Below are 56,753 nucleotides of genomic sequence, written 5' to 3'. Positions count from 1 at the left end.
GGTTCTCCTCCTGCCCGCCGGTTCGACGGGCAGTGGTCGCTGGTTGAAATCGGTGCCAACTGAGGCCGGTCCCGGGGCGCAGGTCGTACGCGCCCCGGGACCGGCCGAGAACACCCCCGCGGGGTGCCCTTAGAACGTCACTGCAACGTCACTTGTTGATGCACTTGTTGCCGAACGCGGGGTTCAGCAGGCCGATGACGTCGATGCTGTTACCACACACGTTGACCGGAATGTTCACGGGAACCTGAATGACGTTTCCGGAGAGAACACCCGGCGAGTGGGCGGCGAAGCCCTCCGCCTCGGCGTCGGCCATGGCCGGGGCAGCGGAACCCATGGCCAGGAGCAGGCCTGCGACGACCGTTGCGGCCTTCTTGCACTTCATCTTGAGCCCTTTCCGCAGCGGCGAATACGTTCGCACGGCTTTCGTGGAACGCGAGCACGGCTTTTCCGGCTCATACGTCCGCTGCTGGAAGTCCAACGATTATGTGCTGTCGAAGAAACTGTCCAGGATTCGTGCAGCCGTTTGTTCACTCGGTTGCCACGATAATGTTTTCTTCTTCGCGCATCCCGGAATACATGCGGAATTTTTCCGCAATTCCGCGCCCCGGGCCCGTCCCTGATCGGCCGTCGTCAACGCCGTACGGGCCGGCGGGGGCTCCATCGCCCCGGCCGGCCCGTACGTGCTGCGGGAGGTGCGGGATCAGCGGTTGCCCGCGCCGTTCCCGGACAGGACCGGGATGTCGTCCAGGACGTGCGACAGCGGCTCGTCGCCCTTCGCCTGGGTGGAGTTCTCCGCGCACTGCTGGTTCTGCGGGCTGGACAGGACCTGAAGGTCCTGGACCGTGACCGGCAGGAGGAGGCCGACCAGCGAACCGACGTTGGCCTTGACCGGCACGCCGAGGCACAGGTCGTTCAGCGAGCCCTGGATCAGCTCCGCCTGCGGGCTCAGGTCGCCCCGGGTGGACTGGTTGCCGAACGCTTCCTCCGCACCGTTTCCACTCAGGGAGGTGGTCCCACCGTCGTTGGCGGTGGCGAACGCCGAGGGCGCCGCCGCGGCCGTGACACCGACCACCGAGACGGCGACGGCCGCGCCGGCCATAATCTTCTTGATCACGATGTGTTTCCTTTTCTCAAAGAATGCATGCGGAGCGACCTGCACAACCGGCCACCAGCTGTTTAGTTCCGCTGCTTCACCCGATCGGCTTGCCGGTGAACGCGGCATTGTCCTGTGGCGTCGGCCGGGAGTGGCGGGCCTGTTGATCCCCGGTAATACGCCGTTGGAGTGAAGGGCCGGAACCAAACCCGGGGTCTGGAGTTGCACCAGTAGCCCCGGGGATTTTGGGGCTTCCTTCAGAAGGGGACTCATCGTGATCAAGAAGGTCATGGCCGGTCTGGCCGTCACCACCTCCGTGGTCGGCGTTTCCGCCGCCGCCGCGCCCACCGCGCTCGCCGTCGGCAACGACGGTGGCACCACGTCCGCCAGCGGGAACTTCGCCACGCAGGCGTACGGCAACATGGCGACCCACGGCAACATGAGCCCGCAGATCGCCCTCATCCAGGGCTCGCTGAACAAGCCCTGTATCGCACTTCCGGCCAAGGCGAACGTCGGTTCCCTGCTGGGTGTCGTGCCGATCTCGGTCCAGGACATCAATGTCCTGTCCTCTCCGCAGAACCAGCAGTGTGTGGAGAACTCGACGCAGGCGAAGGGCGACGAGGCGCTGTCGCACATCCTGGACAACATTCCGATCCTGTCCGGGAACGGCACGGGCAACCGCTGAGAAATCGGCCGGGCCGCCGGGCCGGGCCACCGCTGAATTCCGCGGTGGCCCGGCCTTTTTCTCTGAATAATGCATTACGCCATTCGGGGGAACCGCCGCAACTAATCCATCCGTGAGCGAGTTGAGCAAGTCGGACTCCACCGGTGGAGTCCGACTTTCCGGAAAGGCATTTACATGAAGAAGCTGTGGGCAACCGCCGCTGTGGCCGCGTCGATCGTCGGAGCCACGGCCGCCGCCGCGTCGCCGGCGCTCGCCATCGCCGATGACGGCGGCACCACCTCGCTCAGCGGCAACGGTGCGAAGCAGGCCTTCGGCAACCAGTCGACCAGGGGCGACATGAGCCCGCAGCTGGGCCTGGTCCAGGGCTCGCTGAACAAGCCCTGTGTCGGTCTGCCGCTCAAGGCGAACGTCGGCTCCCTCATCGGCCTCGTGCCGATCACGGTCCAGGACGTCAACGTGCTGTCCTCTCCGCAGAACCAGCAGTGTGTCGAGAACTCGACCCAGGCGAAGGGCGACGAGCCGCTGTCGCACATCCTGGACGACATCCCGGTGCTGTCCGGGAACGGTGTCGGCAACCGCTGATCCCACCCGAAGGCCCGGCCCCGCGCACCGCGCGGGGCCGGGCCTTCGGCATGTCCGGGCTCTGTGGGTGACGGGTGCGGAAAAACTCCCGGAACGGTGTCAACCGGATCACCGCCCCCGTGCGTATACGTCTTGAGATCTGGCCACGTCCTGGGAGCCGCATGACCGTCGAGGAGTTTGAGGAGTTCTACGCTCACTCCGTTCAGCAGCTGGTGGGACAGGTGTACCTGATGACCGGAGACCTTCACGAGGCTCAGGACGTCGTGCAGGAGGCTTTCGTACGTGCCTGGGGCCGCCGGGCGAAACTGGACAGGGACGCGGGGCCCGAGGCGTGGATCCGTATCGTCGCGTTCCGGCTGGCGGTCAGCCGGTGGCGAAGGCGCGGCCGGGCCCTGGAGGCCTGGCGGCGGTACAGCGGAAGCGAAGCGCACATCCAGGCCGCGCCCGAGCCGGGCACGGTCGCCCTCGTCTCCGCGCTCCAGCGGCTGTCGGCGCGACAGCGTCTGGTGGCGGTGCTGCACTACGTGTGCGACCTGACGGTGGAGCAGGTGGCGGCAGAGGCCGGGATCTCGACCGGAACCGTCAAGACTCATCTGTCCCGGGCCAGGGCCGCGCTCGCGGCCGGGCTCGACGACTCACCCGCCTCCGAGGAGGAACACGGTGCCTGAGTTCCATCGCAGTGGCGGCGAGGATCCCCTGGAAGATCCCCTGTCCGCCGCACTCAAAGACGCCGCGGACCAGGGCGGGCGGCGGGTGTCACCGCTGCCTGTCGAGGAGATCGAGGCACGGGGGACCCGGCGGCGGCGTACGACGCTGGCCCTCGCCGCCGCCTGCGCGGTGTGTGTGCTGAGCGGAGCGAGCGCGGTCGCCGCGCTGAACCTCACCTCCGAGCAGCCGCCCGCCCGTCCCGTCCCCTCGGTCACCTCGTCGCCGTCCGTGTCGCCGTCCAGTCCGCCGCCCCCACGCACCTCGTCCGCCACGCCGTCCGGTCCGAGCACGTCCGCCGTGGCGCCCACCGGCTCACCGTTCGGTGGGGGCGAGTCTTCGCCCGTACCGGGGGCGGGGTCGGCCGGCGGCGCGCCGACACTCACGCCGCCGCCCATCGGCCAGGGGACCGGCCTGGGCCCGTCGGTCACGGTGTCGCCCGGCTCCAGCGCGAGCACCTCCCGGCCGCCGGCCGACTAGCCCGGCAGGTTCTGTCCGGTCCACCGGCGCGTACCCACAGAGAGACCTCACACCCATGCACGGAGTCAGCCTCGCCCTGCCCGAAAACGGCACGCCGAACCCGCCCTGCGCGTCGCTTCCCGAGCCGGACGCGAGCCCGGCGGGGCCTGTCCGGGTCCGCGATCCCTACGTCGTGGCCGTGATCCTGTTCTGCGCGTACGCCGCCCTGTCCATATCCCGGTTCTGGCAGCTGCGGACGATGTCCTGGGACCTGGGCATCTTCGAGCAGGTGATACGCGCGTACGCGGAGCTGCGGGCGCCGGTCGCCGACCTCAAGGGGCCGGGCGTCAATATCCTCGGCGACCACTTCAGCCCCGTCACCGCGCTGCTGGCCCCGGCGTACCGGCTGTTCCCGTCGCCCGTCACGCTGCTGGTCGCCCAGGCCGCGCTGTTCGCGCTCTCCGCCGTCCCCGTCACGCGCGTCGCGGCGCGTCTGCTGGGCCGGTGGCAGGGGCTGGCGATCGGTGTGGCGTACGGCCTGTCGTGGGGGGTGCAGCGGGCGGTCGAGTTCGACTTCCACGAGATCGCCTTCGCGGTCCCGCTGATCGCCTTCTCCCTTGAGGCGCTGCTGACCGGCCGCCTGCGGGCCGCGCTGTGCTGGGCGTTGCCGCTGGTGCTGGTGAAGGAGGACCTGGGGCTGACCACCGCCGCGATCGCGCTGGTCGTGGCCCTGCGCGCGCGGCACGCGGCACCCCGGTTGGTGCGCGAGGCGCTCGCGGTGGCGGCGCTGGCGGTGGTGGTCGCCGCGCTCACGTTCACGGTCGTCATACCGGCCTTCAACTCGGGCGACACATACGACTACTGGGACAAGGTCGACGGCGGGAACGGTCCGCTGGACGGCTTCGGCACCAAGTTCCGTACCCTCGTCTGGCTCCTGCTGCCGACCACGGGGCTCCTCGCGCTGCGCTCCCCGCTGATACTGATCGCCCTGCCGACGCTGGGCTGGCGCTTCCTGTCGTCGGACGACCACTACTGGGGCACGGGCTGGCACTACAGCGCCGTGCTGATGCCCGTCGTGGCGCTCGCGCTGGTCGACGCCGTCCATCGGATCCGGCGCGACGCACGCCCCTGGCTGCGTTCGTACGCGCGCCATCTCCCGGCGGCGGTCGCGGGCGCGGCGCTCGCCCTGACGACGTCGCTGCCGCTGTCGGCCCTGACCGAACCGGACACCTACCGCGTCCGGCCCGAGCCGAGAGCGGCGCAGCGGCTGCTGGACCGTATCCCCGACGACGCGACGGTCGAGGCGAACGTGGGGCCGGTCAGCCTGCTCACCTCGCGCTGCCGGGTCTTCTGGGTGGGCGATACGCGAGGCATCACCCCGGACTACATCGCGCTCAACAACACGAGCGGGTGGGTCGGTGACCCGGTGGGGTACGCGAAGCGGCTGCATCCACGGGCCACTTACACGGTCGTGGGCGAGGTGGGCGGCTATCTGCTGCTGGAACGGTCCTCGAATCCACGGACCTAGCGCGGGCGCGGCGGGCGCGGGAGCGGGTCCGGCTCGCTCATGCGTTCAACTCCCCTCTGTTCCATATGGGTTGTCGCGGAGAATTCCCCATGCGGAGTAGTGAGGAAAGGTCACTTCGGGTGTAGAAACGAGGAATTGCACGCGAAGAGGCGAGGACTCGCAGCTATGGCTAGGGATTCACTCTCGATCGAAGAGATCGGTAAGCCGGCGATGTCGGGCGGGGTCCGGGACTATGTGCGAGGGGACCCGGATTGGGTGCCGCCGGATTTTCCCGAGCCCACGCGCGAGTTGGTGGAGCGCGTCGCCGTCGGACTGCGGGGGCTGGCCGAATGACCGTACGCGGAGTAGAGGGCGCTGATCTGGTGCCGGGGTCCGGGCTCCGGTGGCCCAAGTGCGAGTGCGGACAGTCGATTTGCCCCGACGGCAAGGGATCGGGCGCGGCGCGCGGCGGTGCCGGTTCCGGGGCGCTCTCCGCACGCGTGGCGGAGCGGAACAAATGGAGCGGTCGCGGCGGGGTGTGAGGGGCGTGAACGCCCGGGGAATTTCCCCTCGCCCGGGATTACCGGCCGTTACGGGGGAACGCGGAATAGCCGTGACCGGGCCCGGGGGCGCCTGGGCCGGGCGGGTAGTGTGTCGGAATGCTCACTGTGACCTCCGTGAATGTGAATGGACTGCGCGCCGCCGCGAAGAAGGGTTTCGTGGAGTGGCTGGCCGGCACCTCCGCCGATGTGATCTGCCTCCAGGAGGTACGCGCCGAGCCCCAGCAGCTCCCGGAGGAGGTCCGTGCCCCGGAGGGCTGGCACGTCCTGCACGCGCCCGCCGCCGCGAAGGGGCGCGCGGGTGTCTCGCTCTACGCGCGGCGGGAGCCGGAGGGCACGCGGATCGGGTTCGGCAGCGCGGAGTTCGACGGGAGCGGGCGGTACGCGGAGATCGATCTGCCCGGTGTCACGGTCGCCAGCCTCTATCTGCCCTCGGGCGAGGTGGGCACGGAGCGCCAGGACGAGAAGATCCGGTTCATGGACGAGTTCCTCCCGTACCTGGAGCGGCTGAAGAAGCGCGCCGCGGCGGACGGGCGCGAGGTGCTGGTGTGCGGCGACTGGAACATCGCCCACCAGGAGGCCGACCTCAAGAACTGGCGGGCCAACCGAAAGTCGTCGGGCTTCCTCCCCGAGGAACGCGCCTGGCTGACCCGTGTCTTCGAGGAGACCGACGGGGACTACGTGGACGTCGTCCGCGCCCAGCACCCGGACCAGGAGGGCCCGTACTCGTGGTGGTCGTACCGCGGTCGTGCCTTCGACAACGACGCGGGCTGGCGCATCGACTACCACGTGGCGACGCGGGGCCTGGCCGCGCGGGCGGTCAAGGCGTACGTCGAGAAGGCCGCGAGCCATGAGGAGCGGTGGAGCGACCACGCGCCGGTGACGGTCACCTACGACCTCGGCTGACGCCCTTCCGCGTAACGGCGCCGTAGAGGGACGGTTCTCAGCCGTCGGCGGGCTCGGGCGGGTCGGGGGGCGCCGCGGCTTCCGGTTCCGTACGCAGGTGGCGGTCCAGGGCCAGTGAGAATTCCGCCTCCACCACGCTCTTCGCCAGCGGGCGGAGCTTCTCCGCGTCCGTCGTGGTGGTGTGGGCCCGCAGGACCGCGGCGAAGAGCCCGGCCAGGGCGTCCGCGTGGACGCGGACGCGGCGGGCCGCGTCGAGGACCGCCGCCAGGGGGACGCCCTCGCGGACCAGGGCCGCCGACACATCCAGCAGGCGGCGGCTGATGTGGACTATCTCGTCGCCGTCCGTGGCCAGATAGCCGAGGTCGAGGGCGGCCCGCAGATTCTCCGGGGTGACCTCGCCCTCGAAGTAGTCGGCGAGTTCCTCGGGGGAGAGCCGGACCGGGGTCTCCTCGGTGGGTTCGCCGAGGCCGAGCACCTCGCCCACGTCCCGGCCGCTCTCGAAGGCGGTGGCGAGATGGGCGATGCCGGTCAGGGTGTGGCCGCGCTCCAGCAGGCCCGCGATCGTACGGAGCCGCGCCAGGTGGTGGTCGTCGTACCAGGCGATCCGGCCTTCCCGGCGCGGCGGCCGGATCAGGCCGCGCTCGCGGTAGAAGCGCACGGTACGGACGGTGATGCCCGCCTCGCGGGCCAGCTCCTCCATGCGGTACTCGCGGGGTCCGGGGCCTTCTGCCATGCCCGCCAGCTTATGGCGTGCCGGGGCGGGTTGGGAAAGTCCCGCCCGGCCCGCGGCGCCCGGCACGCCCGTCTCGCGACGCCCCTCCCGTACCGCCCGTACCGCCCGTACCGCCCGTAACCCCGGCTCGCTCCGGCGGCGACTTTCCCGTCCCCAACCCCTACCCATCAGTACGGCACTGCTCTACTCTCCAATCGTGCCAGTGATTACTGGCGCAGTTGTGCGGGTGTCGTCCGGTGTCAGGAGGCGGTATGGGCCAGCACGAACACGACCACGAACATGACCACGAGCCCGAGCACGTCCATGTGGCGGTGGTCGGGTCCGGGTTCGGGGGGCTCGGGGCGGCCATCCGGCTGCGCCGGGAGGGGATGACCGACTTCGTCGTGCTGGAGCGCGCCGACTCGGTCGGCGGGACCTGGCGGGACAACAGCTATCCGGGATGCGCCTGCGACGTCCCCTCCCATCTCTACTCGTTCTCGTTCGCGCCCAACCCCGACTGGCCGCGCACCTTCTCCGGGCAGCGGCACATCAGGGCGTATCTGGAGCATGTCGCGGACACCTTCGGGCTCCGGCCGCATCTGCGGCTGAACCACGAGGTACGGCTGATGCGCTGGGACAACGACGCCCTGCACTGGAAGATCGAGACCTCGCGCGGAACGCTCACCGCCGATGTCATCGTCTCCGCGACCGGGCCGCTCTCCGATCCGAAGATCCCGGAGATACCCGGGCTCGCCGGTTTCCCGGGGAAGGTCTTCCACTCGGCCCGCTGGGACCACGGCTACGACCTGCGCGGCAAGCGCGTCGCCGTGATCGGTACGGGCGCCTCCGCCATACAGATCGTGCCGGCGATCCAGCCCGAGGTGGGCAGGCTGACGCTGTTCCAGCGGACACCGCCCTGGGTGATGCCGCGCGTCGACCGGGCGATATCCGGGGCCGAGCGGCGGCTGCACCGGGCGCTGCCGTTCACCGGGACCCTGCGGCGCCGGATCCTGTGGGGCATAAGGGAGTTGCAGGTCCAGGCGTTCACCAAGCGGCCGGACGAACTCGGGCTCGTCGAGTCCCTCGCCAAGGCCAATATGGCGAGGGCCATCAAGGACCCGGTGCTGCGCGCCGGACTGACGCCCTCGTACCGCATCGGCTGCAAACGCATCCTGCTCTCCAGTACGTACTATCCGGCGCTCGCCCAGCCCAATGTGGACCTGGTGACCTCGGGGCTGGCCGAGGTGCGCGGCTCCACGCTGGTCGCGGCGGACGGTACGGAGACCGAGGCCGACGTGATCGTCTTCGGGACCGGTTTCCATGTGACGGACATGCCGATCGCCGAGCGGGTGGTGGGCGCCGACGGGATCACGCTCGCGGAGGCGTGGAAGGACGGGATGCAGTCGCTGCGCGGCGCGACCGCGGCGGGCTTCCCCAACTGGATGACGATCATCGGCCCCAACACCGGGCTCGGGAACTCCTCGATGATCCTGATGATCGAGTCCCAGCTGAACTACATGGCCGACTATCTGCGGCAGTTGGACGGGCTCGGGGGCCGCGGGGGCGGCCCGAGGAGCGCGGGCGGGACTGCGGGCGGGAGCGGGCGCGTGGCGCTGGGGCCGCGGCCCGCCGCCGTACGCGCCTGGAACCACCGGGTGCAGGAGCGGATGAAGCGGACCGTGTGGAACACCGGCGGCTGCACCAGCTGGTACCTGGACGAGCAGGGCCGCAACACCACCGTCTGGCCGGGAACGACGGCGGAGTTCCGCCGGGTCACCCGGGAGGTCGATCTCGCGGAGTACGAGGTGATCCGCGCCGCCGCCGTGTCCGTACGGGTGCCGCGGCAGGCGGAGAAGCCGGTCGCGGAGACGCGGACGCCGCAGGAGCGGGCGTCCGGGACGAGGACGACCGAGAGGTCTGCCGGGGCGCGGGCCGGAGCGCGGGCCGGGACACCGGCCGCGAAGGAGGGCGTCCGATGAGGCAGCCGCACAGGGAGCGTGAACTGACCGCCGTCTCCGCCGACGGTACCCGTATCCATGTCGAGGTCCACGGCGACGACGGCCGGCCCGCCGTCGTTCTGGCGCACGGCTGGACCTGCTCGATCCGGTTCTGGGCGGCCCAGCTCGCGGACCTGGCCGCCGACCACCGGGTGATCGTCTACGACCAGCGCGGCCACGGCCGTACGCCGCCGCCGGCCGGCCACTCCGCGGGCTACACCACGGACGCCCTCGCCGACGATCTGGAAGCCGTGCTCGCCGCCACGCTGGAGCCGGGGGAGCGAGCCGTCCTCGCCGGACACTCCATGGGCGGGATGACGCTGATGGCCGCCGCACGGCGGCCCGCCTTCCGGGAGCACGCGGCGGCCGTACTGCTGTGCAGCACGGGCAGTTCGCGGCTGATCCCGGAGGCGCTCGTCGTACCGATGCGGCCCGGCAGGACCCGTACCTGGATCAGCCGGCGGATCCTCGGCGCGCGCGCCCCGCTGGGGCCGGTCACGCCGCTGTCGAAGCGGATGCTGCGCTACGGGACGATGGGCCCCGGCGCCGCGCCGGACCGGGTCGCGGAGTGCGCCCGGATCGTGCACGCGTGCCCGCGCCCCGTCCGGGTGGCCTGGTCGCATGTCCTCGGCGCGCTCGATCTCGACGCGGAGGTACGGGAGTTGAGGGTGCCCGCCGTCGTCGTCGTGGGGCGCGACGACCGGCTGACCCCACCGGTCCAGGCGCGGGCGCTGGCCGCCGCGCTGCCCGACCCCGCCGGGCTCACCGAACTCACCGGGGTGGGACATATGACGCCCGTGGAGGCCCCGGAGGCCGTCACCGGAGCGATCCGGTCCCTCGTCGGTACGTACGTCGGGAACGCCGAGAGCGCGAGGAGCGCCATGGGCGCGAAGGAGGACGCGGCATGAGCGGGGCAGGGGCAGGGGCGGGGGCAGGGGCACGGGCAGGAGCGGGAGCCGGCCGGCAGGGTGTCCGGAATCTCGACGGACAGGTCGCCGTCGTCACGGGCGCGGCGCGCGGCGTCGGCGAACTGCTGGCGCGCAAGCTCTCCGCGCGCGGCGCGAAGGTCGCCCTCGTCGGTCTGGAGGAGGACGGGCTGAAGCGGGTCGCCGCCCGGCTGCACGCCGACTGTGATCAGTGGTACGCGGATGTCACCGACGACACCGCGATGGCGCGGGTCGCCCAGGAGGTCAGGGCGCGCTTCGGCACGGTCGACATCGTCGTCGCCAACGCGGGTGTGGCGGCGGGCGGTCCCTTCGCGGACTCGGACCCGGACGCGTGGCGGCGGGTCATCGAGGTCAATCTGATCGGAAGCGCGGTGACGGCGCGGGCGTTCCTGCCCGTCCTGCGCGAAAGCCGCGGCTACTTCCTCCAGATAGCGTCGCTGGCCGCGATCACACCGGCGCCGATGATGACCGCGTACTGCGCGTCCAAGTCCGGGGCCGAGGCCTTCGCGCACAGCCTGCGCTCCGAAGTCGCCCACCAGGGGGTCAGGGTCGGGGTCGGCTATCTGTCCTGGACGGACACCGACATGGTGCGCGGCGCGGACCGGGACGAGGTGATGCGGGAGCTGCGGCAGCGGCTGCCGTGGCCGTCGAACCGTACCTATCCGCTCGGTCCCGCCGTCGACCGGCTCGTCGCCGGGATCGAGCGGCGCTCGGCGCATGTGTACGCGCAGTGGTGGCTGCGCGGGATGCAGTCCGTACGCGGATATCTGCCGGCCGTCATCGCGGCGGCCGGACAACGCGAGATGCGGCGCTTCGGACCACGTCTGGCGGGCGTGCGAAAGGGGCTGGTCGGGGCGGGCGGGGCGGCCGACGAACAGGAACGCACACAGCGTTACTGATCGAAATGCGCGGAATGTCGGGGCATGTAAGTCTGGTCGAGGCCCCACTCGGGTCCCCCCAAGCTCCCCACACCCCATCAGGAGTGACATTCCATGGCTATTGCCGATCAGTTCAGGGACAAGGCCGAAGAGCTCGCCGCCCAGCAGGCGAAGTCGCGGCAGGGCGACAAGAAGGACGACCGGACGCAGCAGCCCGGCCGCCCCGGCCAGCCCGACCGCGGTGCGCAGCCCGGCTCGCCGGCCAGGGACCGCAACCAGGGGCAGCACAACGCTCAGCACGATGCCCAGCAGAACGACGCCCAGCACAGCAACGCCCAGCACAACAACGCGCAGAACGATGCCCAGCACGACGCTCAGCACACCAACGCGCAGCAGAACGCGCAGAACAGGGCGCAGAGCGCGCGCGATGAACTGGATGACCGCTTTGACGCCTGAGTGAATGGCTTGATGATCGCGAGGCGCACCCGGTTCCGCCGGGTGCGCCTTCTTTAGTTGTTCGCGGGTGTGGTGAACGTTTCTTGCGCGCGTGGCGGTCCTACGCGCGGGGCGGGAGCGGCGGGCGGCGCAGGTCCGGAACCGCTCCGTATCCCGGCGGTGTCGACGCCGGATGCCCGGCCAGCAGGTCCAGCGCCACCCAGACCGCGTCGTCGAGCTGGGCGTGCCGTCCCTCCGCCCAGTCGAGCGGCGTGCGCAGTGCCTCGATGTCGGGCTCCACGCCGTGGTTCTCGATGGACCAGCCGTACGCGTCGAACCAGGCGGCGTTCATGGGCACCGTGATCACCGTCCCGTCGCCGAGCCGGTGCCGTCCCGTCATTCCGACCACCCCGCCCCAGGTGCGCTGGCCGACCACGGGGCCGAGGTTCAGCAGCCGGAAGGCCGCGGTGATCATGTCGCCGTCGGACGAGGTCGCCTCGTCGGCGAGCGCGACGACCGGGCCGCGCGGCGCGTTCGACGCGTACGAGACGGGCTGGGCGTCGCGCGTCAGATCCCAGCCGATGATCCGGCGGGTCAGCTTCTCGACGACCAGCTCGCTGATGTGGCCGCCCGCGTTGCCCCGTACGTCCACGATCAGCGCGGGGCGCGAGACCTCCAGCCGCAGATCCCGGTTGAACTGGGCCCAGCCGGAGCCGCCCATGTCGGGGATGTGCAGATAGCCGCATCGGCCGCCGCTGATCTCCCGTACGGCCTCACGGCGTTTGGCCACCCAGTCCTGGTAGCGCAGCGGGCGTTCGTCGATGAGCGGCACCACCGCGACGCGGCGGGACGGACGGTTGCGCTCCGCGGGCCGGAAGGTCAGCTCGACGGTCGTGCCGCCCGCGGCGGACAGCAGGGGATAGGGACCGGCCACCGGATCGACCGGCCGGCCGTCCACATGGGTCAGGACCGCGCCCTCGCGGATGCCCGTACCGGCCAGCGGTGAACGCGCCTTGGAGTCCGAGGAGTCGCCGGGCAGGATCCGCTTGATCATCCACTCGCCGTCCCGGCAGACCAGATTGGCGCCGAGCAGACCGATCGGACGCTGGTAGTGCGGCGGGCCCTCGTTGCGGCGGGCCGGGGTGACATACGCGTGCGAGGTGCCCAGTTCGCCGAGGACCTCGCGCAGCAGATCCGCGAACTCGTCGGGGGAGCTGACCCGTTCGACCAGCGGACGGTACTGGTCGAGCACCCCGTCCCAGTCGATGCCGCACATGTCCGGCTCCCAGAAATAGGCGCGGATGACGCGCCCCGCCTCGTCGAACGCCTGGCGCCACTCCGCGCCCGGGTCGACGTCGTGCAGGATCCTGCGCATGTCGAGATAGACGGTCGAATCGCCGTCACCGGGCTCGGTGGCGGGCACGGCGCGTAGCTCGCCGTCGTCCACGACGACCAGCCGGGAGCCGTCGCCGCTGGGCACGAACCAGTCGAGATGGCCGACGAGTTCGCTCTTGCGCGCCTTCGTGATGTCGAAGTGTTCGAGGGTGGGGCGGCCCGACATGTCGGCGGGGTTGGCGAACGTCTCGCCGAGCGCGCCGGAGATCGGCCAGCGCAGCCAGACCAGACCGCCGCCGCTGACCGGATACAGCGCGGAGTACTTGGACGCGGTGACGGGGAACGGCGTGACGCGGTCGGCCAGCCCCTCGACCTCGACGGTGACCGTACCGTCGCCGGACTCGCCGACGGACGGATCGAGTCCGCCGGCCGCGGGGCGGCCCTCCGGCGACAGAGCGAAGGGCGACGGGGTCGCGGAGGAGAGCGGTACGAGATAGGGGCGGCAGCCCAGCGGGAAGGAGAGGTCGCCGGTGTGCACGTCGTACACCGGGTCGAAGCCGCGCCAGGACAGGAACGCGAGATAGCGGCCGTCGCTGGTGAAGACCGGATTCTCGTCCTCGAAGCGGCCGTTGGTGACGTCGACGACGGTACGGGCGAAGCTGCCCGCGATCTTGGCGAGCTTGATCTGCCGGAGGGAGCGGCCGATACCGGGGTGGGACCAGGTCAGCCAGTCGCCGTCGGGGGAGAAGGCGAGGTCGGTGACGGCGCCGTTGATGGAACGGATGAGTTCGGTGACGGGCTCCGGGGCGGGGGCGGAGTCGGCCGCTGGTGTGGTGTCGGCGGTCGATTCCGTGATGTCCGTGGTGTCCGTGGCCGGATCGGGGTCCGGTTCCGGCCCGGGTTCCGATTCCGATCGCGGTTCGGGTTCCGGTTCGGGTTCCGGTTCCGGTTCCGGTTCCGCCGTGTCTATCAGCAGCAGTCTGCCGTCGTGCGAGGCGATCGCGATCCGCTCCCCGTCCGGGGCGGCCACCATCTCCCGTACGCGGCCCAGTTGTCCGGACGCCAGCCGCCGAGGCCGCCGCTCACCGCTCGCCCTGGGCAGATACGCGATCTCGATCGCGTCCTCGCCCTCCGCGTCGGTGACATACGCGACCTGGCCGCTGTCGCCGAGCATCACCGGGAACCGGACCCGGACGCCGGGGGTGTCCGCGATCGTGCGGGCCGGGCCGTCGCGGTGGGTGAGCCAGTACAGGCTGCCGCGTACGGACACGGCGCTCGCCCGGCCCGTCATGTCCACGGAGATCCCGGCGACATGGCTGCTGGCCGGGACCTGGTAGCCGCGCCGCCCCGCGCGCTGACCGCCCAGCCGTACGTCCAGCTTGCGCGGCACCGAGTCGGGCGTCAGCGCGTCGACCAGCCAGAGGTCCCCCGCGCACTGGTAGACGACCCGGCGCCCGTCGGACGAGGCGTGGCGGGCGTAGAAGGCGTCGTGGTCGGTGTGCCGGCGCAGATCGGTGCCGTCGGGACGGCAGGAGTAGAGGTTGCCGACGCCCTCGTGGTCGGAGAGGAACGCGATTCTGCCGTCGACGAACATCGGGCAGTCGAGATGGCCCCCGAGATCCGCGAGCAGCCGTTCGCCGTGCAGCCAGAGCCGGCCCATGGCGCCGCCGCGGTACCGCTTCCATGCGGCGGGCTCGTGCGGCGGCTTCCCGGTGAGCAGGAGCGTACGGTGCGCGCCGTCCACGTCCGCGACGGCGATGTCGTTGACCGGGCCCCAGGGCAGCGCGCCGCCGGGGGAGCCGTCGAGGGGGAGGCTGTAGGCCCAGGCGAAGTACGAGAACGGCTGGCCGTGCGAGGAGACCGCGAGGATCTGGGACTCGCCGTTCTTGTCGGGGGGCGTCCAGCCGCAGACGCGGGTGTCGGTGGCGCCCCAGTAGGTGAGCCGGCGGGCGGGCCCGCCCGCGACGGGGACGAGATGGATCTCGGGGTCGAGGCTGCGCCAGGTCGTATAGGCGAGGTGGCTGCCGTCCGGGGAGAAGCGGGGGTGGCCGACTCTGGTGCGGTCGACGGTGACCCGCCAGGCGCGGGCGGGCCGGTGCCCGGCCGGGACGAGGGGAGCGACCCAGAGGTCGTCCTCGGCGGCGAAGCACAGGGAGTCGTCGTGAAGGTGCGGGAAGCGGAGATACGCGACGTCGTCACTCACCCACCTAATGCTGCACTTTTCGTGGGCGTGGCGCCTCCCGGCGGGGGGTGCGGGTTGCGGTCGCGGTGCGGTGCGCCTCCGGCGGGGGTGCGGGGTGCGGGGTGCGGTCGCCGGGTTGCGGTTGCGTTGTCGTGTGCCGGGGGCCGGGGGCTCCGGAGGTACATGTCCGGACGGCATGATTTACGGCGCGACTCTGCCCTGACGATGGTTCGGGCGTCCGTGCGCCACAAATCACGCTTTAGTGTCCGGACACGCACCTCCTCCGCCCCCGACCCCCTCTCCCCGGTGGTCGCCCAGCTCAACGCGCGGGGTGCGCGCTGGGGTGGGGTGCCGGTTTCGTTCCGGGTGCCGTCTTTCCGGAGGCGAACCGAGCCCTCAAAAAAAGGTGTCGCAGCGCACATGCGAAACGGTTTCGTTTCGTTGGGGGGTGGGGTTATCTTCGTACTGTACGAAACCGTTTCGTTTGGCAGGAGCAGACCCGTGGCGCGCAGCAGGCTCACCCCCGAGCGTGAAGCAGAGCTGTACGCCGCCGTGCTCGATCTGCTGCGCGAGGTCGGTTATGACGCCCTCACCATGGACGCCATCGCCGCCCGCACCCGTTCCAGCAAGGCCACCCTCTACCGCCAGTGGGGGAGCAAGCCCGAGCTGGTCGCCCATGCGATGCGGCACAACAAGCCCATCAAGCTCGTCGACGTGGACACCGGCTCGCTGAGCGGTGACTTCCACGCCGTGATGGCACACACCGACGACTGCCAGATGGAGAAGGACAGCGCGCTGATGCGCGGTCTTTTCCATGCCGTCCACGACAACCCCGATCTCCATCAGGCGCTCCGTGAGCTCCTGATCGAGCCCGAGCTCAATGGGCTCGCGCAGATCCTCCAGCGCGCTGTGGACCGGGGCGAGGTCTCCCCGGACAATCCCGCGCTGAAGTACGTCACCCACATGCTGGTCGGCGCCATCGTCGCCCGGCAGCTGATCGAGGACCGGTCGCCCGACCGGGACTTCCTCACTTCGTATTTCGACGCCGTGATCCTCCCCGCCCTCGGCGTCTGACCGTCCCCCTCAGCACCCGCAGTACCTGACGCGTGCCGCTCTCTCGCCGTCGGGCCGGCTCCCCATGCCCTCAGATCCATTCACAGACCCGGGAGTACGCCCTCGTGGCCACGTTCCTCTACAAACTCGGACGGTTCGCCTTCCGGCGCCGCAACTATGTCGCCCTGGTATGGGTGGCACTGCTCGCGCTCGCCGGTGTCGGAGCCGCCTCCGCGTCCACGCCCACGTCCAGTTCCTTCTCGATACCGGGGACGGAGGCCCAGAAGGCCTTCGACCTGTTGGAAGAGCGCTTCCCAGGAGCCAGTGCCGACGGTGCGACCGCGCGGGTCGTCTTCAAGGCACCGGCCGGCGAGAAGATGACCGACGCCGGTCACAAGGCCGAGGTCGGCAAGATCGTCGATGAGCTGTCGGGCGGGTCCGACCAGGTCGGCTCGGTGACCGATCCGTACACCGTGAACGCCGTCTCGAAGGACGGCTCGACGGCGTACGTGCAGGTCTCCTACAAGGTCACCTCGATGGAGCTGACCGACGAGACCCGTACCGCTCTGGAGGAGACCGGCGCCGAGGCGAGGGCGCAGGGGCTGACCGTGGAGGTCGGCGGGGACGCGCTCCAGGCCACCCCCGAGATGGGGTCCACGGAGATCATCGGTGTGGCCGTGGCCGCGGTGGTGCTGGTCATCACGTTCGGTTCGCTGGTCGCGGCGGGGCTGCCGCTGGTGACCGCGCTCATCGGGGTCGGCGTCGGGGTCTCCACGATCACCGCGCTGGCCAGCGTCCTCGACCTGGGCTCCACCACCTCCATCCTGGCGATGATGATCGGTCTGGCGGTCGGGATCGACTACGCGCTGTTCATCGTCTCCCGCTACCGGGCCGAACTGGCCGAGGGCAGGGAGCGCGAGGAGGCGGCGGGACGGGCCGTCGGCACCGCCGGGTCGGCCGTGGTGTTCGCCGGTCTGACCGTGGTGATCGCGCTCGCCGGGCTGGCCGTCGTCAATATCCCGATGCTCACCAAGATGGGCCTCGCCGCCGCCGGTACGGTCGTGATCGCCGTCCTCATCGCGCTCACCCTCATCCCGGCGACGCTGGGCTTCGCGGGCAAGCGGGTGCACGGGCGCAAGGACCGCAAGGCCATGGACGCCAGGGCGGCGGGCGGCGAGGAGACCGGGAAGCCGAACATGGGCACCCGCTGGGCGCGCTTCGTGCTGCGCCGTCCGGTCGCCGTCCTCGTCACGGCGGTGCTGGGGCTCGGGGTCATCGCGATTCCGGCCGCCTCGCTGGAGCTGGGTCTTGGCGACGACGGTTCGCAGCCGCCGAGCACCACCCAGCGCAAGGCGTACGACCTGCTCTCCGACGGCTTCGGGCCCGGGTTCAACGGGCCGCTGATGGTCGTCGTGGACGGCAAGGCCAACGACAACGCCAAGGCGGCGGCCACCGAGCTGTCGGACACGGTGAAGAAGCTGGACGGCGTCGCCGTCGTCACCCCGTCCACCGTCAACAAGGCGGGTGACACCGCGACGATCACGGTGATCCCCGAGGACCGCCCCTCCTCGGTCACGACGGAGGACCTGGTCCACTCCATCCGGGACACCGGCGGGGAGATCACGGCGGACAACGGTGCCCAGGTCCTGGTCACCGGTGCCACCGCGATGAACATCGACTTCTCGCAGAAGATGAACGACGCGCTGCTGCCCTACCTCGCGCTCGTCGTCGGGCTCGCGTTCCTGCTGCTGATGCTCGTCTTCCGCTCCGTGCTCGTACCGCTCAAGGCCGCTCTCGGCTTCCTGCTCTCCGTGGTCGCCGCCCTCGGCGCGGTCGTCGCGGTCTTCCAGTGGGGCTGGCTCGGGGGGCTGCTCGGGGTCGAGCAGACCGGTCCCGTGATGTCGATGATGCCGATCTTCATGGTGGGCGTGGTCTTCGGTCTCGCCATGGACTACGAGGTCTTCCTCGTCACCCGGATGCGGGAGGCGTATGTCCACGGGGAGCGGCCCGGCGAGGCGATCGTCACCGGGTTCCGGCACGGCGCGCGGGTGGTCTCGGCCGCCGCGGTGATCATGATCGCGGTCTTCGCCGGCTTCATCGGCTCCAGCGAGTCGATGATCAAGATGATCGGCTTCGGGCTGGCCATCGCCGTCTTCTTCGACGCGTTCGTGGTCCGGATGGCGATCGTGCCCGCGGTGCTCGCGCTGCTCGGTGACAAGGCGTGGTGGCTGCCGCGCCGGCTGGACAGGGCGCTGCCCAACGTGGACGTGGAGGGCGAGGCGCTGCGCCACCGGCTCGGGGACGACACGTCGCAGGGTCCGGACGGCGGGCCCGGTCAGGACCGTGAGCTTGTGCGCGTCTGACCCCTGGTACCCCGGGGCCACCGCATGAGCGGTGCGTGGCCCCGGATCGCGCCGGCGGCCGTGGGGACGGGAGCCGGAGCGTCATGCGCGGCCCGGTCGTACGCCCTGAGGGGCGGCGGCCGGGCCGCGGTGCGTCTCAGGTCCGGTGGAGGAGCTTGCTCAGCTCGGTCTCGACCTCGATGTCGTGCCGCTCCTGGCCGGCCGGGACCATCGCGTACGAGCTGTCCAGGAACCGGCGCAGCGGCGCCGTGTCGAACTGGACCACCGCCACCCCGTCCGGCGAGTGGAACTCCACGACGATCTGGGCCCGTCCGCAGGGCCACACCTGTACGTCGCCCTCGCCCGAGGGGAGCCGCAGGCCGGATTCGAGCAGGTCGCGGGCGAAGGCCCAGACGACCTCGTCGCCGTTGAGGGAGACCTCGGGAGGGAACACGATACGTATGGCGAGCGGATCGGCGCCGTCGTAGCGGAGTGTGACGGAAACGGTCTTGGGGTGCGGGGCGTCCGTGATGAGACGCGCTGTGGCGGACTGCACGACGATGGGTGACATCGACCTGGCTCCTCGGTGGCTGCTGCGACGGCTGCTTGTGGCTGCCGGTGGCTGGGCGGGATCGGGAGCGCGACTCCTTGAACAGAAGAACCGGACATTTGGCTCTTAATCATACAAAACCTCCCGCATTTGTCCATGGCTTTGCTGTTCGTATATCCGTCGAACACCCTCCCGTCACCGTGCATGTCACATGCTCTTGCGAGGTGTTCGCAAGAGGGCCCTATCATCGAACGGCTCATCACCGCGCCATACGAGCAGGAAGCGGAGCCCCCGCCATGCATGTCCCCGACGGATTCATCGATCTGCCCGTCTCGGCCGCCTCCGGTGCCGTCGCCGCGGGCGCCGTCGCGGTCAGCCTGCGCGGCGCGCGCCGGGAGCTGGACGAGCGCACCGCACCGCTCGCCGGACTCGTCGCCGCGTTCATCTTCGCCGTGCAGATGCTCAACTTCCCGGTGGCCGCAGGGACGAGCGGTCATCTGCTCGGCGGCGCGCTCGCGGCGATACTCGTCGGTCCCTACACCGGGGTCCTGTGCATCTCCGTCGTCCTGCTGATGCAGGGCATCCTCTTCGCGGACGGCGGGCTCACCGCGCTCGGGGTGAACATCACCGACATGGCCGTGGTGACCACCGTCGTCTCGTACGCGCTCTTCCGCGCTCTGGTGAAGCTCCTGCCGCGCACGCGCCGCTCGGTGACCGTCTCGTCGTTCGTGGCGGCGCTGGTCTCCGTACCGGCCGCGGCCCTCGCGTTCACCTTCTTCTACTGGATCGGCGGGACGACCGACATCCCGATCGGCAAGGTGCTGACCGGGATGGTCGGGGTGCATGTGCTCATCGGCATCGGCGAGGCCGCGATCACCGCGCTGACGGTCGGCGCGGTCATCGCCGTACGGCCCGACCTCGTGTACGGAGCCCGGGGGCTGTCCGCGCCGCTGAAGCTGCGGGTGGGCGGTGAACTGGTCGACGCCGCCCCGGCGTCCGGCCCGGTGCCGGTGGCCGCGCGCTCCACCCGCACGCTCTGGGCGACCGGGCTGGTCACCGCGCTCGTCCTGGCCGGTTTCGTCTCCTTCTACGCCTCCGCGAACCCCGACGGCCTGGAGAAGGTCGCCGCCGACCAGGGCATCGACCGGAAGACCGAGCCGCACCACACCGCCGACTCCCCGCTCGCCGACTACGGCGTCCGGGACGTCGACGACGCCCGGATCTCCGGCGGGCTCGCCGGCGTGATCGGGGTGGGCGCGACGGTGGCCGTCGGCAGCGGCGTCTTCTGGGTGGTACGACGGCGCCGCACCGCGGCGGACACGGTCGCGGCCGGCGGGAACGCCTGACATGGGCGCGGGCCACGCCCACACGCTGTACCGGCACGGGGACTCACCGGTCCACGCACTGCCCCCGCACTGCAAACTGGCCGCCGTCTTCTGCTTCGTGCTCGTGGTGGTCTCGACCCCGCGCGAGGCCGTCTGGGCGTTCGCGCTGTACGCCGTGCTGCTCGCGGCCGTCACGCGCGCGGCCCGTATCCCCGCGGGCGTCCTGCTGCGCCGGCTGCTGATCGAGATCCCGTTCGTGGCCTTCGCGTTCCTCATGCCCTTCGTGGTCCCCGGCGATCACGTCCAGTTCCTGGGGCTGTCGTTGAGCGTCCCCGGACTCTGGGGCGCCTGGAACGTCCTCGCGAAGGGGACGCTGGGCGTCGCCGCGTCCGTGATCCTCGCCTCCACGACCGAGCTGCGCTCCCTGCTGCTCGGCCTCCAGCGGCTGCGGCTGCCGCCGATGCTGGTGCAGATCGCGTCCTTCATGATCCGCTACGGCGATGTCATCACCGACGAGATGCGGCGGATGTCGGTCGCCCGGCGCTCACGCGGCTTCGAGGCCCGGGGCGTCCGGCACTGGGGCGTCCTCGCCAAGTCCGCCGGCGCGCTCTTCATCCGCTCCTACGAGCGCGGTGAGCGGGTGCACCTGGCGATGGTCAGCAGGGGGTACGCGGGCAGCATGCCCGTCATCGACGAGGTGACCGCGTCCCGGGCGCAGTGGACGTACGCCGCCGCCCTCCCCGTGTCGGCGCTCGCCGTCTGTCTGCTTGGCTGGACCCTATGACCGAGCCTTCCGCCCCCGCCGTGCCCGCCTCACTTGAGGTCAGCGGGCTCGCGTACGCGTATCCCGACGGCCATCAGGCCCTCTTCGGCGTCGAGCTGACCGTCGGACGCGGTGAGCGGGTGGCCCTGCTGGGGCCCAACGGCGCCGGGAAGACCACGCTCGTCCTGCATCTCAACGGCATCCTGACCGCCGGGGCCGGTTCGGTCGCGGTCGCCGGGGTGCCGGTGGCGAAGCGGAATCTGGCCGAGATCCGCCGCAGGGTCGGCATCGTCTTCCAGGACCCGGACGACCAGCTGTTCATGCCGACGGTGCGCGAGGACGTGGCGTTCGGCCCGGCGGCCTCCGGGCTGCGCGGCCCCGAGCTGGAGGCCCGGGTCACGGCCGCGCTCGGCCAGGTCGGGATGGCGGAGTACGCGGACCGGCCGCCGCACCATCTCTCCTTCGGCCAGCGCCGCCGGGTCGCGGTGGCGACCGTCCTGGCCATGGAGCCGGAGATCCTCGTCCTCGACGAGCCCTCGTCCAATCTCGACCCGGCGTCCCGGCGCGAACTGGCCGACATCCTGCGGGCGCTGGACATCACCGTACTGATGGTGACGCACGATCTGCCGTACGCTCTCGAACTCTGCCCGCGTGCGGTGATCCTCAGCGAAGGCGTCATCGTGGCGGACGGGCCCACGGGGCAACTGCTCGGCGACGAGAAGCTGATGGGCGCGCACCGGTTGGAGCTGCCGTTCGGTTTCGACCCGCGTTCCGTGTCGCCGGGGCACGTTGCACCATAGAAGGGGTCGCGCCGCCGGGGCGTGGCGGGACGACGAGCGGTACGAGGCGTGGGTACCGACGGGCGGGAGTGCGGGCGTGGACGTCCAGGGCACGGTGGAGGCGGGCTTCGAGCCGGTCAGGGACGCGTTCGTACGGAACTTCGAGCGGCTCGGGGAACAGGGCGCGGCCGTCGCCGTGTACCGGGACGGGCGCAAGGTCGTCGATTTGTGGGCGGGCACCCGCGATCTCACCGGACGCGATCTCACCGGGCAGGAGCCGGGGGACCGGGGCGCGGGCGGCACGGACGGCGTGGACGCGGCGCCGTGGGCCGTCGACACGGCGCAGATCGTCCGCTCCGCCACGAAGGGCGTCGCCGCCGCCGTACCACTGCTCCTGCACCAGCGCGGGCAGATCGACCTCGACGCCCCGGTCGGCACGTACTGGCCGGAGTTCAAGTCCGCGGGCAAGGAGCGGGTGCTCGTACGCCACCTCCTGTCGCACCGCGCCGGGGTGCCGGTGCTCGACCGGCCGCTCACCCCGGCCGAGGCCATCGACGGGGAATCGGGCGCGCGGGCCCTGGCCGCCCAGCGGCCGGAGTGGGAGCCGGGCACCGACCACGGCTACCACGCGCACACCTACAGCTGGCTGATCGCCGAACTGGTCAGGCGGGTCACCGGCCGCGGCGTGGGCCGGTGGATCGCCGAGGAGATCGCCCGTCCGCTGGGGCTGGACTTCTGGGTCGGACTGCCCGCCGAAGAAGCCCACCGGGTCGGCCGGATCGGACCGGTCGAGGAGCCGACGGCGGTCGGCGGCGCGCTCAGACTGCGGCCCAAACGGTCCGTGTCGGAGGCGTACCGCGACGCGGAGTCCCTGACGCGGCGTGCGTTCGGCGTCATCGAACCCCGGCCCGACGAGAACGACCCGGCCTACCGCGCCGCCGAACTCCCCGCCTCCGGAGGCATCTCGACCGCCCGCGCGCTGGCCCGCTGCTACGCCGCGATGATCGGCCCCGTCGACGGCCACCGGCTGTTCGCCCCCGCGACGCTGACGCTCGCGCGTACGGAGGAATCCGCGGGCCCCGACCGGGTCCTGGTCGTCGCCACCCGCTTCGGCCTGGGCTTCATGCTGCACGGCCCGGCCGCCCCGCTGCTCGGCCCCGGCTCCTTCGGACACCCGGGGCGCGGCGGCTCGCTCGGCTTCGCCGACCCGGAGTCGGGCATCGCGATGGGGTACGTGACGAACGGCATGCGCAAGGGAGTGACGGCGGACCCCCGCGCACAGGCTCTGGTGCGCGCGGTGCGAACGGCGACATCATCGCCGGATGAAGCGATTTGACGGATACGGAGTCCTGATCACCGGCGCGGGCCGGGGCATCGGCGAGGCGACCGCGCGCAGGCTGGCGGAGGAGGGCGCGCGCGTCCTGGTCACGGACCTGGACGAGAAGCGGGCGGTGACGGCCGCCGAGTCCATCCCGGGCGCGGTCGCGCTCGGCTGCGATGTGGCGGACCGGGCGTCGGTGGAGGCGGCGGTGGCGTACGCGGCCGAGACCTTCGGCTCGCTGGACGTGCTGGTGAACAACGCGTACTCGTGCACCAAGGACGCCCCGCTCTTCGAGGACGAGCCGGACGAGGTCTGGGCGCTGGACCTCGACATCACCCTGACCGGCGCCTTCCGCTGCGCCCGCGCGGCGCTGCCGTATCTGGCGGCCTCGGGCCGGGGCGCGATCGTCTCGATCGGCTCGGTCAACGGCGAACAGGACTTCGGCAACCACGCCTACAGCGCGGCCAAGGCCGGCCTGGCGGGCCTGACCCGTACGCTGGCGGGCCACGCGGCGCCGCGCGGTGTCCGCGTCAACCTCGTGGAACCGGGGACGATCCGCACCGGCGCCTGGGCGGGCCGCGAGGCGGTGCTGGACCGCGCGGCGGCCCACTACCCGATGGGACGGGTGGGCACGCCGGCCGATATCGCGGCGGCGGTCGCGTTCCTGGCCTCCGCCGACGCCTCCTGGATCACGGGGGTGACGCTGCCGGTCGACGGCGGGATCCTGACCAGCAATCTGGGGTTGCGGAGGGCGTTCACGGACGAGGAGTAGCGCGCGGAGTCGCGGGGGGCAGGGGCCGCGGGGCGAGGAGCGGGGAGAGGCGCCGGGCCCGGCGGGGCGGGGCGCCGCCGCCCGAGCCGCTGTGGCGCGGCGAATCCCCGCCCGCCCGGCGGGCCGACGGCCTACACCCCGCGCCCGCGCGCGACCCCGACGACGTTGGTGGCGTCCACCGCCTTGCGCAGGGTCCTGGCCAGACCGACGGCGTCGCCCACGGCCCAGAGGTGGATGAAGAACAGCCGCGGCTCCTCCCTGAGTCCGTGGTTGTGCAGCTCGACCAGGCCGATCCCGCCGTGCCGCAGGATCTTGATGACGTCCTGGACCTCCTCGGCGACCATCACGACATCGCCGTTGAGCGCGGCCCTGCCGCCCCCCAGCGGCTGGAAGATGAAGGCGGAGATCGTGCCCAGGCCGCGGGGCAGCGCCATACCTCTGTCCACGACGACCTCCCGGCGCGCGAAGGTGGTCTTGTAGACCCGGCCTTCCTGCCAGCCCTTCATGCCCAGCGCGGCATCGATGGCGCCGGTGTCCAGATCGACGGGACCCGGCGGTCGCGGCGGCTCGTCGGGCGGGGCCGCGGTGCGGTCGAGCGCCGCGCGCAGACCGCGGGCGATGGCCACCGGATCCCGTCCGTGCGCGTGGACATGGGTCCACCAGACGTCGGGGGAGTGGGCGAGCAGATGCTTGTGCAGCGCGGTCTGCTCGATGCCGTGCGCCTGGAGGACGTCCGTCACCTCGTGCAACTCGCCCTCGGTCACCGTGAGATCGCCCATGGCCAGCACGTTGCCGTCGGCGTAGCGGACGAAGGCCACATGCGAGCCCAGGGCGAGTTCCGGTGAGACGGGGACTCCGTAGGAGACGACATGGAGGTCCCGGCGCGGGAAGTGCGTGTTGTACGCCATGTCGCCCGCCATGAAACCCCGCCGGCCCAGCGCCCGCGCGACCTGCTCCCAGTCGGCCGGGGTGGTGGTCACCGGCTGGACCGGCGCGTGCGCGTGGCCGCCGCCCTCCATCGTGGCGGGGGCCGGATCCTGGGCCTGGGCACGGGCGGTGGTGGCGCCGACCCCGGCCAGCAGCGGCGCCAGCGCGGCGGCGGTGGTGGTCAGCAGAAGACGCCGCGGCGTCCCCGATGCGTGGTCCGAGTGCCGGTCCTGGTCCCGGTCCTGGTCCGTGTCCCGGTCCGTGTCCCGGTCCTGGTCCGTGTTCCGGTCCTGATTCCGGTTCGGGTCGCTGTCAGATGTGTCGTGATGGTCCGCTTCTTCGTGTGGTTGTCCGCTCATCACATCGATACCTCCGTGACGAGAGGAGACCATGAGCGACTGGATAAACCAGGATCTGCCGGGCGCTGCCCGGCGAGTGTTGCCAAAGTGGCACCGTCCGGACCAAAGGCCCGGGTGGAGGCCCTCAGGGGGTGGTCGGCGCCCGCGCCCGCGGCGGGGCGTATCAGCCCGCGTGCAGCATCAGCCCGATCCCCACGACCATCAGACCCGCCGCCGCGATGCGCGGCGTACCGAAGCGCTCCTTGAAGAACACCGCCCCGATGGCCGCGCCGACGATGATCGACGACTCCCTGAGCGCGGCCACGGGGGCGAGCGGGGCGCGGGTCTGGGCCCACAGGACCAGGCCGTACGCCAGCATGGAGAGGGCCGCGCCGAGCAGCCCCCGCGCCGCGTGGGGCCGCAGCTGGCCGAGGAGCCGGCCACGGCGCGCGTACAGGGCGTACGCCGGGATCGTGAGTCCCTCCAGGATCATCAGCCAGGCGATATAGGCGAGCGGTGAGCCCGAGGCACGTACCCCCGCACCGTCCACCACCGTGTACGCGGCGATCGACAGCCCCGTCGCGACCGCGGCCGGCAGCGCCGGCCAGTCGGGCGTCCTCCCCGAGCCCCTGATGCCCCGGAGCGCGAGACCGACCAGCCCCGCCGAGGCGACGGCGACGCCCGCCGCCTGCCAGGCGTCCAGCGACTCCCCGACGAAGACGGCGGCCAGTACGGTCACCACGAGCGGCGCCGTACCGCGCGCGATCGGGTACATCTGACCGAAGTCGCCCAGGCTGAACGAGCGCATCAGCAGCGCCTGATAGCCGATGTGCAGCAGCGCGGAGACGATCAGATACGGCCAGGCCGCCGCGTGCGGCAGCGGCGTGAAGCAGGCGAGGGCGGCGCCGATCACCGCCGCGCCCCCGCCGATCAGGGTGAAGGCGACCAGCTGATCCTTGATCGTGTGCGCGAGGGCGTTCCAGCCGGCGTGGGTGAGAGCGGCGACGAGGACCGCGGAGGCGACGAGCGGTGTCACCCCGCGGCCAGTACGGACGCCACCACCGGGCCCGCCGCGTCGCCGCCGTGGCCGCCCGCCTGGACGACGGCCGCCGCGGCGAGGTCGTTCTGGTAGCCCGTGAACCAGCTGTTGGAGGTGGCCTGTCCGTCGACCTCCGCGGAACCGGTCTTGGCGCCCTTGTCGCCGCCCAGCCCGGACATCGCGTTCGCCGCCGTACCGCTCGTGGCCGTGACCCGCATCATGGCGCGCAGTTGGCTCGCCACGTTGTACGGCAGCGGGCGCGCGGCGGTGGCCAGTTCCCGGTCGTCCAGTGAACGCGGCACGATGACGGGCTGCTTGAACGAACCGTTCTTGGCGGTGGCCGTGATGGACGCCATGTTGAGGACGTTCATCTGGACCGTGCCCTGCCCGATGTACTGCGCCGCCGCCTCGCCGCCGGCCGCGGCCGGCACGCTGCCGTCGAAGGACGCGACGCCCGTCTTCCAGTTGTCCAGGCCGATGCCGAAGACCTGCTCGGTCTCGGCCTTCAGCGCGGCGTCGTCCTCGGCATCGTCGATCAGCTTGATGAAGGCGGTGTTGCAGGAGCGGGCGAAGCTCTGTGTGAACGTGCCGCCCGCGATGGAGAAACCGTCCAGGTTCGTGAACGTACGGCCCTGGTACAACGCTTCCTTGGGGCATTCGGCCGGACGGTCGGCGCCCACCAGGCCCTTCTCCAGCAGCATCGCCGCCGTCACGATCTTCATGGTGGAGCCCGGCGCCTGCCTGCCGAGCATCGCCGCGTTCCAGCCGTCCTCGCGGTTGTTGGCGACCGCCAGGATCTCGCCCGTACTCGGCTTGACGGCGGCGACCGACGCCTCGCTGTACTTCTTCACCGCCTGCTCGGCGGCGGCCTGCACGTTCGCGTCCAGCGTGGTCGTCAGCCGGCCGGCCGTGCCTTTGGAGACCGTGAGCAGCGTCTCGTCCGGCACGCTCTCGGTGTCGCTCCTCAGCACCAGCTCGACACCGGCGGAGCCGCCCGCGTCGTCGCCGTACCGCTTGCGCAGCTCGTCGAGGACCGGCCGGAGCGAGGGGTACTTCTCCTTCGTCAGCTCGGCGCCGTTGCGGTCGACGGCCTTGATCGGGGGCGCGGACGCCTCGTCGGCGACGAGGCGGGTGTCCTTCGTCAGCTTCGGATGGATCACCGAGGGCGCCCAGTCGACCAGTGGCCGGCCGGTGGTGAGCCCGCGCACCACGGTCAGTTCCGAGGTGTACGACCAGGGCTTGGTCTTCCCCTCGAACGTGACGGTGGCCTTCACGGTGAACGGGACCTTGGCGCCGACCGCCGGGCCCGGCGTGATCACCGCGGTGGTGACACCGGCCGTGTCGCGGTAGCCGCCGATGGCGCTCTCGGCGGTGGCCGGGTCGTTGGTCAGCTGGGCGACCGCGCCGGGGTCGCCCCCCTTCGCCCACGCCGTCAGGAAGTTCTTCGCGGCCTTGTCGACCTCGGCGGCGCTCAGCGGCCCGGTCCTGACCTCGCGCGTCGTGGCGGCGAGGTCGCCGCCCGATGATCCGTTGCCGCCGGTGAGGCCGTCGTACACGTTGTAGGCGCCGTACCCGACCCCGCCCGCGACCACGGCGAACACCCCGCCTATCACGGCGATCTTGGCTCCACTGCGCATGAGTGCAGTCCCCCTCCCCAGGAGTCCCCCGAACTTCTGAACGCGTTCAAGAGGACGACATGTGCACCCTACGGGACCGGTGTGTCACAGGGGGCGAGTGCCGGGTGAGCGTTATCGGACTGACGCGCGCCCCGATCGCCTCCCCCATCGCCGCCCCGACCGCCCCCGATCGCCGTCCCGGCCGCCGTCCTGGTTGCCGCCGTGGCCCGCCGCCGTCGTCGTCAGACCCAGGTGTCCAGCCACATCCGGTTGCGCCACGCGTCCAGCGGGATCGCCGTGCCCGTGTACAGCGGCCAGAAGTAGATGAAGTTCCAGATGATCAGCAGGACCAGCACCCCGGCACCGACCGCGCCGATCGTCCTGCGTCTCTCGTCGGAGCCCGCGGGCCCCACGATCGCGCCGATCATCATCGCCACCGCGAGACAGAGGAACGGGACGAACACGACCGCGTAGAAGAGGAAGATCGTCCGCTCCTGGTACAGGAACCAGGGCACCCAGCCCGCCGCCACCGCGCAGGCGATCGCTCCCGCGCGCCAGTCACGGCGGAAGAACCAGCGGTACAGGACGTAGCAGAGCGCGAAGGCCCCCGCCCACCACAGCAGCGGGGTGCCGATCGCCAGCACCTCGCGGGCGCATTTGCCGGCCGTGGACGCCGGGCAGCCGTCGGTGCCGGCCTCCGGGTCCTCGTAGAAGTACGAGACCGGACGGCCCAGGACGATCCAGCTCCACGGGTTCGACTGATAGGTGTGGCCCGACGTCAGATTGACGTGGAAGCTGTAGACCTCGTTCTCGTAGTGCCAGAGGCTGCGCAGCCAGTCCGGCAGCCAGGTCCAGGAGCCGCCCTTGCCCGCCGTCTCGGCCCAGTTCCTGAAGTAGCCCTTGTCGCTGACGATCCAGCCGGTCCATGAGGCGATGTACGTGAGGATCGCGACCGGGACCGTCGAGAGGAAGGCCGGCAGCAGATCGCGCCGGAACACCCCCCAGAACGGGCCCCCGCCCGCCGTCCGGCGCGCGCCCAGGTCCCACACCACACACATGATCCCGAAGGCGGCCAGGATGTAGAGCCCGTTCCACTTCGTCGCGAACGCCAGGCCCAGCATCAGTCCCGCCGCGATCCGCCACGGCCTGAGGCCGAGCCGCAGATTCTCCGCGACCTCCCGGTCCGGGCGCAGCACGCCGTCCTCGTCCACCGGCAGCGCCGCCGCCAGTCTCCGCCGTGCCCAGTCGCGGTCGATCAGCAGACAGCCGAAGGCGGCCAGGACGAAGAACATCAGCACGAGGTCGAGCAGGGCCGTGCGGCTCATCACGAAGTGCAGGCCGTCCACCGCGAGCAGCGCGCCCGCCAGACACCCCAGGAACGTGGAACGGAACAGCCGCCGCCCGATCCGGCACAGCATCAGCACCGAGAGCGTGCCGAGCACCGCCACCATGAAGCGCCAGCCGAAGGGGTTGAACCCGAAGAAGTGCTCGCCGAGGCCGATGACCCACTTGCCCACCGGCGGATGCACCACATAGCCGGGATCGACGGGCACCGGGACCGAGGACGGATCCTTCAGGATCGACTTGTCGATGTCCTTGGGCCAGCTGCCCTCGTACCCCTGGTTGATGAGCGCCCAGGCGTCCTTCGCGTAGTACGTCTCATCGAATATCACCGCCTTGGGGCTGCCCAGGTTCCAGAACCGCAGCACTCCGGCGACCAGCGCCACGAGCAGCGGCCCGCCCCACGCGGACCAGCGGATCATCCGGTCCGCGAGCCGGGGAGGCACGCCGAGCACGGCCCACAGCCGCTCCGAGGGCCGGGTGTACGGCGGCACCAGCCGCTCGCGCAGCCCGGTCACCGGCCGGGGCACATGGCCGAATCGGCGCAGCCGCTGAGGCCATGAGGGCGGCTTGTCGCCGGCGTCGTGCCCGTGGAGGGCTTCTGGCGCAGTACTGGTCACCGCGCCATCGTAGGGAACGCCGCTGTGCGTGGGGCGCCTCGCGCCCTGCGAGGATGGCGGATGTGATTGGAACGCTGGTACTCGCAGGGACGCCCATCGGTGATGTCACGGACGCGCCGCCCCGGCTCTCCACCGAGCTGGAGACCGCCGATGTGATCGCCGCGGAGGACACGCGGCGGCTGCGCAGGCTCACCCAGGCGCTCGGGGTGCAGACCCGCGGCCGGGTCGTGTCGTACTTCGAGGGCAATGAGTCCGCGCGCACGCCGGAGCTGGTCGAGGCGCTGACGGGCGGGGCGCGGGTGCTGCTCGTCACGGACGCGGGCATGCCGTCCGTCTCCGACCCCGGCTACCGGCTGGTGGCGGCGGCCGTCGAACGGGACATCAAGGTCACGGCCGTGCCGGGCCCGTCGGCCGTGCTGACCGCGCTGGCGCTCTCCGGGCTGCCGGTGGACCGTTTCTGCTTCGAGGGTTTCCTGCCCCGCAAGGCGGGCGAACGGCTCGGCCGGCTGCGGGAGGCCGCGGACGAGCGCCGCACGCTCGTCTACTTCGAGGCGCCGCACCGCCTGGACGACACCCTCGCCGCGATGGCCGAGGTCTTCGGCGCCGACCGCAGGGCGGCCGTCTGCCGCGAACTGACCAAGACCTACGAAGAGGTACGGCGCGGCGGGCTCGGCGAGCTGGCGGCCTGGGCGGCCGAGGGCGTACGGGGAGAGATCACCGTGGTCGTGGAGGGCGCCCCGGAGCCGGTGCCCGGCGATCTGGACCCGGAGGAGCTGGTGCGCCGGGTGCGGGTGCGGGAGGAGGCGGGGGAGCGGCGCAAGGAGGCGATCGCCGCCGTCGCCGCCGAGGCGGGCCTGCCCAAGCGCGAGGTGTTCGACGCGGTGGTCGCGGCGAAGAACGCGGCGCGCGCGGCCCCCGGCGCGGCCCTCGGCGCGGCCCCCGGAGCGGCGCCCGGGGAAAGTCCCCCGCGGACGGCAAAGGAATAGCGTGAAATGCAAAGCGCAGACCGTGTGCCGGGCCCTTTGGGCATGAGAAGGCCAAGACCAATCCATTAATCGACAGGGCTGATGCGCTCCCGCTGTCAAAGGCGTCCACTTGGTCAGTGGAGAGGAGCTGGCATGAGTGAGATCACGGGTACAGCCGCTGCCCACGAGGCATATGCCTTTTGTTGTATGCGTTGTGGGCACGGCTGGGAGCAGGCGTACGACATAGAGCACCACGTCGACGGCTCGGGCCACAATTTCGTCGTCTACAAGTCCGAGGGTGTGCGGGTGGCTTCCCCGCTGTCCAGCCCGAATTGCGTCAACTGCGGGGGGCACGTCGTCCGCATCATGCGTTCCGGCCAGGTCTCGTCGGTACGGGCGCTCATGGCGGAGCAGCACCACCCGGCGAAGGGCAAGCGCGGCGCGGCGGGCAAGGGGATACCGGCGCAGGCGGGCGAGGAGATAACCGACGGTGCCACCGGGGCCGCCCCGTCGGGGGAGGACGGGGCGGGCACGGCGGCCAGGCAGCACCACTGGCATCTCTCCGACCTCCTGCACCCCTTCCAGCACCACCACCGCACATGACGCACCGCGCGTCACGGGGGCACCCGTACCACCGCGTGTGACCGGCCGGGCGCGGCCCTCGTAGGATCGCGCCCATGAGTGCGAAACAAGCCCCGCCACCGCTGCCCGAGCCCCTTCGGGTCCCGGTCGCGGACGCGCACACCCACCTGGACATGCAGGACGGCACGGTCGAGGACGGTCTCGCCAAGGCCGCTTCGGTCGGTGTGACGACGATGGTCCAGGTGGGGTGCGACATCAAGGGCTCGCGATGGGCCGCGGAGACGGCGGCGGCGTACGAGAACGTCCACGCGGCGGTCGCGCTGCACCCCAACGAAGCGCCCCGGATCGTGCACGGCGACCCCGACGGCTGGTCGCGGCAGGGGGCCCGCGAGGGCGGCGGCGACGAGGCGCTGGACGACGCGCTGGCCGAGATCGACCGGCTGGCCGCGCTGGAGCGGGTACGGGCCGTCGGCGAGACGGGACTCGACTACTTCCGTACGGGCCCCGAGGGCATGGCCGCCCAGGAGTGCTCCTTCCGCGCCCATATCGAGATCGCCAAACGCCACGGCAAGGCGCTCATGATCCATGATCGCGAGGCGCACGCCGATGTGCTGCGCATCCTCGCGGAAGAGGGCGCTCCGGAACGCACGGTGTTCCATTGTTATTCCGGTGACGCGGAAATGGCCGAGGTATGTGCGGCGGCCGGGTATTACATGTCTTTCGCGGGCAATGTCACATTCAAAAACGCTCAGCCGTTGCGTGACGCGCTCACAGTAGCGCCATTGGAGCTTGTTCTCGTCGAGACGGATGCGCCCTTTCTCACACCGGCGCCCTATCGCGGCCGGCCCAATGCGCCTTATCTCATTCCGGTGACGCTGCGGGCGATGGCCGAGGTGCGGGGGATCGGTGAGGACGCCATGGCCGAGGCGATTTCCGGCAATACGGCTCGGGCGTTCGGTTACTGACGCATAACGGACCGGGAGGTGCCGGGAGGGCGCAGGGTAGCGTCGGCACGCTGCGTAGTCGAGTCGCTTTGGAGAGTGACGGCGGCTCCATTAGTCTCCGGGGGCACCGCGGTCGTGGGCGTCCGGGCCGTGGTGGACCGGACCGGACCGGATGCCGTGGAGCGTCGTGAGCAATGCGCAGGGCAGTCACCGTGCCGCACGGGGCGGGTTCGGCCGCCGTCAACCCGCCCCGTCCGATGTCCCGACGTCCGGGGGCGCGGCATCCGGAGGCGTGGCATCGGACGTTTCGCCGTCCGGGAGCGCGCCGACAGGGGGCGCTCCGGCGCCCGGAGTCGTCCCGGCGCCCCGAGCCGTCCTGCCCGAGGTCTCCCGGCCCGAGGCCGCTCCGCCCCAGGTCTCCCTGCCCAGGCCCGCCGCCTCCCCCGAGGCGCTGCGCCGGCTCGTCCCGCAGGCGCTCGTCGTCGCCTTCCTCGCCGGTGGCACCTCGGCGTTCGTCGTCAACGACAAGGCCGTGAACCTCACCGTCGACGGAGGCGAGCCGCGCACCCTGCACACCTTCGCCGGGGAGGTGGAGGAACTGCTCGCGCACGAGGGCGTGTCGGTCGGCGCGCACGACATCGTCGCCCCGGCACCCGGCGCGGAACTCGTCAACGGTGACGACGTCGTCGTCCGCTACGGGCGGCCCGTCCTGCTCACCCTCGACGGACACCGGCGCCAGGTGTGGACGACGGCCCGCACCGTCGAGGGCGCGCTGCGCCAGCTCGGGGTGCGCGCGGAGGGCGCGTTCCTCTCCGTCTCGCGCTCCGCCGCGATCTCCCGTTCCGGACTCGCTCTGGACGTACGGACCGAGCGCACCGTCACGTTCATGGCGGACGGCCGCGAGCACACGATCCGTACGAACGCGGCGACCGTCGCCGAGGCCCTGGCGCTGGCCGGCCTCGCGCTGCACGGGCAGGACACCACGTCCGTACCGCCGGACACCTTCCCGCGCGACGGCTCGACGATCACCGTCATGCGGATCACCGCGGGTGAGCGGGTACGCGACGAGCCCATCCCGTACGACACCGTACGGACCGAGGACCCCGGCCTCTTCCGGGGAACCGAGGTCGTCGACCAGCAGGGCAGGCCGGGCGCGCGCCGGGTCACGTACGCCCTGCGCACGGTCAACGGCGTCAAGGAGAAGCCGCGGAGGATCCACGAAGAGGTGGTGCGCCGCGCGGTCACCCAGCGGGTGAGGGTGGGGACGAAGACGGCGCCGGTCTCCGTGTCGGGCGCGGACGGGCTCGACTGGGCCGGGCTCGCCGCCTGCGAGTCGGGGGGCCGGCCGGGGGCCGTCGACGCGTCGGGGAACTACGGTGGGCTGTACCAGTTCGACACCGCCACCTGGCACGCCCTCGGCGGCAGCGGACGCCCGCAGGACGCACCGGCCGCGGAACAGACGTACCGCGCGAAGAAGCTCTACGTGCAGCGGGGGGCGAGCCCCTGGCCCCACTGCGGCCGTAGGCTGACCGGGTGAGCACCACTGAGCCCGATGCCCCTGAGCCCCACGCCGCTGAGCCCGACACCCCTGATGACCCTGACGCCGCTGACGCCCCTGGTGGCCCCAGCGGCCTCGGCGGCCATGAGGGACTTCTGGGCCCGGCGGACATCCGCGAGCTGGCCGCGGCGCTGGGCGTACGCCCGACCAAACAGCGCGGACAGAACTTCGTCATCGACGCCAACACCGTCCGCAGGATCGTCCGCACCGCCGAGGTGCGCCCGGACGACGTCGTCGTGGAGATCGGCCCCGGGCTCGGCTCGCTGACGCTGGCGCTGCTGGAGGCGGCGGACCGCGTGACGGCCGTGGAGATCGACGACGTCCTGGCGGGCGCGCTGCCCGCGACGATCGAGGCGAGGATGCCGGCGCGCGCGGGGCGCTTCTCGCTCGTGCACTCCGACGCGATGCGGGTCCGGGAACTGCCGGGCCCGGCGCCGACCGCGCTGGTCGCGAACCTTCCGTACAACGTGGCCGTGCCCGTCCTGCTGCACATGCTGGAGCGCTTCCCGACGATCGAACGCACGCTGGTGATGGTGCAGGCGGAGGTCGCCGACCGGCTCGCCGCCGCGCCGGGCAACAAGGTGTACGGGGTGCCGTCCGTGAAGGCCAACTGGTACGCGGACGTCAAGCGGGCCGGCGCCATCGGCCGTACCGTCTTCTGGCCCGCGCCCAATGTGGACTCGGGCCTGGTCTCGCTGGTACGCAGGGCCGAGCCGGTGAAGACGACGGCCTCCAGGACCGAGGTCTTCGCGGTCGTCGACGCGGCCTTCGCGCAGCGCCGCAAGACGCTGCGCGCGGCGCTGGCCGGCTGGGCGGGTTCGGCCCCGGCGGCGGAGGCGGCGCTGGTCGCGGCGGGCGTCTCGCCGCAGGCGCGCGGTGAGGCACTGACGGTCGAGGAATTCGCGCGGATCGCGGAGTCGAAGGGGGCGGGCGCGTGAGCGTCGGCACAGGGGCAGCAGGAGCGGCAGGGATGGCAGGGGTGGCGGAGACGGCCGGGGCGGCGGGGACGGCCGGGGCGGCGGGGACGCGCGTACGCGTACGGGTGCCCGCGAAGGTGAACGTACAGCTGGCGGTGGGCGCGGCCCGCCCCGACGGCTTCCACGACCTGGCGAACGTCTTCCTCGCCGTGGGCCTGTACGACGAGATCACGGTCACCCCGGCCGACGAACTGCGGATCACCTGCACGGGCCCGGACGCGGCGCAGGTCCCCCTCGACCGCACCAACCTCGCGGCCCGCGCGGCGCTGGCACTGGCGGAGCGACATGGCATCGACCCGCGCGTCCATATCCATATCGCCAAGGACATCCCCGTCGCGGGCGGCATGGCGGGCGGCAGCGCGGACGGCGCGGGCGCCCTGCTGGCCTGCGACACCCTCTGGTCGCTGGGCTCCTCGCGGGACGAACTCCTCTCCATCTGCGCCGAGTTGGGCAGTGACGTGCCCTTCAGCCTGATCGGCGGGGCGGCGCTGGGCACCGGACGGGGCGAACAGCTCACGCCCCTGGAGGTCGGCGGCTCCTTCCACTGGGTGTTCGCGGTCGCCGACGGCGGTCTGTCCACGCCGACGGTGTTCCGCGAGTTCGACCGCCAGACGGAGGGAACCCCCGTCCCCGCCCCGTCCGCGGACCCGTCCCTGCTCGCCGCCCTCCGCACGGGCGACGCCACCGCCCTGGCCGCCGCGCTGTCCAACGACCTCCAGCCCGCGGCCCTCACGCTGCGCCCGTCCCTCGCCGGCACCCTCGCCGCGGGCAGGACAGCGGGCGCCCTCGCGGCCCTGGTCTCGGGCTCGGGCCCGACGACGGCCTTCCTGACGAAGGACGCGGACACGGCGGAGGAGGTGTCCCGGGCGCTGCTCACCTCGGGCACGTGCCGCACGACCCGGGTGGCCCCGTCACCGGCGCGGGGGGCGACGGTGGTGGAGCGGGCCCCCGCCTGACGGCCGAGCCGCGGGTGGGTGGGGGCAGCCGCGTCGGCGGAAGCGGCCGGTCGCCCCTCACCACCTCACGCACCGGGCCGCCCCGGCGCCCGCTCCTTCTCCTTCTCCCCTCCCCCTCGTCACCCGGGGCTTGTCCGGTCGCGCCGTCACACGGTGAATCCGTCGAGGGTGCTGTACTGACCGGACAGCTTGGTCACCACGATGGTGTGTCTGCCCGGGGAGAGCGGACCGGACGTGTACACCGCGACGTTCGCATGCCGTACGCCGTCGCTCGGCAGTGTGCTGACGACCTGCTGCGGTCCGCCGTCGATGCTGATGCCGATGTTTCCCTGGTCGGTGTTCCGCTCGCCGTGCACCGTGACTCTGGTACCGGTGAAGGTGAGCGACGCGGTCGACCCGTTCGACGTCGCGTAGTGGACATCGTTCCGGTGGTCGCCGTACGAGCGGCCGTCCGCGTACGCGAATCCGCTGTAGGTGATCGCGCCGTCGTCGTCGTTGAGCCGGATGGATCCGGGGACCTGCGGGGTGACGGAGATCTGCCCGGCCGAGGTGCCGGGCGGAATCGGGACGATCATGAAGCCGCTGGACAGGTGGGTCACATCGGCGACCGGGGTGGTGCCGATGTACACCGGCGTCGCCGGGCCGAAGCCCTCACCGGCGACGAGGACCTCCGTCGCGTTCGCCGTGGGCGACACGTAGAAGATTCTCGCGGGGACGGAGAGGACCGGCGTGAAGGAGCCGGAGCCCGTGCCCGCGGCGCGCAGCAGGGCGTGGGGAAGGTCGGCCGGCCCGGGGGTTGCCGGGATGGCCGTGTTCCCGCTCGCGTGAGTGTCGACCGGCTGGGCGCACGGGTACGACTGGATGCCGGCGGAGAAGTAATTGCCGGTGATCCAGAAGTGACCTGTCGGGCTACAGCCGCCGTGTGCTTTGTCACCGGCGCGGAAGGCCACGTTCCGCTGCCAGTTGATCCACTCCGAGCCGGCGTCGTTGTAATAGGTGAAGTTGGTCGTGGGGCCGTTGTAGGCGATGTTGCCGCTGACCTGAAGGCCCTTGGCCAGAGTCCGCACCGGGTCGATCGTCGTCCCGTCCGCCTCGTACACGTACCGCGCCTGGTGTCCCTCGACGTAGACGGCACCGCCGTCGCTGCGGACGGACAGGTAGTCATGGAGGATGTTGTCGCTGATGGTGTTCGAGCTGTTGATGTTCGTGGTGTTCTGCGGCGTGCTCGCCTGATTGACGTGCCCCTGGATCACTCCGGCTGTGATGCCGGTGTAGGGCAGGTCGTACAGGTTGTTCCGGGTGATGGTCGTGTGCTGCGAGAACAGCAGGGTGATGCCGCTGGCCGAGGAGTAGTCGGTACCGATGTGATGGATGACGTTGTCCGCCACGGTGGTACCGGTCAGGATCTCGTTGGTGCCGATCGCGGCGGTTTCGTTCGCTCCGTTGGGGGTGCAGTTCCGCTTGATCCCCGCGGCGTCGGACGGGTTGGTCGGCAGCGGGTCGTAGGTGCAGCCGAGGAGGATCGCGGTGGAGGCGATATCGGTGAACTCGTTGCCCTGAATGAGGGTGTTGGCCGCTCCGTACATCACGCCCAGTCCGGCTCCGCCGAGTCCGGTGAACCGGTTGCCGGTGAGCGTGATGTTCTTGGAGGCGGTGAACGAGACGTTCGCCAGGGGCTGGGTCAGCGATCCCCAGGGGCAGCTTCCGGCGGGGTTGGAGAACGTGCACATGCCCTGGTTGTTCGCACCGGTCATCCTTTTCCGACTGGGGTGTTGAGCGTGCGGTCGCCACCGCACGCTTACAGTGCCACCTGAACTGCCCACAGGCATGGATTCATCGGGTGTCTGGTTCGTCGGCCCAGGGCGGCGGTGAAGAGAGCAGGGACGGTCGGGCTCTCACGGCAACCGGCTTCTCCGGTCATCGCGCCGGGGCAAGGCCGTGATCATCCCGTGCCGGTCCTGCGGGGCGACCGGACCACCTCTTGTTCCTTGACGCGCTCTTCCTGACGTGGAAAGCCGGGCGAGGGCCGGGGCTCCCCGTCTGAAGCTGGGTGGCCCTGGCCGCGTCAGAACTGCTTCTGTTCGGCGCCGGGAGGGAGGAGGCAGGGGGTGCTGACGATGAGTACGAGGTGCTCCTCGTCGCTGTCCCTGACGGAGATGAACTGATGGTCCTCGGGATGCTTGGCATACAGGAGATTGGGCGGGCTGACCTTGGGATCGGTGCGGAAGTCCTGAATCTCCAACCCTTGTTTCTGGAGAGCATCCCTGACCGCAGAGACCGCTTCGGCGTGCTGGGGCTGTGGCAGCTTCGCGCGTACGGAGTAACGCAGCGTGAACCGACCATCATCGGCGGATTCGTTGTTCTTGCCGATGCAGTTGGTGAACTTCGCTGCGGGGAGATCGGGATCGGTTTCGGGTACGATCTCGGCTTTCGCGGTGCGGGCCATGGACACGGTCCAGTGTTTGGCCCATTGCTCTGCCTTCTCCTTGCTCATCCGGGGCAGGGGGGCATTGACGTCGTCGCCTGCGTCGCCTCCGTTGTCGGACATACAGCCTCCCAGTAGCAGGGCGAGAGTCAGAACGGTGATGCTCCGGCGCGTTGAGCGCATGAACTTGCGTCTCCTTAAATCAAGGACTGGCCCCAGCACCCGGCTGCTGCCCGGTGATGATGGCTCCCATGTTCTCCAAGCTCTGGCTCCCGTCGTTCCAGTAGCCACCGTGGCCTTGGGTGTCCACGTACATCCTCTGGGCACCGAACTCGGATTTTTTGGGGTCGGCGCCGAGCGTCAGATCGGAGGTCAAATTGGATACCTGGTCGTCGTCGGCGGCGCCCACCCACAGACGCTTGGGATCGACATGGAGTTGATCCGCTCGGTCCACCGTCAGCCCAGGACTGCCGACGACAACCATGTCGTCCGCGTCCAGCCCTCGGCCCCCCGCATCGGCTGCGCCGGCGGTTGTGGAGCCGTAACTGTGGGCGAGGACCGTCAGATGGCCGCGCTCTCCCTCATGCGCGGCGCGGAGTCCGTGGGTGAACTCGCGAAGATCCTCCGCTCCGTCTTTTGCCCGTCCATCAGTGGCGATCGCCAGATTGAGTTCCGGATCCGTGGGCGTGAAGTTGGCCTCGGGTGCGTTGTAGTCCAGCCAGGAAATGACGGAGATGTCCGCGGGCCCCTTTGCTCCGTTCCAGCCCGCGGCGGCGTCCTGCAACTTCTCGACGCGGTCGATCTGGCTGCCCACATTGTCCAGTTGGTTGCTCGTGCCCGGCACCTGCACCGCCGTGTGCTTGGCCGTGTCAGGATTTCCGACAGCGACGATCGCCCGCCCGTCCTTCTCGGTGCTGAAGCCGAGCAGATACAACTGCTTGGACGAGGGGGCGGTGTCCATCTTGTCCAGGCGGTCCTTCAAGGCGCTCAGAGACTGGTAGCTGGAGCGGTCGTGGTAGCCCAGGCCGTTCTCCCGCTGCGCGTAGTCGTTGAGGCGCATGTCCAGCAGTGTGCGATTGGCATGGTCCCGCGTGGTGGCGGGCAGACCGTCCAGCGTGCCCAGTTGGCCGGGAAACGCTGCGAGATAGAAGTGTTGCTTCTCCGCGTCCAGACCGGCCCACCAGTCCGCCGTACGCCGCGAGTCCTTCCCGTCCGGGATGTCCTTCGCACTGATCCCGGCGAACTCGGCGACCCGTGCGGCGTCCTCTTGGGCATTGGCGGCGCCGTACCGTTTGTCGAGGTCGAACGGGTCGATCTGGTACAGGATTTCGGCCGCCTGGTAGCTGGCGGTCTCGGCGTCGGTGAGGGCTTCGTCGATACGGGCACGGAATCCGCCGAGTCCCGTGTTCGCCTGCTTCTGGAGGCCCTCGTAGTCCGGGTCGTTGTGGTACTTGGGATCCACCGCTTGCTTTGGCTCCACCCATCCGTCTTCCCGGACCCGGTGGCCCGCTGCTTCCGCGTCGGCCACCGCGTTGCGCAGCTTGCGTTGGGCCGCCTGCATTTTGGTATGGAGGGTGTCCAGGGTGGTGGTGATCAGCTGGGCATCGAGCTGAGCCGTGCCAAGCTTGCTCTCCGTGGCCTCCATCGCTTCGAAGCCATAGGTGGCGCTGACTCCGCTCCAGCCCGCCTTGTGGAGTGGGCCAGTCACCCGCTTGCCGCTGCCGGTCTGCGTCTTCCCCAGTGCCTCGGTGAGCTTCTTCCAGGAGGACACGGCGGAGTCGAGATCGGAGAAGCTCTGCTTGAACAGTTGCGTGAAGTTTTCGGGCACGTCGCCGTCTCACCAGCCCGTGAAGCTGTCGAGAACATCCTGCTCCATGATGTCGCGGCCGTTCGCCAGCAACCGCATACCCTGTGCATGCCGCGACAGGTTGTCGCACAGCGTGCCGAGTGCGGTCCCCCACCCGTCGGCGGTCCCACCCATCCGGGCCCCGGCCGACCAGTCGCGGAAGGAGGCCGACGCGGCGGTCAGGTCGTCCATGGCCTTCCTCACTGACGGGCGCAGATCCGCTACCAGACTGTCCGCGGCCCCGGCCGAAGCCCTCAGCTCGCCCGCGGAGATATTGAGATCCCCTGCCATTCTTTCCTCCCCCTGTCTCTGCCGTTGAGTGCTCCCTCGGCTGATCTTATTGAGGTGGGCTGTTTCCCCGAGCAAACAGTGGCCGGATACCGGCGGGTCGACTGGTCGTCCACCGCCGCTCGCCACGCCACTCCGGGCGATTACCCTGGGATGTCGATCCGTCCCCCCGTACAGGAGTGAAATGGCCGTCAATCTGGTCAATGTCGAGGCAGTCACCAAGGTGTACGGCACCCGTGCGCTGCTCGACGGTGTCTCTCTCGGCGTCTCCGAGGGAGACCGGATCGGCGTCGTCGGGCGGAACGGCGACGGTAAGACGACCCTCATCCGGCTGCTCAGCAAGCTGGAGGAGGCCGATACCGGGCGGGTCACGCACAGTGGCGGGCTGCGGCTCGGGGTGTTGACGCAGCATGATTCGCTCGATCCCGCCGCCACGGTCCGGCACGAGGTCATCGGTGATCTCGCCGATCACGAGTGGGCCGGGAACGCCAAGATCCGTGATGTGCTCACCGGGCTCTTCGGCGGGCTCGATCTGCCCGGGTTCCCGCAGGGGCTCGATACCGTCATCGCGCCGCTCTCCGGTGGTGAGCGGCGGCGGATCGCGCTCGCGAAGCTGCTGATCGGCGAGCCCGAGCTGATCGTGCTGGACGAGCCCACCAACCACCTCGACGTCGAGGGCATCGCCTGGCTGGCCGAGCATCTGCGGGCGCGGCGGTCCGCGCTCGTGTGCGTGACGCACGACCGGTGGTTCCTCGACCAGGTCTGTACGCGGATGTGGGACGTCCAGCGCGGTGCGGTGCACGAGTACGAGGGCGGCTACTCCGACTATGTCTTCGCGCGCGCCGAGCGCGAGCGCATCGCGGCGACCGAGGAGGCCAAGCGCCAGAACCTGGTCCGCAAGGAGCTGGCCTGGCTGCGGCGCGGGGCTCCCGCGCGTACGTCGAAGCCGCGCTTCCGGGTCGAGGCGGCCAATGAGCTGATCGCGGACGTACCGCCGCCCCGTGACACCTCCGAGCTGATGAAGTTCGCCAATGCCCGGCTCGGCAAGACCGTCTTCGACATGGAGGAAGTGACCGTCCAGGCCGGCCCCAAGGTGCTGCTCACCCATCTCACCTGGCAGCTCGGACCGGGCGACCGGATCGGGCTGGTCGGGGTGAACGGCGCGGGCAAGACCTCGCTGCTGCGGGCCCTCGCCGAGGCCGCCCGTTCGCAGGGCGATGTCCAGCCCGCCGCGGGGAAGGTCGTGGTCGGCAGGACCGTCAAGCTGGCGTATCTGTCGCAGGAGGTCACCGAACTCAAGCCGTCGCTGCGGGTCCTCGAAGCCGTGCAGCAGGTACGGGACCGTGTCGACCTCGGCAAGGGGCGGGAGATGACGGCGGGCCAGCTGTGCGAGCAGTTCGGCTTCACCAAGGAGAAGCAGTGGACGCCGGTCGGCGATCTCTCCGGCGGTGAGCGGCGCCGCCTTCAGCTGCTGCGGCTGCTGATGGACGAGCCGAACGTCCTCTTCCTCGACGAGCCCACCAACGACCTCGACATCGAGACGCTCAACCAGCTGGAGGACCTGCTCGACGGCTGGCCGGGCTCGATGGTCGTCATCTCGCACGACCGGTTCTTCATCGAGCGGACCACCGACAAGGTGATGGCGCTGCTCGGTGACGCGAAGCTGCGGATGCTGCCGCGCGGGATCGACGAGTATCTGGAACGCCGCCGCCAGCTGCACGCGTCCGGGGTTCCGGCCGCCGCGCAGGCCCCCGCCGAGGTGCGGTCAGCGGGTACGGGGACGGGAGCGGGCGCCGGTACGGCTGCCGGTACCGGGGCGGTATCGGCCAAGGACGGCCGTGCGGCGAAGAAGGAACTTCAGAAGATCGAGCGGCAGTTGGACAAGATGTCCAGCCGTGAGACGACCCTCCACCAGCAGATCGCCGACCACGCCACAGACTTCGAGAAAGTGGCCAAATTGGATGCGGAGCTGCGCGAACTGGTGAGTGAGCGCGACGAGTTGGAAATGCGCTGGCTGGAGCTCGCGGAGGACGCGTAGAGACGCTGTGCAGAGCGCGTAACGGGCACATCACGGGCCGGTCCTCCCTTGGGAACAGGGGCGGACCGGCCCGTCCCGTACGGATGTCCGGGTGATAGAAAGAAGCGCCGCTCGACTGATATGACGATGCGGAAACCGCGCCCGATTCGCTCCATTCCGGTGGCCGGTGATTATCAGCCACCGGAATCGCGGGGGAGTCCGACCGGGTAGCGGACCGAACTAACAGGGGGAAAGCGCTGATGAGCCAACCGCCCAGTCAGCAACCGCCGCAGGGCGGCTTCGGAGCTCCGCAGGACCAGCCGCACGGCGGCCCGCCGGGACAGGGGGGACCGCAGAGTCCGCCGCCGCCCGCGCAGCCGCCGCAGATGCCACCGCCGCCGCAGACGCCGCCGGGTCCGCCGGCCGCACAGCCCGGTTACGGCTATCCGCAGGCGGGACCGGCCGGGGAGGGGCAGCCTCAGCCCGGACCGTACGGCCAGCCCGGACCGTACGGTCAGCAGCAGCCCGGCCCGTACAACCAGCCGGGGCCGTACGGTCAGCAGCAGCCCGGCCCGTACAACCAGCCCGGCCCCTACGGTCAGCAGCCCGGTCCTTACGGTCAGCAACCCGGCCCCTACGGCGGCGGCTATCCGCCCCAGCAGTTCCCCGGCCCGCCCACCGCGCCCGGCGGTGGCGGCGGTGGCGGCAAGAACCCCTTCAAGGGCAAGCCCGGCATGATCGTCGCGGCGGCCGTCGCGGGAGCGCTGGTCATCGGCGGCGGGATCTGGTTCGCCGTCGGCGGTGACGACAGCGCCGACCGGCCGGACGTCAGCAAGAGCGGCGACGCCGCGCCGAGCGGTTCGCCGAGCGTCGACCAGGGCGACGGCAGCGGCACGGGCCGCGAGGCCGCGGACGACCTCAACGCCGGGCGCAAGGACGGCGAGGCCAAGATCGAGTGGCTCCAGACGAACGACGTGGACCTGCCGCGCAACGGAGCGGATGTGGAAGGCCCGTGGTTCGCCGGCGACACCGTCGTCAAGGCCATGTACCGGCAGGTCGTGGGGTATTCCGCCGCCGACGGCAAGAAGAAGTGGACGCTGTCGCTGCCCGCCGAGATCTGCGCGGCGCCCGTCGCGTCCACGGCCGACGGCAAGCTGGTCATCGGGGTCAAGAACGGCACCACGGAGAAGGCCGACTGCAACCAGCTCCAGCTGATCGATCTGACGACCGGCAAGGCCGGCTGGAAGAAGGAGATACCCGAGACGGGCGCCTTCGACCTGCTCTCCGACATCACCCTGGCGATCAGCGGCGACACGGTGACCGCCGCCCGCACCGGCGCCGTCAACGCGTTCCGGGTGAGCGACGGCAAGGAACTCTTCGGCAAGCTCCCCGGTGACTGCCAGCCGTACGCGCTCACGGGCGGCCCCAAGATGATCGCCGCCGAGAACTGCAACTCCGGCGCGAAACAGATCCAGGAGCTGGACCCGACGACCGGCCGGGCCAAGTGGACCTACAAGCTGGCCGCCGACTGGGACACCGACAAGGTCTACTCGATCAACCCGCTGGTCGTCTCCCTGAAGAACGACGAGAAGGACACCTGGAGCGTCGTCGCGCTCAACGCGAACGGCACCCTGCGCTCGCAGATCCAGGGCGGCACGGACAAGTTCGCACCGAACTGCGGTGGCGGCTTCATCGTCTTCGGCCAGAACCTGGAGGGCTGTGTCGGTGTCGCCGCCGACGCGAACACCTTCTACATGGCGACCGCGCCCGACAGCAGCGGCACCTCCCGTACCAACGAGATCGTCGCCTTCAGCCTGGACACCGGAAAGTCCACATGGCGCGCCAAGGCGCCCGAGGGCCGCACGATGACGCCGCTGCGCATGGAGGGCGGGAAGGTCCTGGTCTATCTGGACGCCACGTACGACACGGGCGGCGCGGTCGCGACCGTGGCCCCGACCGGTGGCGCCCCGACCACGCTGTTGCAGCACCCGGCGTCCACGGCGGAGATCGAGAACTCCTTCTACTCGCCGAAGTACGCCTATGTGGACGGTCGTTTCTATGTGATGAGCGGCCGGGTCAGCGCGAGCAACGACGAAGAGGAACTGAAGACGAAGACGATGATGGCCTTCGGGAAATGACGCTCCCGGGCCTCCCGGGCCTCCCGGGCTTCCCAGGGCTGCCAGGCATCCCGCGCCTCTCAGGCATCCCGGGCCTCCCGGGCCGCCCCGGCCTCGCTGCCCCCCTCGTCCTCCCCGTCCTCCCGGTTCCCTCCGTCCTCTCCGCTCTCTTCGTCCCCGACGACTTTCCCGAGGTACGCACGTCATGACGCAGCCGCCCCAGCCACCCAACGAGCCCCCGCAGGGAGGGTTCGGAGCCCCGCAGGAGCCCCCGGCCGGTGGGTTCGGAGCCCCGCAGGAGCCCCCCGCCGACGGGTTCGGTGCTCCACAGGACCCGCCGCCCGGTGGGTTCGGTGCTCCGACGCCGCCCCCGCAGAACCCTCCGTACGGCTATCCGCAGACGCCGCCGCAGGGCCCCCCGGCCCAGCCGCCGCAGACACCGCCCGGCCAGCAGCCGGGGTACGGGTACCCGAACCAGCAGCCGGGATACGGATACCCGAACCAGCCGCCCGCGTACGGATACCCGGGCCAGCCGGGCCAGCCCGGCCAGCCGTCCCCGTACGGTTACCCGACCCAGCCCATGCAGCCGGGGGCCCAGCAGCAGTACCCGTATCCGCAGCCCCCGCAGGGAGGCGCCGGCGGCGGTGGCGGCAAGAAGCTGACCCGCCAGATGCAGATCATCATCGCCGCGTCCGTCGCCGTCGTACTGATCATCGGCGGCGGCATCCTGTTCGCCTCCTCCGGTGGCGACAGCGGGAAGACCGACGACGCCAAGGGCGGCTCGTCCGGCTCCTCCGAGGGCGGTACGGGCGGCACCGGCGGCGGGAAGGCCGCCGACGGCGCGGGCAAGGAGAAGGCGCCGGGCAACACCAGGTCCAAGATGGCCTTCCAGCTGCCGACGCCCAAGGTCACCGACGTCACCACCGTCACCGGCTCCTGGATGACCGACACCGCGTACGTGAAGACCGGCATCAACGAGATCGTCGGCTACGACCTGGACAAGGGCACCAAGCTGTGGTCGATCCCGCTCCCGGGCCAGGTCTGCGCGGCGTCGCCGCACGCCACCGGGGACAACAAGACGGCGGTCGCCTTCGCCGCGGCCAAGACCACGGCCGACAAGAACTACCAGCAGTGCACGGAGATCGGCGCGATCGACCTGACGGCCGGAAAGCTGCTCTGGTCCAAGTCCGTCAAGGGCTCCAACGTGGGTGACGAGAAGGTCCGGTTCAGCGAGGTCACCCTCAGCGGGAACACCATCGCGGCCGGCGGCACCGACGGCGGGGCGGCCTTCGATCTGGCCGACGGCTCGATCCGGTGGAAGCCCGAGGTCAGCGCCGAGGGCTGCTACGACATGGGGTACGGCGGCGGCGCGGGGCTCGTGGCGGCCCGCAAGTGCGGTTCGTACGACGACCCGCAGGTCTCCATCCAGAACCTGAACCCCCTGACCGGCGCCCCGATCTCCACCTTCCAGATGCCGACCGGTGTCGAGTACGCGAGTGTCATCTCGACCGATCCGCTGGTCGTGGCCGCCGACGTCGGCGACACGGCCGGGGACGGCAGCGGGATCTCGGACTTCTTCTCGATCGACGCGAAGACCGGCAAGCTGATCGCCAAGATCCCGGCGGACGCCGACAAGTACGCGGCGAAGTGCCGCTCCACCGAGGTCGAGTCCTGCCAGATGCTGGCGGTGGGCAACGGCCGGCTCTATCTGCCGACCGAGGAGCACGAGGGCGGCGGGGAGTACGGCGACACCAACGAGATCGTCTCGTTCGACCTCGCCACCGGCAAGGGCACCTCGGACCGCGCCGACGCGGGCGACCGCTACACGATGGTGCCGCTGCGCATGGACGGCGGCAACATCATCGCGTACAAGCGGCCTCCGTACGACAAGGGCGGCCAGATCGTCTCCATCGACGGCGGCACGTTCAAGCAGACGGTGCTGCTGGAGAACCCGGCCGGCGAGACCGTGCGTGACGCGGAGACCAGCTTCCTGCCGGACTACGCGGAACTGCTATACCAGGACGGCCGGTTCTTCATGTCCGACACCACGCTGAGCGAGCCGTCGAATTCGTCGCTGGACGAGAAGTCGTATCTCGCGGTGTCCTTCACGACCAAGTAGCCCTGAGGGCAAGGAAATTCGGGCCCCGGCCCGTGGGTGACACCACGGGCCGGGGCCCCTTTCGTAGCCGCTCCGGCCGGTCAGTAGTCCCGAATGGCCGGGAATTCGGCAATCCGAGGGGCTTCTGACCGGTAGGGGGCGCGCGATGTCGAACAAGCGTGTAGCTTGCCGGGTCTAGAGGCCGGGGGCCGGGGGGCCGGGCAGGTACCGGGGGACGGGGGGAGGGTTGCTCATGGGTGTGCGGATCATGGTGGTCGACGATCACAGACTGCTCGCCGAGGCGCTCGCCTCGGCGCTGAAACTCCGCGGGCACCGGGTGCTCGCGGCGGCGGCGCCCACGGCGGGCGTCGCCGAGCTGGTGGTGAGCAGGGCGCCCGAGGTATGCCTGCTGGGCACGGCGGCGCCCGCGGAGCCGGGGACGTTCGACCCGATCGTACGGATCAAGCGGGAGCGCCCGCAGGTGGCGGTGGTGGTGCTCGGACCGGTGCCCAGTCCGCGCGGGATCGCCGCGGCCTTCGCGGCCGGCGCCTCCGGTTACGTACGGCACGACGAGCGCATCGAGGGCGTGGAGCGGGCCATGGTCAAGGCCCGTGCCGGGGAGGCCGCGGTGGCGCCCCAGCTGCTCCAGGGCGCGTTCACCGAACTGCTCAATCCGGTGGTCCAGCCGGACGACGAGGGCCAGCGGCTGCTGCGGATGCTCACCCCGCGCGAGGTGGAGGTGCTGATACGGGTCGCGGAGGGCGAGGACACCCGGCTGATCGCCGCCGGGATGGGCATCGCGCCGAGCACGGCCAGGACGCATGTGCAGCGGGTGCTGATGAAGCTGGGGGTGGGCTCCCGGCTGGAGGCCGCGGCGCTGGCGGCGCGTACGGGGCTGCTGGACCGGGCCGCGCGGCCCGGAGGGTCCGCGGACATGGTCAAGGGGCCGGACCACCGCACGCGTCGTGGGTGAGGTCCGGCCCCCGTGACGGCCGTTACTCGGCGGGCGAGGCGGACGAGTTGGGTGAGTTGGGCGAGGCGGGCGGAGCGGGCGGCGTGGGCGGCGCCGTGGGGCGCAGCTTCAGCCATATGAGGAAGAAGAGCCCCAGGGCCAGCATCCCGAGCCCTGTCCACAGATTGATGTTGATGTCCTGCGCCTTCTTCAGATCGGCGTCGGACGCGGTGATCCCGGCGATGGTCACGATGATCCCGTAGACCACGAAGAGCCCGCCGATGATGCGGCGGATGTCGAAGAGCCGTGCCGCGGTGGCGGACTTGGCCTCCAGTTCCTCGACGTCGTTGCGGTAGTCGCTCATGGTGATGTGTTCCTCTCGGCGCCGTCAGCGCCTGGGCGTCAGAACGTCAGAAGGAGAACGGCACGTAGCAGATGGCCGCGAGGATGATCGCGCCCCAGCCCAGCAGGGCCGGCCTGCGGTACCAGGCGTCGTCGCCCTCGGCCGGCAGCTCGTCCATGTCGGGCGAGCGTGTGCCGTACACCAGCCCCGCGAGCTTCTCGGCCGGCTTCGGCCTCGTCACGTACGAGACGACGACCATCACCACGGCGCCGACGACGAACGCGACGATGGAGGAGACGAAGTTCGCGCCCTGGTCGCTCGGGATGTCGACGATCCCGCCCTTGTAGAGCCAGAAGTAGTTGACCATCGCGGCGACCGTGCCGGAGAGCAGCCCCCAGAAACCGGCGGCCGGGGTGGTCCGCTTCCAGAACATGCCGATGATGAAGACCACGAACAGCGGGACGTTGAAGAAGGAGAACAGCGTCTGGAGGTAGTTCATGATGTTGCTGAAGCTGGAGGCGATGAACGCCGTGCCCATGCCGATCAGCACACCGACCGCCGTGACGACCCGTCCGGTCTTCAGGTAGTAGGCGTCCTCCCGGTCCTTCTTGAGGTACGCGCCCCAGATGTCGTTCGTGAAGACGGTGTTGAACGACGAGACGTTGGCGGCCATACCGGCCATGAACGCGGCGAGCAGACCGGTCACGGCGATGCCCAGCACACCGTTCGGCAGCAGATCGCGCATGAGGACCGGGATCGCGTCGTTGTACTGGAGGCCGCTGCCCGCCTTGCCCAGCGTCGGTTCCATGATCAGCGCGATCAGACCGGGGATGATCACGACCATCGGTATGAGGATCTTGGGGAACGCCGCGATCAGCGGGGTGCGCTTGGCCGCTGAGAGGTTCTTCGCGGACAGCGCGCGCTGCACCTCGGCGAAGTTGGTGGTCCAGTACCCGAAGCTCATCACGAAGCCGAGGCCGAGGACGATGGTCAGCCAGTTCGCGCCGAGCGGGTTGGGCGAGCCGACGCCGGTGCCCTCCCAGGCGCTCAGGAAGGCGCCGCCGTGTGAGCTGGTGAGGGAGTCGGTCAGCCCGTCCCAGCCGCCGACCCGCTTGAGACCGACGATGGTCAGCGGGATCAGCGCGGCGAGGATGACGAAGAACTGGAGCACCTCGTTGTAGATCGCCGAGGAGAGCCCGCCGATGGTGATGTAGGCGAGGACGAAGAAACCGGCGACGACGATCGCGACCCACTCGGGCCAGCCGAGCAGCGCCTCCAGCACGATCGCCATCGCGTAGAGGTTGACGCCCGCGATCAGCACGGACGACACCGCGAAGATGATCGACGAGAGCAGATGGGAGGAGGGTCCGAAGCGGTGCAGCAGGAACTCCGGTACGGAGCGCACCTTCGACCCGTAGTAGAACGGCATCATCACCAGGCCGAGGAAGACCATGGCAGGGATGGCGCCGATCCAGTACCAGTGCACGGTGTAGACGCCGTACTGCGCGCCGTTGGCCGCCATGCCCAGGATCTCGGTGGCGCCGAGGTTGGCGGCGACGAACGCGAGGCCCGTCACCCAGGCGGGCAGGGAGCGCCCGGAGAGGAAGAAGTCCAGGCTGGTCTTCACGCTGGCACGGGCGGCGAAGCCGATGCCGAGGACGACTATGAAGTAGATCGCCAGGATGGTGTAGTCGAGCCCGTTGGTGGGGAGCCGGAGCCCTTCGGCCAGGTATCGCATGGGGGGTACTCGCTTCGTCGCAAGAAGATGACTCCGCCGGAACCTACGCTCCTGTGTTCAGAAAATGAACACTTCTGTTGATTTTCTTTGTTTAATCTTGATCGAGACGTTCGAGGTGTCGGACGCACCTCGCCGCGCGTGATCTCGTGTGCCCACCCTGTCGCCGTTGACGCATCTGTTTACTTGTGATTTGTTATGTGCGATTCTGTTGATGAGTGGTGTGTAGGTGCGGGCCGTGGAGGCAACCGATGAAGAAGACGGTGACGAGGCTCGCCGACGGCCGTGAGCTGGTCTATTACGACCTGCGGGACGACACCGTGCGCGACGCCCCCGACCGCAGGCCCCTCGGCCCCATCTCCACCACCTCGGAGATCCGCCGGGACGCGCTGCTCGGTGACGCGGTCGCCATCGCCTCGCACCGCCAGGCCCGTACGTACCACCCGCCCGCCGACGAATGCCCGCTCTGCCCCTCGCGGGACGGCCGGCTCAGCGAGATCCCGGAGCCGGACTACGACGTCGCCGTCTTCGAGAACCGCTTCCCCTCCCTCGCCGGGGACTCGGGACGCTGCGAGGTCGTCTGCTTCACCTCCGACCACGACTCCTCGTTCGCGGACCTCACCGAGGAGCAGGCCGGTCTGGTGCTGGAGGCCTGGACCGACCGCACCGCAGAACTGGCCGAACTGGACCAGGTCGAGCAGGTGTTCCCGTTCGAGAACCGCGGCGCCGAGATCGGCGTGACACTCGGCCATCCGCACGGGCAGATCTACGCGTACCCCTTCGTCACCCCGCGCACCGCGCTGATGCTCCGCTCCGTACGGGAGCACCGCGCCGCGACCGGCCGCAACCTCTTCGACGACCTCGTCGCGCGCGAGCGGACCGAGGGCGGCCGGGTGGTGCTCGAAGGCCGGCACTGGGTGGCGTTCGTCCCCTACGCGGCGCACTGGCCGTACGAGGTGCACCTCTACCCCGTCCGGCGGACCCCCGACCTGCGGGGGCTCGACGACGGGGCGCGCACGGAGTTCCCACAGATATATCTGGAACTCTTGAGGCGCTTCGACCGGATCTTCGGCGAAGGTGAACCGCCGACGCCGTACATCTCGGCCTGGCACCAGGCGCCCTTCCGGGCCGAGGGGCGGCACGACTTCGCGCTTCACCTTGAGCTTTTCACCATCCGCCGCACTTCCGGCAAGCTGAAATTCCTCGCGGGTTCCGAATCCGGCATGAGTGTGTTCATCAACGACGTGCCGCCGGAGGCCGCGGCCGAGCGACTGCGAGAGGTAGCGAGCGAGTGAGCAAGACTGTGTCTTCCCCGGAGACGACCCCCGTACCCCGGAAGTACTTCGTCACGGGCGGTGCGGGCTATGTCGGCGGCGTGGTCGCGGCACATCTGCTGGAGGCCGGTCACGAGGTGACCGTGCTGGACGACCTCTCCACCGGATTCCGCGAGGGCGTCCCGGCGGGGGCCGACTTCATCGAGGGCCGGATCCAGGACGCGGCGAAGTGGCTCGACCCCTCGTACGACGCGGTGCTGCACTTCGCGGCGTCCTCGCAGGTCGGCGAGTCCGTCGCCAAGCCCGAGAAGTACTGGGACAACAACGTCGGCGGCTCGATGGCGCTGCTCGCCGCGATGCGCGCGGCCGGGGTGCGCACGCTCGTCTTCTCGTCCACCGCCGCGACATACGGGGAGCCGGTCTCCAGCCCCATCACGGAGAGCGACCCGACGGCGCCCACCAGCCCGTACGGCGCCACGAAGCTGGCCGTCGACCACATGATCAGCGGCGAGTGCGCGGCGCACGGCCTCGCGGCGGTCTCGCTGCGGTACTTCAACGTGGCCGGGGCGTACGGCAGTTGCGGCGAGCGGCACGATCCCGAGTCGCATCTCATCCCGCTGGTCCTCCAGGTCGCCCTCGGCAGGCGGGAGGCGATCTCGGTGTTCGGCGAGGACTACCCGACGCCGGACGGCACCTGCGTACGCGACTACATCCATGTCGCGGATCTCGCCGAGGCCCATCTGCGCGCGCTGGCCGCGGCCACCGCCGGCGAGCATCTGATCTGCAACCTCGGCAACGGCGCGGGCTTCTCGGTCCGCGAGGTCATCGAGACCGTACGCGCGGTCACCGGTCACCCCGTCCCCGAGGTCGTGGCCCCGCGCCGGGGCGGCGACCCCGCCGTCCTGGTCGCCTCCGCCGAAGCGGCCCGCGACCGCCTCGGCTGGACCCCGAGCCGCGCCGATCTGGCGGGGATCGTCGCGGACGCGTGGGCGTTCGCACGCCGGAAGGAGAACCAAGGGTGAGCCGCAGCGGTACGGGCGTCGACGGCACGGTCGTCGGTGACACGGGTATCGGGGACGAGGGCGTCCGTGTTACGGACGCCCGTGGCACGGGCGTCGGCGAGACGGGCGTAGTCGAGACGGGCGTCGGCGGGACGGGCGTCGGCGAGACGGGCGTAGTCGAGACGGGCGTCGGCGGGACGGGCGTCGGCGGGACAGGCGCAGTCGAGACCGGCGCAGTCGAGACCGGCGCCTTCGGGACGGGCGTCGGTGAGACGGTGGCCCAGGAGTTCCGGCGGCTGTACGGCGCCGAACCCGAGGGCGTCTGGGCGGCCCCCGGCCGGGTGAACCTGATCGGCGAGTACACCGACTTCAACGACGGCTTCGTGATGCCGCTGGCGCTGCCGCACCGGGCGGTCGCCGCGGTGTCCCGCCGTACGGACTCGGTCCTGCGCGTGCACTCCGCGGATGTCCAGCAGGGTGTCGTCCAGCTCGACGCCGACGCGCTCGTACCGCTCTCCGACACCGGCTGGGCCGCCTATCCGGCCGGTGTCGTCTGGGCGCTGCGCGAGGCCGGGCACCGGGTCGGCGGCGCCGACATCCATCTGGCGTCGTCCGTCCCGACCGGCGCGGGCCTCTCGTCCTCGGCCGCGCTGGAGGTCGTCACCGCGCTCGCCCTGAACGACCTGTACGGACTGGGCCTGTCGGCACCCGAGCTGGCGGTGCTCGCGCAGCGCGCCGAGAACGACTTCGTCGGCGTGCCGTGCGGGGTCATGGACCAGATGGCCTCCGCGTGCTGCACCGACGGACACGCGCTCCATCTGGACACCCGCGACCTCTCCCAGCGCCAGGTGCCGTTCGACCTGGCGGCCCACGGACTGCGGCTGCTGGTCGTCGACACCCGCGTCAAGCACGCGCTCGGCGACGGCGCGTACGCCGAACGGCGCGCGGGCTGCGAGGCGGGCGCGCGGGCGCTCGGCGTGCGCGCGCTGCGCGATGTGGCGTACGAGGACCTGCCCGGGGCGCTCGACCGGCTGGCGGCGGCGGGCGAGAGCGAGACCGTACGCCGCTACGTCCGCCATGTCGTGAGCGACGACCACCGCGTCGAACAGGTCATCGCGCTGCTGGACGCGGGCGACGTCCGCGCCGTCGGCGCGATCCTGGTCGAGGGCCACGCCTCGCTCCGCGACGATCTGCGGGTCTCCTGCGCCGAACTGGACCTGGTGGTCGAGACGGCCACGGCGGCCGGCGCGCTCGGCGCCCGGATGACGGGCGGCGGCTTCGGCGGCTCGGCGATCGTCCTGGTCGAGGAGACGGACGCGGAATCCGTGACGAAGGCGGTCACGGAAGCCTTCACGACAGCGGGCCACACGGCCCCGCGGGTCTTCCCGGCGATCCCGTCGCGGGGGGCGCACCGGCTGGCCTGAGAGCCCTGCCGGGTGGCGGGGAGGGGTGTCCGGGGACGGGAGGGGAGCGCCGAGTCCCCGTCCCCCACGTACGGTGGGTGACGTCTGTGAACGTCCACGTACGTGGGGCCTCGGCTGGACTTGGTCCAGTGCTTAGTCCGCCCTTGAACGCCTGTGAGGCAGCAGCCATGGAAGCAGCCCGTCAGTACAACGTGCACGAGGCGAAGACGCACTTCTCACGCATCCTGGAGCAGGTGGCCACCGGCGAGGAAGTCGTGATCAGCAAGGCCGGGGTGCCGGTCGCGAAGGTCATACCGCTGCGGCCGGAAGTCAGGCGGACGGGACGCGGCTCCCTCAAAGGGCGGATCCGTATCAACGACGACTTCGGCGAACTGCCCGACGACATCGCTGACGCTTTCGGGATGTGCTGATGAGGCTGCTGCTCGACACCCACATCATCCTGTGGTGGCTGGCCGACTCCCCTGATCTGGACGACGGGGGCAAGGATCTGCTGGACAAAGAGCCTTCCGTATATGTCAGCGCGGTGTCGCCATGGGAAATCGCCATCAAGCAGTCGCTCGGCAAACTCGAAGGACCCGAGGACCCGAGGACCCGAGGACCCGAGGACCCGAGGACCTGGCGGAGCGCGCCCGGGACAGTCAGTTCACCCCACTGTCGATCACCGCGGGGCATGGAGTGCGTGCGAGCCGGCTGCCGGCACATCACCGGGATCCCTTCGACCGGCTGCTCATCGCTCAGGCGCAGACCGAGGGCATGACACTCGTGACCCGTGACAAGTGGATTCCGCACTACGACGTCCAGGTCATGCTTGTGTAGCCCGTCGGCGCACGCACGATTCAGGCGAGTGCCCTGCTCAGGTCAACGCCTTGATCAGGATGTACTCCGTCACGCCCGGCGGGTAGTCCGTGACCTCGCCGACGACCTGGTAGCCCTGCTTGCGGTAGAAGTCCGGGGCCTGGAAGTCCCAGGTCTCCAGGCGCGCCCGCGCGCACGCGCGCTCCGTCCTGGCCACGCGCTCCGCCTCGGCCAGCAGCCGGCTGCCCAGGCGCCCGCCGCGGTGGCGGTCGTCGATCCAGAGCAGATCCACGTGCAGCCAGCGGGCCCAGGTGCGTCCCGCCAGACCGCCGGCCAGCTCGCCCGTCGTATCGTCCAGCAGCCAGACATGGAGCGGGACTTCCTCGCCCAGCGGACTCGTACGCAACGCGCGGAGCACCGGTGAGCGGTGCGAGTTGGCCGCGCCCAGCCGTTCGCCGAGCGCGGCGTGCCGTTCGTTGTCGACTTCTGTCTCCATACGAAACATGAGGCCCACCATAAACAGGGCGGCCAACGAGTTCTGCGAATTTCCTTCCGCTTCGGGCCCGCGCCCGTACGCTGGGAAAAAGCACCGGTGGGGGCCGGTGCTGTTCAGGGGTGGAGACACGTCGGGTACGACGCCCGGAGTGGGGCAGCGGTCATCAGGCGGCGGCGGCCGCGTCGTTGACCTGTCGCCCCGCGTACCGGGCGCCGTGCCCGCGCTGTCGGCCGCCCGCCTTCAGGGGGTGTCCATTGGTACGTATCCGGGTTCTCGTGGTGGACGACCATCGCATCTTCGCCGAGTCGCTCGCCGCCGCGCTCGCGGCCGAGTCCGACGTGGACGTGTCGGCCGCGGGCAGTGGGCCCGCCGCGCTGCGCTGTCTGGAACGCGCGGCGGCGGAGGGGCGCAGGTTCGATGTGATGCTGGTCGACGCCGATCTGGGCACGGTCCCGGGCGCGGCCGGAGGTTCGGTCAACGGCGCGCTCAACGGGACCGCGGGCGGTTCGGTCAACGGCTCGCTCAGCCTCAACGGCTCGGCCAACGGGACGGCGGCACCGGGGCAGGGGCCGGCATCGTCATCGGCATCGGGACCGGCTTCCGCTCAGAACGGCGGGCCGGTCCAGGTGCCGGTCGCCCGTGCCGTGCCCGACCACGGCGATGTCGTCCTGGTCGACGGCATCTCGCTGGTGGCCGGGGTCCGTTCGGGCCAGCCGTCCGTCCGTACGGTCGTGCTCGCCGAGAAGGACGACCCGCACCGCGCCGCCCTGGCACTCCAGGCGGGCGCCTCCGGATGGGTCGCGAAGGACTGCTCGCTGCAACGGCTGCTCGCCGTGATGCGGGGCGTCCTGCGGGACGAGACGCATCTGCCGCCCGCGCTGCTCACGGGCGTCCTGCGCGAGCTGACGGCCGCGCGCAAACACCGTACGGAGAGCGAACGGCTGGTCGAGTCGCTGACGCCGCGCGAGCGCGAGGTGCTGCGCTGCATGGTCGCGGGGCTGGGGCGCAAGGCCGTCGCCGAACGCCTCTTCCTCTCCCCGCACACCGTCCGTACGCATATGCAGAACGTGCTCGGGAAGCTGGGCGTGCACTCCACGCTGGCCGCCGTCGCCCTGGCCCGCCGGGCGGGCGTCGGGCCGGTCGATCTGGTGCCGCCGCTAGGGAACGTTGTCGAACGGGGCGGTCAACTGGCGTAGCAGCCCCGCCAGTTCACCACGCTGGGCGCGAGACAGCTCGGCGAGGATCGCGCGCTCCTGGGCGAGCAGCCCGGCGAGCGCCTGATCCGCGCGGTCCCGTCCCTCGGCGGTGAGCCTGACCAGCACGCCGCGCCGGTCGCTGGGGTCGGGCAACCGCTCGACCAGGCCCTTCTTGGCGAGCCGGTCGATACGGTTCGTCATCGTGCCCGAGGTGACCAGGGTCTGCGTCAGCAACTGGCCGGGCGAGAGCTGATACGGGGCGCCCGCGCGCCGCAGCGAGGTCAGTACGTCGAACTCCCACGGCTCCAGGCCGTGCTCCGAGAACGCGATACGGCGCGCGCGGTCGAGATGGCGGGCCAGCCTGCTCACACGGCTGAGCACCTCGAGTGGTTCCACGTCGAGGTCGGGGCGCTCCCGGCGCCATGCTGCGACCAGTCGGTCGACCTCGTCCTCCATGACGATCAGTGTAGAGGGTGCCTCGACATGAAGTCTCTTGACGTCAAGATATATGACGGTGCAGGGTGGGAGACGACCGCCGTGGGCCGCTCCCGCGGTGTACTCCGCGACCGCGATGGGGGCTCCACCATGCACTCCGCACCGTCCCGTTCCTCCTCGGCCGCTGAGCCGCCCGCCGCGACCTGGGACCCGGCGCAGTACCTCAGGCACGCCGGCCATCGCAGCCGTCCGTTCCTCGATCTGCTGGCCCGTATCCCCGAGCCTCCCGCGGGCGACGGCGGAGCCGTCAGGATCGCCGACCTCGGCTGCGGCCCCGGCAATGTCACCGCGCTCCTCGCCGACCGCTGGCCCGCCGCCCGGATCACCGGCTTCGACAACTCGCCCGCGATGCTCGACCGGGCCCGCGAGGGGTACGAGGGCCCCACCCCGGGCGGTGGTGCGCTGGACTTCCGGGAGGGGGACGCCGCGCACTGGACGCCCGGCGAACCGTACGGCCTGATCGTCTCCAACGCGGCCCTCCAGTGGGTGCCGAACCATCC

Annotated in this window: 51 protein-coding genes and 1 pseudogene (1 of these 52 only partly in view); 35 read left to right on the top strand and 17 right to left on the bottom strand. The window is 70.7% G+C overall.

Features of this window, described 5'->3' with window-relative positions; genetic code table 11:
* Positions 1–148: 148 nt before the first annotated feature.
* Entirely contained in the window at positions 149–382 is a 234-nt protein-coding gene (locus ACIOGX_RS19065; protein ID WP_129767031.1) for a chaplin, read from the bottom strand.
* A gap of 318 nt (positions 383–700) precedes the next feature.
* Positions 701–1,111: a rodlin gene (locus ACIOGX_RS19060; protein WP_401915102.1), complete on the bottom strand. Its 411-nt coding sequence runs from the start codon at positions 1,109–1,111 to the stop codon at positions 701–703.
* Positions 1,112–1,367: 256 nt separating this feature from the next.
* Between ACIOGX_RS19060 and ACIOGX_RS19055 the strand changes: the two genes are divergently transcribed.
* The 7 genes from ACIOGX_RS19055 (at position 1,368) to ACIOGX_RS19025 (ending at position 6,497) form a co-directional block, all read left to right on the top strand.
* Positions 1,368–1,778, top strand: coding sequence for a rodlin (locus ACIOGX_RS19055; RefSeq protein ID WP_356512537.1), 411 nt, complete (start codon positions 1,368–1,370; stop codon positions 1,776–1,778).
* Positions 1,779–1,952: 174 nt separating this feature from the next.
* Positions 1,953–2,360: a rodlin gene (locus ACIOGX_RS19050; RefSeq protein WP_356512539.1), complete on the top strand. Its 408-nt coding sequence runs from the start codon at positions 1,953–1,955 to the stop codon at positions 2,358–2,360.
* A gap of 161 nt (positions 2,361–2,521) precedes the next feature.
* Positions 2,522–3,028 carry a SigE family RNA polymerase sigma factor gene (locus ACIOGX_RS19045; RefSeq protein ID WP_356512541.1) on the top strand — a complete coding sequence of 169 codons (507 nt, stop codon included), beginning with the start codon at positions 2,522–2,524 and terminating at the stop codon, positions 3,026–3,028.
* A complete protein-coding gene (locus ACIOGX_RS19040; RefSeq protein ID WP_401767036.1) occupies positions 3,021–3,545 on the top strand; it encodes a hypothetical protein in 525 nt (174 codons plus the stop codon). The genes ACIOGX_RS19045 and ACIOGX_RS19040 overlap by 8 nt, the downstream gene beginning before the upstream one ends.
* A 55-nt stretch (positions 3,546–3,600) precedes the next feature.
* Positions 3,601–5,052 (top strand): DUF2079 domain-containing protein, encoded by a 1,452-nt coding sequence (locus ACIOGX_RS19035; protein WP_401914535.1) that lies wholly within the window; start codon positions 3,601–3,603, stop codon positions 5,050–5,052.
* A 165-nt stretch (positions 5,053–5,217) separates the two neighbouring features.
* Positions 5,218–5,385 carry a hypothetical protein gene (locus ACIOGX_RS19030; protein ID WP_356512547.1) on the top strand — a complete coding sequence of 56 codons (168 nt, stop codon included), beginning with the start codon at positions 5,218–5,220 and terminating at the stop codon, positions 5,383–5,385.
* A gap of 305 nt (positions 5,386–5,690) precedes the next feature.
* Positions 5,691–6,497, top strand: coding sequence for an exodeoxyribonuclease III (locus tag ACIOGX_RS19025; RefSeq protein WP_401914532.1), 807 nt, complete (start codon positions 5,691–5,693; stop codon positions 6,495–6,497).
* A 37-nt stretch (positions 6,498–6,534) separates the two neighbouring features.
* Here ACIOGX_RS19025 and ACIOGX_RS19020 read toward each other — a convergent pair whose 3' ends face one another.
* Entirely contained in the window at positions 6,535–7,197 is a 663-nt protein-coding gene (locus ACIOGX_RS19020; RefSeq protein WP_356512869.1) for a MerR family transcriptional regulator, read from the bottom strand.
* 284 nt (positions 7,198–7,481) lie between these two features.
* Between ACIOGX_RS19020 and ACIOGX_RS19015 the strand changes: the two genes are divergently transcribed.
* The 4 genes from ACIOGX_RS19015 (at position 7,482) to ACIOGX_RS19000 (ending at position 11,487) form a co-directional block, all read left to right on the top strand.
* Positions 7,482–9,188, top strand: coding sequence for a flavin-containing monooxygenase (locus ACIOGX_RS19015; protein WP_401914529.1), 1,707 nt, complete (start codon positions 7,482–7,484; stop codon positions 9,186–9,188).
* Positions 9,185–10,114: an alpha/beta fold hydrolase gene (locus ACIOGX_RS19010; RefSeq protein WP_401914526.1), complete on the top strand. Its 930-nt coding sequence runs from the start codon at positions 9,185–9,187 to the stop codon at positions 10,112–10,114. The genes ACIOGX_RS19015 and ACIOGX_RS19010 overlap by 4 nt, the downstream gene beginning before the upstream one ends.
* Positions 10,111–11,052: an SDR family oxidoreductase gene (locus ACIOGX_RS19005; RefSeq protein ID WP_356512555.1), complete on the top strand. Its 942-nt coding sequence runs from the start codon at positions 10,111–10,113 to the stop codon at positions 11,050–11,052. Before ACIOGX_RS19010 ends, ACIOGX_RS19005 begins: the two co-directional genes overlap by 4 nt.
* A gap of 93 nt (positions 11,053–11,145) precedes the next feature.
* On the top strand, positions 11,146–11,487 hold the full coding sequence (locus ACIOGX_RS19000; protein ID WP_356512557.1) for a hypothetical protein: 342 nt from the start codon (positions 11,146–11,148) through the stop codon (positions 11,485–11,487).
* Between the two features lie 100 nt (positions 11,488–11,587).
* On the opposite strand, the gene ACIOGX_RS18995 is transcribed toward ACIOGX_RS19000, so the two are convergent.
* Positions 11,588–15,004: a S41 family peptidase gene (locus ACIOGX_RS18995; RefSeq protein WP_401914522.1), complete on the bottom strand. Its 3,417-nt coding sequence runs from the start codon at positions 15,002–15,004 to the stop codon at positions 11,588–11,590.
* Positions 15,005–15,484: 480 nt separating this feature from the next.
* Here ACIOGX_RS18995 and ACIOGX_RS18990 point away from each other — a divergent pair, with 480 nt between their 5' ends.
* Both ACIOGX_RS18990 and ACIOGX_RS18985 read left to right on the top strand, forming a co-directional pair.
* The gene (locus ACIOGX_RS18990) at positions 15,485–16,057 is read left to right on the top strand and encodes a TetR/AcrR family transcriptional regulator (RefSeq protein ID WP_356512561.1); all 573 of its coding nucleotides are present in this window, start codon (positions 15,485–15,487) and stop codon (positions 16,055–16,057) included.
* A gap of 104 nt (positions 16,058–16,161) precedes the next feature.
* Positions 16,162–18,399, top strand: a complete 2,238-nt coding sequence (locus tag ACIOGX_RS18985; RefSeq protein WP_401914519.1) for an MMPL family transporter — start codon at positions 16,162–16,164, stop codon at positions 18,397–18,399.
* A gap of 136 nt (positions 18,400–18,535) precedes the next feature.
* On the opposite strand, the gene ACIOGX_RS18980 is transcribed toward ACIOGX_RS18985, so the two are convergent.
* Positions 18,536–18,949, bottom strand: a complete 414-nt coding sequence (locus ACIOGX_RS18980; protein ID WP_356512565.1) for an SsgA family sporulation/cell division regulator — start codon at positions 18,947–18,949, stop codon at positions 18,536–18,538.
* Positions 18,950–19,224: 275 nt separating this feature from the next.
* Here ACIOGX_RS18980 and ACIOGX_RS18975 point away from each other — a divergent pair, with 275 nt between their 5' ends.
* The 5 genes from ACIOGX_RS18975 to ACIOGX_RS18955 all read left to right on the top strand — a co-directional run bounded on the left by ACIOGX_RS18975 (position 19,225) and on the right by ACIOGX_RS18955 (position 23,888).
* Complete coding sequence (locus ACIOGX_RS18975; RefSeq protein ID WP_401914517.1) at positions 19,225–20,274, top strand: energy-coupling factor ABC transporter permease; 1,050 nt, start codon at positions 19,225–19,227, stop codon at positions 20,272–20,274.
* Between the two features lies 1 nt (position 20,275).
* Positions 20,276–21,037: a cobalt ECF transporter T component CbiQ gene (cbiQ, locus tag ACIOGX_RS18970; protein ID WP_401914514.1), complete on the top strand. Its 762-nt coding sequence runs from the start codon at positions 20,276–20,278 to the stop codon at positions 21,035–21,037.
* Positions 21,034–21,816: an ABC transporter ATP-binding protein gene (locus ACIOGX_RS18965; protein WP_356512571.1), complete on the top strand. Its 783-nt coding sequence runs from the start codon at positions 21,034–21,036 to the stop codon at positions 21,814–21,816. The genes cbiQ and ACIOGX_RS18965 overlap by 4 nt, the downstream gene beginning before the upstream one ends.
* Positions 21,817–21,892: 76 nt before the next feature.
* Positions 21,893–23,131, top strand: coding sequence for a serine hydrolase domain-containing protein (locus ACIOGX_RS18960; protein ID WP_401914511.1), 1,239 nt, complete (start codon positions 21,893–21,895; stop codon positions 23,129–23,131).
* A complete protein-coding gene (locus tag ACIOGX_RS18955; RefSeq protein ID WP_356512575.1) occupies positions 23,118–23,888 on the top strand; it encodes an SDR family NAD(P)-dependent oxidoreductase in 771 nt (256 codons plus the stop codon). The genes ACIOGX_RS18960 and ACIOGX_RS18955 overlap by 14 nt, the downstream gene beginning before the upstream one ends.
* A 131-nt stretch (positions 23,889–24,019) precedes the next feature.
* Here ACIOGX_RS18955 and ACIOGX_RS18950 read toward each other — a convergent pair whose 3' ends face one another.
* From ACIOGX_RS18950 to ACIOGX_RS18935, 4 genes are all read right to left on the bottom strand, one after another.
* A complete protein-coding gene (locus ACIOGX_RS18950; RefSeq protein WP_401914509.1) occupies positions 24,020–25,174 on the bottom strand; it encodes a DUF1259 domain-containing protein in 1,155 nt (384 codons plus the stop codon).
* A gap of 163 nt (positions 25,175–25,337) precedes the next feature.
* Positions 25,338–26,189 (bottom strand): EamA family transporter, encoded by an 852-nt coding sequence (locus tag ACIOGX_RS18945; protein ID WP_401914506.1) that lies wholly within the window; start codon positions 26,187–26,189, stop codon positions 25,338–25,340.
* Complete coding sequence (locus tag ACIOGX_RS18940) at positions 26,186–27,829, bottom strand: penicillin-binding transpeptidase domain-containing protein (RefSeq protein WP_401914503.1); 1,644 nt, start codon at positions 27,827–27,829, stop codon at positions 26,186–26,188. Before ACIOGX_RS18940 ends, ACIOGX_RS18945 begins: the two co-directional genes overlap by 4 nt.
* 221 nt (positions 27,830–28,050) lie before the next feature.
* Positions 28,051–29,769: a phospholipid carrier-dependent glycosyltransferase gene (locus tag ACIOGX_RS18935; protein WP_356512581.1), complete on the bottom strand. Its 1,719-nt coding sequence runs from the start codon at positions 29,767–29,769 to the stop codon at positions 28,051–28,053.
* 62 nt (positions 29,770–29,831) lie between these two features.
* On the opposite strand from ACIOGX_RS18935, the gene rsmI reads away from it, so the two are divergent.
* The 6 genes from rsmI to ACIOGX_RS18905 all read left to right on the top strand — a co-directional run bounded on the left by rsmI (position 29,832) and on the right by ACIOGX_RS18905 (position 35,751).
* Entirely contained in the window at positions 29,832–30,755 is a 924-nt protein-coding gene (gene rsmI / locus ACIOGX_RS18930; protein ID WP_401767007.1) for a 16S rRNA (cytidine(1402)-2'-O)-methyltransferase, read from the top strand.
* Between the two features lie 132 nt (positions 30,756–30,887).
* Complete coding sequence (locus ACIOGX_RS18925; protein WP_401914498.1) at positions 30,888–31,337, top strand: hypothetical protein; 450 nt, start codon at positions 30,888–30,890, stop codon at positions 31,335–31,337.
* 74 nt (positions 31,338–31,411) lie between these two features.
* Positions 31,412–32,281 carry a TatD family hydrolase gene (locus ACIOGX_RS18920; protein ID WP_401914495.1) on the top strand — a complete coding sequence of 290 codons (870 nt, stop codon included), beginning with the start codon at positions 31,412–31,414 and terminating at the stop codon, positions 32,279–32,281.
* A 151-nt stretch (positions 32,282–32,432) separates the two neighbouring features.
* A complete protein-coding gene (locus ACIOGX_RS18915; protein WP_401914492.1) occupies positions 32,433–33,797 on the top strand; it encodes a ubiquitin-like domain-containing protein in 1,365 nt (454 codons plus the stop codon).
* Positions 33,798–33,913: 116 nt separating this feature from the next.
* Entirely contained in the window at positions 33,914–34,756 is an 843-nt protein-coding gene (gene rsmA / locus ACIOGX_RS18910; RefSeq protein WP_356512871.1) for a 16S rRNA (adenine(1518)-N(6)/adenine(1519)-N(6))-dimethyltransferase RsmA, read from the top strand.
* A gap of 32 nt (positions 34,757–34,788) precedes the next feature.
* Positions 34,789–35,751, top strand: a complete 963-nt coding sequence (locus tag ACIOGX_RS18905) for a 4-(cytidine 5'-diphospho)-2-C-methyl-D-erythritol kinase (protein WP_401767000.1) — start codon at positions 34,789–34,791, stop codon at positions 35,749–35,751.
* A 146-nt stretch (positions 35,752–35,897) separates the two neighbouring features.
* On the opposite strand, the gene ACIOGX_RS18900 is transcribed toward ACIOGX_RS18905, so the two are convergent.
* From ACIOGX_RS18900 to ACIOGX_RS18885, 4 genes are all read right to left on the bottom strand, one after another.
* Positions 35,898–37,505 (bottom strand): hypothetical protein, encoded by a 1,608-nt coding sequence (locus tag ACIOGX_RS18900; protein ID WP_401914489.1) that lies wholly within the window; start codon positions 37,503–37,505, stop codon positions 35,898–35,900.
* Positions 37,506–37,816: 311 nt separating this feature from the next.
* Positions 37,817–38,299, bottom strand: a complete 483-nt coding sequence (locus tag ACIOGX_RS18895; protein WP_401914487.1) for a hypothetical protein — start codon at positions 38,297–38,299, stop codon at positions 37,817–37,819.
* A gap of 79 nt (positions 38,300–38,378) precedes the next feature.
* Entirely contained in the window at positions 38,379–40,004 is a 1,626-nt protein-coding gene (locus tag ACIOGX_RS18890) for an alpha/beta hydrolase (protein ID WP_401914484.1), read from the bottom strand.
* Positions 40,005–40,013: 9 nt separating this feature from the next.
* On the bottom strand, positions 40,014–40,214 hold the full coding sequence (locus ACIOGX_RS18885; RefSeq protein WP_401914481.1) for a hypothetical protein: 201 nt from the start codon (positions 40,212–40,214) through the stop codon (positions 40,014–40,016).
* A gap of 280 nt (positions 40,215–40,494) precedes the next feature.
* On the opposite strand from ACIOGX_RS18885, the gene ACIOGX_RS18880 reads away from it, so the two are divergent.
* The 4 genes from ACIOGX_RS18880 to ACIOGX_RS18865 all read left to right on the top strand — a co-directional run bounded on the left by ACIOGX_RS18880 (position 40,495) and on the right by ACIOGX_RS18865 (position 47,515).
* Positions 40,495–42,348 carry an ABC-F family ATP-binding cassette domain-containing protein gene (locus ACIOGX_RS18880; protein ID WP_401914478.1) on the top strand — a complete coding sequence of 618 codons (1,854 nt, stop codon included), beginning with the start codon at positions 40,495–40,497 and terminating at the stop codon, positions 42,346–42,348.
* Positions 42,349–42,587: 239 nt separating this feature from the next.
* Positions 42,588–44,465: a PQQ-binding-like beta-propeller repeat protein gene (locus ACIOGX_RS18875; RefSeq protein ID WP_401914475.1), complete on the top strand. Its 1,878-nt coding sequence runs from the start codon at positions 42,588–42,590 to the stop codon at positions 44,463–44,465.
* A 184-nt stretch (positions 44,466–44,649) separates the two neighbouring features.
* Positions 44,650–46,563: a PQQ-binding-like beta-propeller repeat protein gene (locus ACIOGX_RS18870; RefSeq protein ID WP_401914472.1), complete on the top strand. Its 1,914-nt coding sequence runs from the start codon at positions 44,650–44,652 to the stop codon at positions 46,561–46,563.
* Positions 46,564–46,795: 232 nt separating this feature from the next.
* Entirely contained in the window at positions 46,796–47,515 is a 720-nt protein-coding gene (locus tag ACIOGX_RS18865; RefSeq protein WP_401914470.1) for a response regulator transcription factor, read from the top strand.
* Between the two features lie 22 nt (positions 47,516–47,537).
* Here the strand turns inward: ACIOGX_RS18865 and ACIOGX_RS18860 are convergent, their stop codons facing one another.
* Positions 47,538–47,858, bottom strand: a complete 321-nt coding sequence (locus tag ACIOGX_RS18860; protein WP_401914467.1) for a hypothetical protein — start codon at positions 47,856–47,858, stop codon at positions 47,538–47,540.
* Between the two features lie 46 nt (positions 47,859–47,904).
* The gene (locus ACIOGX_RS18855) at positions 47,905–49,575 is read right to left on the bottom strand and encodes a sodium:solute symporter family protein (RefSeq protein WP_356512603.1); all 1,671 of its coding nucleotides are present in this window, start codon (positions 49,573–49,575) and stop codon (positions 47,905–47,907) included.
* 248 nt (positions 49,576–49,823) lie between these two features.
* Between ACIOGX_RS18855 and galT the strand changes: the two genes are divergently transcribed.
* The 5 genes and pseudogenes from galT (at position 49,824) to ACIOGX_RS18830 (ending at position 54,087) form a co-directional block, all read left to right on the top strand.
* Positions 49,824–50,867 (top strand): galactose-1-phosphate uridylyltransferase, encoded by a 1,044-nt coding sequence (galT, locus tag ACIOGX_RS18850; RefSeq protein WP_401914464.1) that lies wholly within the window; start codon positions 49,824–49,826, stop codon positions 50,865–50,867.
* The gene (galE, locus tag ACIOGX_RS18845) at positions 50,864–51,868 is read left to right on the top strand and encodes a UDP-glucose 4-epimerase GalE (RefSeq protein ID WP_383961298.1); all 1,005 of its coding nucleotides are present in this window, start codon (positions 50,864–50,866) and stop codon (positions 51,866–51,868) included. The genes galT and galE overlap by 4 nt, the downstream gene beginning before the upstream one ends.
* A gap of 254 nt (positions 51,869–52,122) precedes the next feature.
* The gene (gene galK, locus ACIOGX_RS18840) at positions 52,123–53,271 is read left to right on the top strand and encodes a galactokinase (RefSeq protein ID WP_401915098.1); all 1,149 of its coding nucleotides are present in this window, start codon (positions 52,123–52,125) and stop codon (positions 53,269–53,271) included.
* Between the two features lie 167 nt (positions 53,272–53,438).
* Entirely contained in the window at positions 53,439–53,681 is a 243-nt protein-coding gene (locus tag ACIOGX_RS18835) for a type II toxin-antitoxin system Phd/YefM family antitoxin (protein ID WP_401914460.1), read from the top strand.
* Positions 53,681–54,087 (top strand): annotated as a pseudogene (locus tag ACIOGX_RS18830) (type II toxin-antitoxin system VapC family toxin). Before ACIOGX_RS18835 ends, ACIOGX_RS18830 begins: the two are co-directional and overlap by 1 nt.
* Before the next feature lie 37 nt (positions 54,088–54,124).
* Here the strand turns inward: ACIOGX_RS18830 and ACIOGX_RS18825 are convergent.
* Positions 54,125–54,571, bottom strand: a complete 447-nt coding sequence (locus tag ACIOGX_RS18825) for a GNAT family N-acetyltransferase (RefSeq protein WP_401766965.1) — start codon at positions 54,569–54,571, stop codon at positions 54,125–54,127.
* A 245-nt stretch (positions 54,572–54,816) separates the two neighbouring features.
* Here ACIOGX_RS18825 and ACIOGX_RS18820 point away from each other — a divergent pair, with 245 nt between their 5' ends.
* Positions 54,817–55,758, top strand: a complete 942-nt coding sequence (locus ACIOGX_RS18820) for a response regulator transcription factor (RefSeq protein ID WP_356512610.1) — start codon at positions 54,817–54,819, stop codon at positions 55,756–55,758.
* Here the strand turns inward: ACIOGX_RS18820 and ACIOGX_RS18815 are convergent.
* Positions 55,720–56,214, bottom strand: coding sequence for a MarR family winged helix-turn-helix transcriptional regulator (locus tag ACIOGX_RS18815; protein WP_129766999.1), 495 nt, complete (start codon positions 56,212–56,214; stop codon positions 55,720–55,722). The two genes, ACIOGX_RS18820 and ACIOGX_RS18815, sit on opposite strands and share 39 nt — an antisense overlap.
* 129 nt (positions 56,215–56,343) lie before the next feature.
* Here ACIOGX_RS18815 and ACIOGX_RS18810 point away from each other — a divergent pair, with 129 nt between their 5' ends.
* Positions 56,344–56,753 carry the 5' end (the start) of a trans-aconitate 2-methyltransferase gene (locus ACIOGX_RS18810; RefSeq protein WP_401914456.1) on the top strand. The gene runs 451 nt beyond the window's last position, so only the first 410 of its 861 coding nucleotides appear in the window; the start codon lies at positions 56,344–56,346; its stop codon lies beyond the right edge, outside the window.

This window comes from Streptomyces sp. NPDC088147 (assembly GCF_044741565.1).
Lineage (GTDB): Bacteria > Actinomycetota > Actinomycetes > Streptomycetales > Streptomycetaceae > Streptomyces.
The sequence above is the reverse complement of the archived record's forward strand: the minus strand, read 5'-3'. Positions and strand labels throughout refer to the sequence as shown.

Bases quoted from the DNA above. Each gene is read 5' to 3' on its own strand.
- ACIOGX_RS19065 (WP_129767031.1), bottom strand. From the start codon at position 382: ATGAAGTGCAAGAAGGCCGCAACGGTCGTCGCAGGCCTGCTCCTGGCC.
- ACIOGX_RS19050 (WP_356512539.1), top strand. From the start codon at position 1,953: ATGAAGAAGCTGTGGGCAACCGCCGCTGTGGCCGCGTCGATCGTCGGA.
- ACIOGX_RS19045 (WP_356512541.1), top strand. From the start codon at position 2,522: ATGACCGTCGAGGAGTTTGAGGAGTTCTACGCTCACTCCGTTCAGCAG.
- ACIOGX_RS19035 (WP_401914535.1), top strand. From the start codon at position 3,601: ATGCACGGAGTCAGCCTCGCCCTGCCCGAAAACGGCACGCCGAACCCG.
- ACIOGX_RS19030 (WP_356512547.1), top strand. From the start codon at position 5,218: ATGGCTAGGGATTCACTCTCGATCGAAGAGATCGGTAAGCCGGCGATG.
- ACIOGX_RS19025 (WP_401914532.1), top strand. From the start codon at position 5,691: ATGCTCACTGTGACCTCCGTGAATGTGAATGGACTGCGCGCCGCCGCG.
- ACIOGX_RS19020 (WP_356512869.1), bottom strand. From the start codon at position 7,197: ATGGAGGAGCTGGCCCGCGAGGCGGGCATCACCGTCCGTACCGTGCGC.
- ACIOGX_RS19015 (WP_401914529.1), top strand. From the start codon at position 7,482: ATGGGCCAGCACGAACACGACCACGAACATGACCACGAGCCCGAGCAC.
- ACIOGX_RS19010 (WP_401914526.1), top strand. From the start codon at position 9,185: ATGAGGCAGCCGCACAGGGAGCGTGAACTGACCGCCGTCTCCGCCGAC.
- ACIOGX_RS19005 (WP_356512555.1), top strand. From the start codon at position 10,111: ATGAGCGGGGCAGGGGCAGGGGCGGGGGCAGGGGCACGGGCAGGAGCG.
- ACIOGX_RS19000 (WP_356512557.1), top strand. From the start codon at position 11,146: ATGGCTATTGCCGATCAGTTCAGGGACAAGGCCGAAGAGCTCGCCGCC.
- ACIOGX_RS18980 (WP_356512565.1), bottom strand. From the start codon at position 18,949: ATGTCACCCATCGTCGTGCAGTCCGCCACAGCGCGTCTCATCACGGAC.
- ACIOGX_RS18975 (WP_401914517.1), top strand. From the start codon at position 19,225: ATGCATGTCCCCGACGGATTCATCGATCTGCCCGTCTCGGCCGCCTCC.
- cbiQ (WP_401914514.1), top strand. From the start codon at position 20,276: ATGGGCGCGGGCCACGCCCACACGCTGTACCGGCACGGGGACTCACCG.
- ACIOGX_RS18965 (WP_356512571.1), top strand. From the start codon at position 21,034: ATGACCGAGCCTTCCGCCCCCGCCGTGCCCGCCTCACTTGAGGTCAGC.
- ACIOGX_RS18955 (WP_356512575.1), top strand. From the start codon at position 23,118: ATGAAGCGATTTGACGGATACGGAGTCCTGATCACCGGCGCGGGCCGG.
- ACIOGX_RS18950 (WP_401914509.1), bottom strand. From the start codon at position 25,174: ATGAGCGGACAACCACACGAAGAAGCGGACCATCACGACACATCTGAC.
- ACIOGX_RS18940 (WP_401914503.1), bottom strand. From the start codon at position 27,829: ATGCGCAGTGGAGCCAAGATCGCCGTGATAGGCGGGGTGTTCGCCGTG.
- ACIOGX_RS18925 (WP_401914498.1), top strand. From the start codon at position 30,888: ATGAGTGAGATCACGGGTACAGCCGCTGCCCACGAGGCATATGCCTTT.
- ACIOGX_RS18920 (WP_401914495.1), top strand. From the start codon at position 31,412: ATGAGTGCGAAACAAGCCCCGCCACCGCTGCCCGAGCCCCTTCGGGTC.
- ACIOGX_RS18915 (WP_401914492.1), top strand. From the start codon at position 32,433: ATGCCGTGGAGCGTCGTGAGCAATGCGCAGGGCAGTCACCGTGCCGCA.
- ACIOGX_RS18905 (WP_401767000.1), top strand. From the start codon at position 34,789: ATGGCAGGGGTGGCGGAGACGGCCGGGGCGGCGGGGACGGCCGGGGCG.
- ACIOGX_RS18900 (WP_401914489.1), bottom strand. From the start codon at position 37,505: ATGACCGGTGCGAACAACCAGGGCATGTGCACGTTCTCCAACCCCGCC.
- ACIOGX_RS18895 (WP_401914487.1), bottom strand. From the start codon at position 38,299: ATGTCCGACAACGGAGGCGACGCAGGCGACGACGTCAATGCCCCCCTG.
- ACIOGX_RS18885 (WP_401914481.1), bottom strand. From the start codon at position 40,214: ATGGACGACCTGACCGCCGCGTCGGCCTCCTTCCGCGACTGGTCGGCC.
- ACIOGX_RS18880 (WP_401914478.1), top strand. From the start codon at position 40,495: ATGGCCGTCAATCTGGTCAATGTCGAGGCAGTCACCAAGGTGTACGGC.
- ACIOGX_RS18875 (WP_401914475.1), top strand. From the start codon at position 42,588: ATGAGCCAACCGCCCAGTCAGCAACCGCCGCAGGGCGGCTTCGGAGCT.
- ACIOGX_RS18870 (WP_401914472.1), top strand. From the start codon at position 44,650: ATGACGCAGCCGCCCCAGCCACCCAACGAGCCCCCGCAGGGAGGGTTC.
- ACIOGX_RS18865 (WP_401914470.1), top strand. From the start codon at position 46,796: ATGGGTGTGCGGATCATGGTGGTCGACGATCACAGACTGCTCGCCGAG.
- ACIOGX_RS18860 (WP_401914467.1), bottom strand. From the start codon at position 47,858: ATGAGCGACTACCGCAACGACGTCGAGGAACTGGAGGCCAAGTCCGCC.
- ACIOGX_RS18855 (WP_356512603.1), bottom strand. From the start codon at position 49,575: ATGCGATACCTGGCCGAAGGGCTCCGGCTCCCCACCAACGGGCTCGAC.
- galT (WP_401914464.1), top strand. From the start codon at position 49,824: ATGAAGAAGACGGTGACGAGGCTCGCCGACGGCCGTGAGCTGGTCTAT.
- ACIOGX_RS18835 (WP_401914460.1), top strand. From the start codon at position 53,439: ATGGAAGCAGCCCGTCAGTACAACGTGCACGAGGCGAAGACGCACTTC.
- ACIOGX_RS18825 (WP_401766965.1), bottom strand. From the start codon at position 54,571: ATGTTTCGTATGGAGACAGAAGTCGACAACGAACGGCACGCCGCGCTC.
- ACIOGX_RS18815 (WP_129766999.1), bottom strand. From the start codon at position 56,214: ATGGAGGACGAGGTCGACCGACTGGTCGCAGCATGGCGCCGGGAGCGC.